A 57,181-nucleotide genomic window follows, 5' to 3' on the forward strand; every position below is an offset into this window, starting at 1 on the left:
GGTCAGGGCAGGATCTCGACGTACCCGTCGGTCCCGTGCACGCGGATCCGCTGGCCGTCCCTGATCAGCCGGGTGGCCCGCGCTACACCCACGACGGCCGGCAGACCGTATTCCCGGGCGATCACCGCGCCATGGGTCATCTGGCCGCCCACCTCCGTCACCAGGCCCGCGATGGAGACGAACAGCGGTGACCAGCTGGGGTCCGTGAAGGTCGTGACCAGGATGTCGCCCGCCGCGAGATCGGCCTCCGCCATGTCCTGGATGACGCGGGCTCTTCCCTCGATGGTCCCGGCGGAGACCGGGACGCCGATCAGGGCGTCGGCCGGCACGTCGTCGCGGCGGTACGACCCGGTGAGGGCCTCACCGTCGGAGGTGAGCACCCGGGGCGGGGTGAGCGCGTGGTACGACCGGAACGCGTCCTTGCGCTCCTGGATGAGCCGGTCGTCCACCTGGCGCGAGCGCACGACATCGTGGAGTTCCTGGAACGTGAGGTAGAAGATGTCCTCCTTCTCGGGAAGCACCTCGGCCCGCACGAGGCGCCCGGCCTCCTCCAGCAGGGCCCGCTTGTAGACGAAATAGCGGCTGATGATGCCGTACTTCGGGTACTCCCGGTACCCGATGAAGGTTCTGACCCGGTCGATCATCCGCTTGGTCTCGTCGGCTTTCCGGTCCCCGTCCGGCAGGGCCCGCAGGCGCGCCAGCACGTCCTGTTCCTTCTTCCGCGCCTTCTGCCGCCCTTGCTCGAAGCGCCGCTCGGCGGCGCCGGGGCCGAAGTTCCTTACGTTGTCGAGGATCACGGGCACGAGCGTGCCGGGGCGTTCGCGCCAGCGTGGCCTCGTGATGTCGATCTCGCCGACGCAGCGCATGCCGTACCGGTCGAGGTAGGACTCGATCGCGTCGCGCGCCTCGGCCCCGCCCGCGCGCTTGGGCAACTCGTCCAGGAACTCCCCGTCCTGGCGGCCTTCGACGCCCTGAAGGAACGCCACCACCTCCGGCCACGGGCGGATCACGTCCGCCACGTCGAGCAGCGCCAGTCCCATCTCCGACGTGACGTTGCCGGGGGCGGACAGCGTGAGGGTGTCAGCCGCGTTCTTCTCGCCCAACCACTCCCACAGCGTGTCGTTGAGCCACCACGTGGCCTCCATGCCCGCCATGATCGCCTGAATGTTCAGCGGATCTCCGAGGACTCGTTTGTGTTCCTCGAAGGCCTCCAGCAGGAAGTCGAACAGCGCCGGTCCTGACTTCGTCCTGATGTCGCGCTCCAGGGCGGCGACGGACGCCCGGCTGCGCTCGATCAGCTCGGTGATGATGGCCGGATCGGTCTCGACAGGCGCGGGCGCACCGCGTCCCGGCGGGCCGCCGGGACCCGTCTCCGGGAGCGACGGGACGAAATCGCCGCGATCGAGGACGGTCTCCAGAGCGTCCCTGATCAGCGGATCGCCCCTCCCCATGACGTCCAGGAGGCCGGCGCGGCTCGCGGGCGCGGCCAGGCGCCGGGTGACATCGACGAAGAGCCTTCCGCCGGCCTCGTGCATCGGCACCATGGCCGTCAGCCGCCACATGGAGAGCCCCAGAGGCTTCACGGGGTCGGTCATCATCTGCCCATGACCCACGGAGACATAGACGTGATTCTCCTGGTCGCCGCTCTCGGGGACCGGAAACAGCGTCGTGACCGGCCGGCTCTGCACGATCTGGAAGCCGTCGTCGGCCAGGCACCATTCGATGTCCTGAGGGCGGCCGAAGTGCGCTTCGATCCGCCGCCCGAGCGCCACGAGCTCCACGACCCGCGCATCCGTCAGCGCCGGCCGCTTCTGCCGCTGTGAGTCGACCGCCACTTCCCGCGTGCCGCCGGTCGGCAGGGCGTGCACGGCGCGCCGCTTGGCGGCGATCGTCCTGGCGACGACCTCGCCGTGTCGCACCGCGAAGACGTCCGGGTTCACCAGACCGGAGACCAGGGCCTCGCCGAGGCCGAGACCGGCGTCCACGGTGGCGGTCTTCCGGTCGCCCGTGACGGGGTCGGCCGTGAACAGGACGCCGGCCGCGTGCGGGAAGACCATCCGCTGGACGACCACGGCCATGTGGACCGTACGGTGATCGATGCCGTTGCGCTGACGGTAGGTCACGGCCCGCTCGGTGAACAGCGAGGCCCAGCAGCGGCTGATGTGCCGGAGGATCGCGCTCGGCCCCATGACGTTCAGATAGGTGTCCTGCTGCCCGGCGAAGGAGGCCGTCGGCAGGTCCTCCGCCGTCGCGCTGGACCGGACCGCGTAGGCGGCCTGTTCGCCGAGCCGGGCGAGCGCGCGGGTGATCGCCGCCAGGAGTTCGCCCGGGATGGCGATCTCCTCGATGGTCCGGCGGATCCGTGCGCTGAGCGCCCGGGTCGCCTCCCGGTCGTCCGGGTTCAGGCGCGCCAGCTGATCGAGTCGAGCGTCGATCGACGGCGCCTGTGCCATGATCCGCCGGAAGGCGTCCGTCGTCACGCAGAAGCCCCCTGGCACACGGATGCCTTCGATCCGCGACAGCCCGCCCAGGTGCGCGCCCTTGCCGCCGACGAGCGCGACCCCCGTCTCGTCGACCTCGTGAAGATCGCACACGTACCGCTCGGTCATCGCGACACCTCCGGGGCGGCCATGTCCCGTCGCATCGCACCGGCCGGTCGCATCACCAGCGCCTCCCGCTCTGTCGAACCTCTTGTCAGGCACGTCCTCGCCCCTGGCTGCCGCACGTCGTGCTCCCGTTTCCGCAGGTTGTGACATCGGCCGACGATTCTGCGCCGTGACCGGGGTCTTGCCGCAAGCCCCCCGGTGCGCTATAGGTTGAGAGTGGCGGGGAGAGTTCTCCTCGCCTCTTCCTTTTGCCGTCCGAGGCAGCGGACACGCTGCTCGCGAAGCGAGGGCGGGTCATCACGCGGACAGGGCCCGCCGGTCGTGTCCGGCGGGCCCCGTCGTGTGTGCCGGGTCGGTGTGATCGGGCGTCACCGCACCCCGGGCCGCTACATCTCGCCGAGCGTGACCTCCGCCGTCCTCGTCGCGCCGTTCCGCGTGTACGTCACCTTGATCTTCTGTCCCGGCTTGTGCGAGGCGAGTTCCTCGGACAGCGCGAGGATCGTGGTCACCGGGGTGCCGTCGATCTTGGTGATGATGTCCCCGGGCTTGATGCCCGCCTTGGCCGCGGCGCCGCTCCTCGGGGCCGTGACGACCGCGACGCCGATCGGCTGGAAGTCGGGGCCGAGTACGGTACGCCCGCTGATGCCCAGGGCCGCCCGGCCCGAGTCGATGACCCGGCCGTTCTTGATGATCTGGTCGGCGATCGTCTTCACCAGCGATGCCGGGATCGCGAAGCCGATCCCGGGCGCGGCGCTGTTGCCCAGTTGCTGGTCGACCGCGGCCAGCGTCGGGATGCCGATCACCTCGCTGTTCAGATTGACCAGCGCGCCCCCGCTGTTGCCCGGGTTGATCGCGGCCGACGTCTGCACCATGTTGGCGATGGTGGCGCCCGTACCGCCGCCCGACGAAGGCTCGCTGACGGTCCGTCCGACCGCCGAGACGATGCCCTGGGTGACGCTGCCCTGGAGCCCCAGCGGTGACCCCATGGCCAGCACGATCTGACCGACCGCGACCGCCGAGGTCTCGCCGAACTTGGCGGGCTTCAGCCCGGCCGGGACCTTGTCGAGCTTGATGACGGCCAGATCCTGCTGGGGGAAGCTGGAGACGAGCTTGGCCCCGAGGGGCTGCTCGTTGTTGGCCAGGGTGACCGAGAAGGTCCGCTGTTGGTCGACGACATGGGCGTTGGTGACGATGTGGCCCTGTCCGTCGTAGGCGACGCCCGATCCGAGGCTGCCCCCCGACTGGATCTGGACGACCGAGGGCAGCGCGTTCTTGATCGCCGTCTCGTAGGCGGTCTGCAGATCGTTGCCGGCGCGCCGCATGGCCGCCGCCTGGGTCGTGGTGTCGGGGTTCGACCTGTGGGAGCCCGGGGTGCCGGGGCCGGCGCAGCCGCCGGCCACCGCCGCTACGCAGATCGCGGCGGTCAGAGGCAGCAGCGGCCGGCGGGCGCGACGGCGGCGAAGGGAAACATCCATGCCCGGAGTATCCCGTTTGTCCTATCGGTGGTGCCTGCGGGGCACCGCCGATCAGGGGGCGCCGACCCGACCGGCCCGGATCCGCTCCGACCAACCCCGACCGACCCCGACCGACCCCGACCTGCCTCAACCTGCCTCGACCGGCGCGGACACCGTCGCGCTCCTCAGCGTGCCGCCGCCAGGAACTGGGTGGCCGCCAGCTCCCCGTACAGCGGATCGTTCGCCACCAGCTCGTCGTGCGTGCCCACCGCCCGCACCTTGCCCGCGTCCATCACCACGATGCGGTCCGCGAGCGTCACCGTCGACAGCCGGTGCGCCACCACCAGCACCGTCACCTCCCTCGCCGCCTCCGCCACCGCGTCCCGCAGCGCCATCTCGTTGACCGCGTCCAGCTGGGACGTCGCCTCGTCCAGGAGCAGCAGCCGGGGCCCGCGCAGCAGCGCCCGCGCGATCGCCACACGCTGGCGCTCACCCCCGGACAGCTTGGAGCCACGATGCCCGACCAGCGTCTCCAGACCGTCCGGCAGCCGCTCGACAAGCCCGTCCAGCCTGGCTCGTACGAGGACTTCCCGGATCCGCTCGTCGGTGGCGTCGGGGGCGGCGAAGACCAGATTCTCGCGCAGCGTCCCGGCCAGCACCGGCGCGTCCTGCTCGACATAGCCGATCGTGGCGCGCAGTTCGGGGAGCGACCAGTCATGTACGTCCCTGCCGTCGACCAGGACCCGGCCGCCGGTGGCCTCGTAGAACCGTTCGATCAGTCCGAAGACGGTCGTCTTGCCCGCGCCCGAGGGGCCGACGAAGGCCGTCATCCCGGGGCCGGGGATCTCGAAGGAGACACCGTGATGGACGTACGGAAGCTCTTCGCGGTACCGGAAGGTGACGTTCTCGAAGGCCACGGTGGCCGGGCCGCCGCCGTGCGACCCGGCCGCGCCCGTCCCTCCGGCGGCCGGCTCCAGGACCTCCGTCTCCAGCCGCTCCGCCTCCGCGATCCTGGCGACGGCCGCCGATCCCACCTGGTACTGCGTCACCGCCTGCACCAGCTTCGAGACGGGATCCATCAGATAGAACAGGAACAGCAGAAACGCGATCAGCGTCGAGATGGAGATGGCCCCCGAGGCCACCCGAGCCCCGCCGATCCCCAGCACCGCGAGGAACGACACCTGTACGGCGAGCCCGACCGAGGACCCGGCCAGCGACTGCCACTTCGCGGCCCGTACGCCGTGCCGCCACGCGTCCTTGGCCGCCGCCTCCACCACGGCGGCCTCGCGCTCCTCCGCGCCCGACGCCTTGACCGTACGGAACGCGCCGAAGGCCCGCTCCAACACGGTGGATATATGGCCGACGGCCTCCTGCGACCGCCGTGTCGCCCGCGAGATCCTGGGCATGACCAGCGCCACGGCGGCGCCGATCACCACGATCACCCCCAGCGTCACACCGAGCAGCACCACGTCCATCACGCCCATCAGCACGACGGTCGCCACGAACGCGAGCCCGCCGGTGCCCGCCGAGACGATCGACTGGGTCGTCACCGCGCGCAGCAGTGTGGTGTCCGACGTGACCCGGGACATCAGATCGCCCGGCTGGGTCCGCTCCACCTCGGGCAGCCGCAGCCGCAGCAGCCGTCCGATCAGGGTGCGTCGGGCGGCGAGGACGACCGACTCGGCGGTCCGCTCCAGGAGATACGAGGCGAGCGCCTCGATCGCTGTACCGAACACCACCAGCCCCGTCAGCACCAGCAGAATGCCGGTGATGGAGCCGTCCTCACCCAGCCGTTCGACCAGGGTCTTGGCGGCGAGCGGCTGGGCCAGTCCGGCCGCCGCGCCGATCAGCGCCAGGAAGGCGCCGAGGGCAACGATGCGGCGGTGCGGCCGGAAGTGCCGGTACAGGGCCCGCCAGGTCTCCCCGGCGGAGAGCCGGGCCGTCTCGGGTGCGCCGGCTCCGCCGCCGCTCTCTTTGCTGCTCACGACCGTGAGGACGCGTCCGGGGGCCGCTCACCTGACTGACTCCCCGGCCGGGTCGTGTCCCGGGTCTCAGCCACGCACGCCGCACAGATGCAGCAGCGCGGCGACCCTCCGGTACGGATCGGTGCGCCCCGCCCGGTCCTCCAGGGCCAGCAGCCGTTCCAGCTCCTCCCCGGCGGGCGCTTCCGCGTCCCCGGCCGCGCCGTCCGTGAAGACGCGTACGCCGTACCAGGCGTGCAGCGGCGCGGCGATCCCCGCCAGGGTGGCGGTGAGCGCCTCCAGCCGGTCCGCGTGTACCCGCAGCCCCAGCCGGTTGACATAGGTGTCCGTGTCGAAGGAGTCCAGCGCCGCCGCCCAGTCCCCGGCCAGACCGGGCCGCAGGGCCAGGGTGTCCCCATTGCGTACGAGCAGCGACAGCAGACCGCCCGGTGCCACCATTCTGGCCAGCCCCGCGAGCAGCGCGTCCCGCTCGTCGGCATACATCAGCACTCCGTGGCAGAGGACCACGTCGAAGCTGCCGGGCAGGAAGTGCACCCCGGTCTCCAGGCCCTCGCCCTCGATCAGCCTGACCCGCTCACGTATGCCCGCGGGCTCGTCGGCGAGCGTCGCGCGGGCCTCGGTGAGCAGCGCGGCGTCCGACTCAAGGCCGGTGACCGTGTGTCCGGCGCGCGCCAGCCGCAGGGCCTGGGTGCCCTGGCCCATGCCCACGTCCAGGACGCGCAGCCGCCGCCCCACCGGGAAACGGCCGGCTATCTGCTCGTCGAGCTGGCGCGCGACGAGTTCCCGCCGGACGACATGGCGCAGCGCGCCACCGGTGACCGGTCTGTGGGCCGGGCCTTCCGAGTGGCTGGGGACTTCCGTGCTCAGGGTCGCTCTCCGCGCTTGACCTGCGGCTTCGGCAGCCGCAGTCGGCGCATCTGGAGCGTACGCATCAGGCCGTAGGCCACCGCGCCGCGCTTGGGGGTGTCCGGGAAGCGCTCGGCGAGCTGCTTCTTCAGCCGGAACGAGAGTCCGATCGAGTCGATGACGATCAGCACGATCACACCGAGCCACAGCAGCAGCGCGATGTTCTGGAGGGCACCGACCCTGATCATGCTCAGCACGAGGATGACCACCGCGAGCGGCAGGAAGAACTCGGCCATGCAGAAGCGTGAGTCGACGAAGTCGCGGACGAAGCGGCGTACCGGCCCCTTGTCACGGGCTGGCAGATAGCGCTCGTCACCACTCGCCAGCGCCTCGCGCTGCTTCGCCAGATCCGCGCGGCGTGCCTCGCGCTGGCGCTTCATGGCCGTCTTGCGGTCGGTCGGCGTCGTGGAGGCGCGACGCCGCTGCGTCTGCGCCTCACTGCGCTTGGGAGTCGGGCGGCCCTTGGGGGCCTGCGGGTCGCGGGGCTGCGTGGAGAGGCCCGGTGTCACCTGGGTGGCGGGGGCCTTCTCTTCCTTGGAACGGCTTCGGAACACAAAACCCAAGGGTACGGGGTGCGGTGGTTGGACCCCACCCCTGCGGGGAACGATCCCGCAACAGCGAGCGTCCGTATAGGGACAGAGGGGGACTTTGTCTCCCCTGTCCCTGACCGCCGTCTACTCCTTGCGCCTGACCGGGCGGCGGAGCAGTCGTCCTTGGGGAGGAGCGCATCCGTGCTGGAACAGTGCGGTAATAGAGGCAGGGCCCGTACTGTGGGTTCTGTTGGAGTGCTGGAGCTGTAGTCCGTCAGAAGGGGGCGCGCGAAGCCCATGAGCGGTGTCATGAAGCGTATGGGGATGATCTTCCGCGCGAAAGCCAACAAGGCCCTTGACCGGGCCGAGGATCCGCGCGAGACCCTTGACTACTCGTACCAGAAGCAGCTTGAGCTGCTACAGAAGGTACGTCGCGGGGTCGCCGATGTGGCGACGTCCCGCAAGCGGCTGGAGTTGCAGCTGAACCAGTTGCAGGGCCAGTCGTCGAAGCTGGAGGACCAGGGCCGCAAGGCGCTGGCGCTCGGCAGGGAGGACCTGGCGCGCGAGGCGCTCTCCCGCCGTGCCTCGCTCCAGCAGCAGGTCAGCGACCTGGAGACGCAGCACCAGACGCTGCAGGGCGAGGAGGAGAAGCTCACACTCGCCGCGCAGCGCCTCCAGGCCAAGGTCGATGCCTTCCGTACGAAGAAGGAGACCATCAAGGCCACCTACACCGCGGCACAGGCGCAGACCCGGATCGGGGAAGCCTTCTCGGGCATCTCCGAGGAGATGGGCGACGTCGGTCTGGCGATCCAGCGCGCGGAGGACAAGACCGCGCAGTTGCAGGCGCGCGCCGGTGCGATCGACGAGCTGCTGGCCTCCGGCGCCCTGGACGACCCGACCGGGATGGCGAAGGACGACATCGCCGCCGAGCTGGACCGGATCTCCGGCGGCACGGACGTCGAGCTTGAGCTCCAGCGCATGAAGGCGGAGCTCGCGGGCGGCTCGGCCCCGAAGCAGGCGATCGAGGGCGGCACCCAGGACGCCCCGCCGACCACGAACAAATTCGACAAGCAGTAGGGATTCGTCATGATCGTACGGATCATGGGGGAGGGCCAGGTGAAGCTGGCGGACAGCCACTTCACCGAACTCGACAAGCTGGACGACGAGCTGCTGGCCGAGATCAGGAACGGTGACACGGACGGCTTCCGCCGTACGTTCCACGCCCTCCTGGACAAGGTGCGCGAGCTCGGCGAGCCACTGCCCGACGACTCCCTGGAGCCGTCCGAACTGATCCTGCCCGCTCCTGGCGCGACCCTGGAAGAGGTCCGCGAGATGCTGAACGACGACGGCCTGATCCCTTCGGCCTGACGGCGTCTCCCGCACTCCAGCACTCCCCGCGTGCCCCGCGCCCCCGGCTCCGTCCGGTGGCGCGGGGCACGTGTGTGTACGTCCCGCGTCCGGGGGTACGGCGCCCACGCGCGTGGGCGCCGCCCTCCGTACCCCGTACCGTTGCTCCGTGACCCCTTCCGGATGCCCGACGTGACCCCGCTCGGAACCGCGCTCGCCCGTGCGCGGAGCTGGGTGCGCGCGCATCCGCTCGCGTCCGACGGGGCGCTGGCCGCGGCCGTCCTCACCTGCATGGTGCTCGGATCGTTCGCCGAGCCCCATACCGGTCCCGGCGCTCCCACCTTCGGTACCCGCACCCCGACCGCGCTCGGCGTGCTGCTCATGGTGCTCGCCGCGGCGGCGCTCGCCTTCCGCCGCCGCGCCCCCATGCCCGTACTGCTGTGCACCGGCGGCCTGACCCTCGTCGATCTCTTCACCGGCCATCCGCCCGTGACCGTGGTGTTCAGCGCCGTCATCGCGCTCTACACCGTCGGCGCCCACACCGACCGGCCCACCACCTGGCGGGTCGGCCTCGCGACCATGGCCGTGCTCACCGCCGCCGCGATGCTGCGCAGTCCGGACCCCTGGTACTCCCAGCAGAATCTGTCGATATTCGCCTGGACCGGCATGGCGAGCGCCGCGGGCGACGCCGTACGCAGCCGCCGCGGCTTCATCGACGCCATCCGCGAACGCGCGGAACGCGCCGAACGCACCCGGGAGGAGGAGGCGCGCCGCCGGGTCGCGGAGGAGCGGCTGCGCATCGCCCGCGATCTGCACGATGTGGTCGCCCACCACATCGCCCTGGTCAATGTGCAGGCCGGCGTCGCCTCGCACGTCATGGACAAGCGCCCCGACCAGGCCAAGGAAGCCCTGGCCCATGTACGGGAGGCCAGCCGCTCCGCGCTCAACGAACTGCGCGCCACCGTCGGGCTGCTGCGTCAGTCCGGCGATCCGACGGCCCCCACCGAACCGGCCCCCGGCCTCTCCCACATCGACGGGCTCCTCGACACCTTCCGTAACGCGGGCCTGCCCGTGGAGTTCGCGGTGAACGGGGCGGGCGGCTCCGCGAGCGGGCTCCCCGCCGCCGTCGACCTCGCCGCGTACCGGATCATCCAGGAGGCCCTGACCAACGTACGCAAGCACGCGGGGCAGCTGGCGAAGGCCGAGGTCAGCGTCGTACGCGTGGGCGCCACCGTCGAGATCACCGTGCTCGACGACGGCCGGGGCACGGGCGAGCCCGCGGAGGGTGGCGGCCATGGACTCATCGGCATGCGCGAGCGCGTCACCGCCCTCGGCGGCACCCTCAGCGCGGGGCCCCGCTACGGCGGCGGGTTCCGTACCCAGGCGATACTGCCGGTCATGAACCGCACGGGGGAGAACGCATGACGATCCGGGTCCTGCTCGCCGACGACCAGACGCTGTTGCGCAGCGCGTTCCGGGTACTGGTGGACTCCGAGCCGGACATGGAGGTCGTCGGGGAGGCCGCCGACGGCGCGCAGGCCGTGGCCCTCACCCGCTCCAGCCGGCCCGATGTCGTGCTGATGGACATCAGGATGCCCGGCACGGACGGCCTCGCCGCCACCCGCATGATCAGCGCGGACCAGGACCTCGCCGGGGTGCATGTCGTCATGCTGACCACCTTCGAGGTCGACGAGTACGTGGTGCAGTCGTTGCGCGCCGGAGCCTCCGGCTTCCTCGGCAAGGGCGCGGAGCCGGAGGAACTGCTCAACGCCATCCGGATCGCGGCGGCCGGTGAGGCGCTGCTCTCGCCCGTCGCGACGAAGGGCCTGATCGCCACCTTCCTCGCGCAGGGCGCGGGTTCCGGCGAGGGCCCCGACCCGGCGGTCGGCTCGGAGCGGCTGGACGCGCTGACGGGGCGCGAGCGCGAGGTGCTGGTCCTGGTCGCGGGCGGCCACTCGAATGACGAGATCGCGGAGCGCCTCCGGGTCAGTCCGCTGACGGTCAAGACCCATGTGAACCGCGCGATGGCCAAACTCAGGGCTCGCGACAGGGCTCAATTGGTGGTAATCGCCTACGAATCGGGCCTGGTACGTCCAAGGGTGGAGTAGCACACCTCTCGCGCGTACTCCAGACGCGGTATACGCCGGATAAGGAAACTCGACCTGCGGTCTACGCGCGGACCCCCGTCGATGGCCGATCGTATAGAGGGGCCGTCGTGCCCATCCGCTGGAGGCGCCGCAGCGCCTCTCCACGGCCGAGCCGCCGCGTCCACCTGCCGCGTTCACCACAGAAGAGAGACACCCAATGTCCTGGCTGTCGAAATTCAGCCTCGCGCAACGGGCCCTGATAGGGCTGATGTCGATCATCGCGATCGTCTTCGGAGCCATCGCGATACCGCAGCTCAAGCAGCAGCTCCTGCCCACCATCGAACTTCCCATGGTGTCGGTGATCGCCCCCTACCAGGGCGCCTCTCCCGATGTGGTCGAGAAGCAGGTCGTCGAACCGCTCGAAAACTCCATCAAGACGGTCGACGGCATCAGCGGCATCACCTCCACGGCCAGCGAGGGCAGCGCCGTCGTCATGGCCAGCTTCGACTTCGGCGACGCGGACACCAAGCAGCTCGTCGCCGACGTCCAGCAGGCCGTCAACCGCGTGCGCGCCCAGCTCCCCGCCGATGTCGAACCGCAGGTCGTGGCCGGCTCGACGGACGACATCCCGACCGTCGTCCTCGCCGTCACCTCCGACAAGGACCAGCAGGCGCTGGCCGATCAGCTGGACCGTACGGTCGTCCCCGCCCTGGAGGACATCTCCGGGGTCAGCCAGGTCTCCGTCGACGGTGTCCGCGATCTCCAGGTCGCCGTCACCCCCGACGACAAGAAGCTCGCCGCGGCGGGCCTCAACACCATGGCGCTCTCCGAGGCGCTCAAGGCCGGCGGTGCCACCTTCCCCGCAGGCGCGTTCTCCGAGGACGGCAAGAGCCGTACGGTCCAGGTCGGCGGCGGATTCACCTCGCTGAAGCAGATCGAGGACCTTCGGGTGGTGCCCCAGGCGCCCGCGGGCTCCCCGGGCGGCTCCGCGGCGAAGCCCGTACGCGTCGGTGACATCGCCTCCGTCGAGCAGAAGCCGGCCCCCGCGGCCTCGCTGACCCGTACGAACGGCAAGCCCAGCCTCGCCGTCTCGGCCACCATGGACAACGACGGCAGCGCCGTCGCCATCTCGAACGAGGTCAAGGACAAGCTGCCCGACCTCCGCAAGGACCTCGGCTCCGGCGCCACCCTCACCGTCGTCAGCGACCAGGGCCCGGCCGTCTCCAAGTCGATCTCGGGGCTGACCACCGAGGGCGCGCTCGGCCTCGTCTTCGCCGTCGTCGTGATCCTGGTCTTCCTGGCCTCGCTCCGCTCCACCATCGTCACCGCCGTCTCCATCCCGCTCTCCGTCGTGCTGGCGCTGATCGTGCTGTGGACCCGTGACCTGTCCCTCAACATGCTCACCCTCGGCGCACTGACCATCGCCATCGGCCGGGTGGTCGACGACTCGATCGTCGTCCTGGAGAACATCAAGCGGCACCTGGGCTACGGCGAGGAGCGCGAGGCCGCCATCCTCACCGCCGTCAAGGAGGTCGCGGGCGCGGTCACCGCCTCCACCCTCACCACCGTCGCGGTGTTCCTGCCGATCGGTCTGACCGGTGGCATGGTCGGCGAGCTGTTCGGCTCGTTCTCGCTGACGGTCACGGCGGCGCTGCTCGCCTCCCTGCTCGTCTCGCTGACCGTCGTACCGGTGCTCTCGTACTGGTTCCTGCGCCCGCCGAAGGCCGCCGTCGGGGTCAGCCCCGACGAGGCCCGCCGTCAGGCGGAGGAGAAGGAGGGCCGCAGCCGGCTCCAGCGGATGTATGTGCCGGTGCTGCGCTTCGCGACCCGCCGCCGTATGACCAGCGTGGTCCTCGCGATCGTCGTGCTGATCGGTACGTTCGGCATGGCGCCGCTGCTCAAGACCAACTTCTTCGACCAGGGCGACCAGGAAGTCCTCTCCATCAAGCAGGAGCTGACCCCGGGCACCAGCCTGGACGCGGCCGACGCCGCGGCGAAGAAGGTCGAGACGGTCCTCTCCGGCATCGGAGAGATCAAGGACTACCAGGTCACCGTCGGCTCCTCCGGCTTCATGGCGGCCTTCGGCGGCGGTACGGGCGCCAACCAGGCGACGTACCAGGTGACCCTGAAGGACTCCGCGTCGTACGAGAAGACGCAGGACCTCATCGAGAAGGAGCTCGCCGGGCTCGACGGCATCGGCGAGACGACGATCGGCGCGGGTGACGGCTTCGGCAGCCAGGACCTGAGCGTCGTGGTCAAGGCGTCCGAGGCGGACACCCTCCGCGAGGCCGCGGACGAGGTCCAGGCCACCGTCGCGAAGCTCGACGACGTCACGGACGTCCAGAGCGACCTGTCGCAGTCCGTCCCGCGCATCTCGGTCAAGGCCAACGCCAAGGCCGCGGAGGCCGGGTTCAACGACACCACGCTCGGCCTCGCCGTCGGCCAGGCGGTACGCGGCACCACCTCCGGCAAGGCGATCCTCGACGACACCGAGCGCGATGTCGTCGTCACCTCGGCCAAGCCGGCCACGACGCTCGCCGAGCTGAAGAACCTGCCCCTGGGCCCGGTGAAGCTCGGCCAGATCGCGGACGTGAAGCTGGTCCCCGGTCCGGTCTCGATGACCCGGATCGACGGCTCGCGGGCCGCGACGATCACGGCACGGCCGACCGGCGACAACACCGGCGCGGTCAGCGCCTCGCTCCAGTCGAAGATCGACGCCCTGGATCTGCCGGCGGGCGCGACCGCGTCCATCGGCGGAGTCACGGCGGACCAGGACGACGCCTTCGGAAAGCTGGCCCTCGCCATGCTGGCGGCCATCGCGATCGTCTTCATGCTCCTGGTCGCGACCTTCCGCTCGCTGATCCAGCCGCTGATCCTGCTGGTCTCCGTGCCCTTCGCGGCCACCGGCGCGATCGGTCTGCTGCTCCTGACCGGTACGCCGATGGGCGTCCCCGCGATGATCGGCATGCTGATGCTGATCGGCATCGTGGTGACCAACGCGATCGTGCTGATCGACCTGATCAACCAGTACCGGTCGCAGGGCCTGGGCGTCGTGGAAGCGGTCGTCGAGGGTGGCCGTCACCGGCTCCGCCCGATCCTGATGACGGCCCTGGCGACGATCTTCGCGCTGCTCCCGATGGCGCTGGGGGTCACGGGCGAGGGCGGCTTCATCGCCCAGCCGCTGGCGGTCGTGGTGATCGGCGGTCTGGTGACCTCGACGCTGCTGACCCTGCTGCTCGTGCCGACGCTGTACGCGATGGTGGAGCTGCGGAAGGAACGCCGCGCGAAGAAGAAGGCGGCGAAGCGCCACGCCAAGGGGGGCGACGGCACCCCGGTCCAGGAGTCCCCGCGCGAGCCGGAACCGGCGAACGTCTGAGGTATCTGGTGAGGTAACCGAAGGTGCCCCGGGGCGGCGGTGATGGTGCCGCTGCTCCGGGGCACTGGTGTGTGGTGGGGGTGGGGGTTCATGCCGGGGGGTAGTCGGGGTGGGCCGGGGGCCCACCCGCCATGACCGACCTCGGACGCCCCCGACTACCCCTCGGCACTGACCCGACGCCGACCACCCGCCACCCGTCACCCGCCCCACAGTTACGGAAGCGCCAGCATCCGTTCCAGCGCCCGCTGCGCGAAGTCCGCCGTCTCCTTGTCGACCTGGATGCGGTTGACCTCGTTGCCCTCGGCCAGCGACTCCAGCGCCCACACCAGATGCGGCAGGTCGATCCGGTTCATCGTGGAGCAGAAGCAGACCGTACGGTCGAGGAAGACGATCTCCTTGTCCTCGGCGGCGAAACGGTTCGCCAGCCGCTGTACGAGATTCAGCTCCGTGCCGATCGCCCACTTCGAGCCGGCCGGGGCCGCCTCCAGGGCCTTGATGATGTACTCCGTCGAGCCGACGTAGTCCGCCGCGGCCACGACCTCGTGCTTGCACTCCGGGTGCACCAGCACGTTCACGCCCGGGATCCGCTCCCGTACATCACGGACGGAGTCCAGCGAGAAGCGCCCGTGCACCGAGCAGTGGCCGCGCCACAGGATCATCTTCGCGTCGCGCAGCTCCTGCCGCGTGAGGCCGCCGTTCGGCTTGTGCGGGTTGTACAGGACGCAGTCCTCCAGCGACATGCCCAGATCCCGCACCGCCGTGTTGCGCCCCAAGTGCTGGTCGGGCAGGAAGAGGACCTTGTCGCCCTGCTCGAAGGCCCAGGTCAGCGCGCGCTCGGCGTTGGAGGACGTACAGATCGTGCCGCCGTGCTTGCCGGTGAAGGCCTTGATGTCGGCCGAGGAGTTCATGTACGAGACGGGGACGACCCGCTCGGCTATGCCGGCCTCGGTCAGTACGTCCCAGCACTCCGCGACCTGTTCGGCGGTGGCCATGTCGGCCATGGAGCAGCCCGCGGCGAGGTCGGGCAGGACGACCTTCTGGTCGTCGCCGGTCAGGATGTCCGCGGACTCCGCCATGAAGTGCACGCCGCAGAAGACGATGTACTCGGCGTCGGGCCGCGCCGCCGCGTCCCTGGCCAGCTTGAAGGAGTCGCCGGTGACATCCGCGAATTGGATGACCTCGTCGCGCTGGTAGTGGTGGCCGAGGACGAAGACCTTGTCCCCGAGCTTCTCCTTCGCCGCGCGGGCGCGTTCCACCAGGTCCGGGTCGGACGGGGAGGGCAGATCGCCCGGACACTCCACGCCCCGCTCGCTGCGCGGGTCGGCCTCGCGGCCGAGCAGCAGCAGGGCGAGGGGCGTCGGCTGGACGGCGAGATCCTGACGGGGTTGGGCGGTGGTCACGTCACGCACCCTTTCTTCTTCTCTGCAGACGAGCCTTTTCGTCTAATTGACACTATCTATGATAACCGGTTCACGTCACTTTGACGATGCCCATAGCGTCGATGTGACGCATTCCCGGGCGGGAGGCCCGAGGAGCCACCGGCTGCCGCATCGCGAGCCGGTGTGCGAGCATGAAGGAGGGAAAGACACGCGCCAGGGCCCGGAATGTATCCGCGGCCGAGCCGGTTGCACTGTCGGCAAGCAGTCCGTACAACCCGGGAGAGAAGCAGATGTCCGTATCGGACGAGACCACCACCGTGAGCGACGGCATCCTCCTGTCCGACGCCGCCGCCGGCAAGGTCAAGGCCCTGCTGGACCAGGAAGGCCGGGACGACCTCGCGCTGCGCGTCGCCGTACAGCCCGGTGGCTGCTCCGGCCTGCGTTACCAGCTGTTCTTCGACGAGCGTTCGCTCGACGGCGATGTCGTCAAGGACTTCGGTGGCGTCAAGGTCGTCACCGACCGGATGAGCGCCCCGTACCTGGGCGGCGCCTCCATCGACTTCGTCGACACCATCGAGAAGCAGGGCTTCACGATCGACAACCCGAACGCGACGGGCTCCTGCGCCTGCGGGGACTCCTTCAGCTAGGAGAGAGCCGGCCGGGACAGAGTCGGCTGGAACTGAGCGCGCGAACAACAGGCGGCGGTCCCGGAACCCCGGGACCGCCGCCTGTCACGCGTGTCGCGTCCCGGTCAGGACTTCAGCGGCAGTGGATCGCCCGTCGTCGCCTCGATCACGCGCCGGTCGCCCAGCGGCTTGTCGAGCGTCACCTCCGCCGTCATGGACTTGGCCATCGCCACACAGACCGTCCCCGGCTCGCTGAACTCGGTCAGCCGCACCTTCACCGCCGTACCGCTCTCGTCCGCCGACGCCGTGTACGTACTGCACATACCGCCCGAGAAGTGCAGCGTCAGGGTCCGCCCCTCGGTGGTGTACGAGGTGACCCGCTGCCCCGGCACCTCCTCGCCCGGCGGCTGCGACCGGGGAGGTTTCGGCTTCGCCAGGAACTCCGGGGCGACCGCGGGCTGGGTGACCGTGTACGGCGGGGCGTCCCCGCCCGGCGCCACCTCGAACAGCCAGGACGGTACGAGCGCCCCGCGCCCGTCCACGGACCGCATCGCCAGCCCGAAGACCGCCTTCTCGACCACCAACGGCTCAGGATGGGGCGCGCCCTTCGGCAGGCATGGAGCCGAGGGCTTCCCGCCCCCGGGCGATGTACCGCCCTCCAGCGGCGCCGGGGTCGCGCAACCGCCGATCTCCCCGCCGCCGGTGGCGTCGCCCGGCGCGTTCAGTTCCTTCAGCGCCTCGTCCGCGCCGATCACCGGATACGAGTCGCTCGCCTCGGGCGCCGTCAACTGGCCGGTGCCGCCCGTCACATGCCCGTTGGCGTCCACCTGGATCCCGGTGGACCAGCCGTGGGTGGGCAGCCCGCCGACCACCGGGTCCGCGTTCACCACCCGGATCGCGCCCATCAACTGGCGTGCGTCCAGCGCGGCCCTGTCCTGTCCCAGCGCCTTCAGTACCGGAGCCGCCGCCCGCTTGGCCGCCGCCTCGCTGACCGCCTCACCGCGGCCGTCACTTCCGGTGCCGGCCATGGATCCGGATCCGCCGGCGCCACCCATGCTCGGACAGCTCTTCCCCTTGAGGCAGTTGTCACCGCCCGAGGGGCCGTACCGGTCGAAGGTCCAGGTGCCCGGCGCCTGCTTGTCGACACGGAGCAGCGGGCCGGAACCGTCCTTCTCCGTACCGACCTTCCATACCGTCCCGTCCGACCGCGGCGCGCCCGCCACCCCGAGCGCCCCGGCCAGCCGGGCCACATCGGCCGCCGCGACCTCTCCGTTCGTACGGTAGACACGGGCCGTCGCGGGACCGTCGGGCAGCGCGCCCTTGGCGCGGTAGGTGACCCCGCTCGGATCCGGCTCGCCCGGCGCGATGCCGGGCGGCCCGGAAGGGCTGGTTCCGGACCTGGACCCGGACTCGGTTCCGGCACCGCTCGCCGCGCCGTCGAGGGCGAGCGGCGGTGGCTTCCCGCTCCCCGACGTGCCGCTCCCCGCCGCATCGCTCCCCGACGTACCGCTCCCGCCGTCCGTGGCGTCGCCGGAGGCGCTGGTGGCGAAATACGCGCCACCGCCCCCGGCGATCAGTACCGCCGCCGCCACCGTGGCGACGGCGAGCGGGGAACGCCGCAGGCGGGGGCGTTCGGGGGCGTCGGCGCCCGCTGTGCTCTGCTGAGGCCGCTCCGTGCTGGTCACCGCTGCGCTCCTTCGGCTGTGAATCGTCCCGGTCGTCCCCTGACGCCGGTGGGACGGAACGGAGGAGCGGGCGGTTCCCGGGAGTACGCCGAGTGGGTGTCCGGGCCGGTCGTTGCCCGGTATCCGCCCCGTATGCCCGCCCGGTTCACGAAGAAGAGACGGCTATCGGGTAATTCGTGAGCTTAGAAAGGCCGCCGCAGACCCGATAGCGTGAACTGTCAACCGTTCTCCTCATCAGGAGCGTTAACGCCGTGCGAATCGCAGTCACCGGCTCCATCGCCACCGACCATCTGATGACCTTCCCCGGCCGCTTCGCCGACCAGCTGGTCGCCGAGCAGCTCCACACGGTCTCCCTTTCCTTCCTGGTCGACAACCTCGATGTGCGCAGGGGCGGTGTCGGAGCCAACATCTGCTTCGGCATGGGCCAGCTGGGCACAGCTCCCATCCTGGTCGGCGCGGCCGGTGCGGACTTCGACGAGTACCGCGCCTGGCTGGACCGCCACGGGGTCGACACCCTGTCGGTCCGTATCTCCGAGGTCCTGCACACGGCCCGCTTCGTCTGCACGACCGACGCCGACCACAACCAGATCGGCTCCTTCTACACGGGCGCGATGAGCGAGGCCCGGCTGATCGAGCTGAAGAAGGTCGCCGACCGCGTCGGCGGCCTGGACCTGGTGCTGATCGGCGCCGACGACCCCGAGGGGATGCTCCGCCACACCGAGGAGTGCCGCACCCGCGGGATCCCGTTCGCCGCGGACTTCTCGCAGCAGATCGCGCGCATGGGCGCGGACGAGATCCGCACCCTGCTCGACGGCGCCACCTATCTCTTCTCGAACGAGTACGAGAAGGGGCTCATCGAGTCCAAGACCGGCTGGTCCGACGCCGAGATCCTGTCCCGGGTCGGCCACCGCGTCACGACGCTCGGCAAGAACGGCGTCCGTATCGACCGCGTGGGCGAGGAGCCGATCATCGTCGGCTGCCCCGAGGAGGAGACCAAGGCCGACCCGACGGGCGTCGGCGACGCCTTCCGCGCCGGGTTCCTCTCGGGCCTGGCCTGGGGCGTCGGCCTGGAGCGCGCGGCCCAGGTCGGCTGCATGCTCGCGACCCTCGTCATCGAGACCGTCGGCACGCAGGAGTACACCCTGCGCAGGACCCACTTCATGGAGCGCTTCACCAAGGCGTACGGCCATGACGCCGCCGCCGAGGTCCAGGCCCACCTGGCCTGACGCCCCGCCCTACGACATCCGGCGGACCACATACGCGACACCGTGGTCCGCCGGCCGCTCGCCCACGTACTCCTGGCCGCGCATCTCGCACCACGCCGGAATGTCCAGCCGCGCCGCCTCGTCGTCCGAGAGGACCGTCACCGTCCCGCCCACCGGTACGTCGCCGAACACCTTCGCCAGCTCGATCACCGGAATCGGACACCGCTTGCCGAGCGCGTCCACCAGCAGCGAAGGCTCCGTGCCCGCGGACCCGGCGGCGGAGACCGGCGCTCCCAGGCGCTCGCGTACACCGGACACCACCGAGGGCAGCACCTCCAGGAACCTGTCCACGTCCGCCTCCGGTGTGCCGAGGGGCAGCGAGATCCGGACGTTCCCCTCCGACAGCACGCCCATCGCCCGCAGCACATGGCTCGGGGTCAGCGTGCTGCTCGTACAGGACGAGCCCGAGGAGACGGAGAACCCCGCCCGGTCCAGCTCGTGCAGCAGCGCCTCTCCGTCGACATAGAGACAGGAGAAGGTGACGAGATGGGGGAGCCGGCGCTCCGGATCACCCACCACCTCCACATCGGGCACCAGCTCGGGCACCCGCGCCCTGATCCGGTCGACCAGCGCCCGCAGCCGCGCCGACTCGTCCGCCGCCTCCGCGCGTACCGCCCGCAGCGAGGCCACCGCGGCCACGATCGCCGGGATGTTCTGGAACCCGGGAGCGCGCCCCGACTCCCGCTCGTCGGCCGGACCACGCGGGGCGAACCGGACGCCTTTGCGTACGGCGAGCAGCCCCACGCCCGCCGGGCCGCCCCACTTGTGCGCGCTGCCCGTCAACAGCGACCACGCACCCTCCACCGGGCCCCAGCCCAGCGACTGCGCCGCGTCCACCAGCAGCGGCACGCCCCGGCTGCGGCACGCCTCGGCGACGGCCGCCACCGGCTGCTCCGTACCCACCTCGTGATTGGCCGACTGGAGACAGGCCAGCGCGGTGTCCTCGCGCAGCGCTCCCGCGTACGCGTCGGGCGACACCGCGCCGAGCCGGTCCACCGGCACCTCGGTCACCGCGCCCCCGGTCGCCGCCTCATGGGCCGCCGCCGCGTGGAGCACCGAGGAGTGCTCCACCGCGGAGACCACCGCGTGCCGCCCGATACGCCGGCGCCCCGACAGCGCACCCGACATTCCGGAATGCACCGCATGTGTCCCCGAAGGAGTGAAAACCAGTTCGTCGGGGCGGCATCCGACGGCCTCGGCGGCGGCCTCGCGTGCCGCGTCGAGCAGCACCGCGGCCCGCCGGCCCTCGCGGTAGAGCCGGGCGGGGTCGGCCCAGCCCTCGTCCAGGGAAGCCTGGAGGGCCTGCCGGGCGACAGGGTGCAGCGGAGCCGAGGAAGCGACGTCGAAGTAGGCCACGCCCCACGCTAACGCGCGCTGGTTCCGGTTATCCGGAGGGAGCGTCAGAAGCGCCCCGGAAGCAGCCCTTCCAAGGCCCCGGGAGAGCCCTGGGAACGGCAAGTCCACCCCTTCGTGGAGTCGGGCGGCGCGTTGGGCACCCTCCCCGCACGGCCCTAAATCGCGTCCAGTAGGGTTTGGTCCGCATAAACATCCAAACCCCTGCCTGCGTGGGCCGGCGACCGACCAGGAGACGGCCGTAGCCGACCGCGCGGGCGAGACTCTCGGGAAGGCGCTACGTGAGTCCCAACGGCTCCGACCGCTCGTCGCGGCGCCCGATGCGGCGGAAGCTGCCGCAGGTGCTGACTGCGGGCCTGATCCTCGCGACCGCCACCGGTTGCACATACAAGGACTTCCCCCGCCTTGGAATGCCCACCCCAGTGACGGAGGAGGCTCCCCGGATCCTCTCCCTCTGGCAGGGCTCGTGGGCGGCAGCGCTCGTCACGGGCATCCTGGTATGGGGTCTGATCCTGTGGAGCATCATCTTCCACCGGCGCAGCCGCACCAAGGTGGAGGTACCTCCGCAGACCCGGTACAACATGCCCATCGAGGCGCTGTACACCGTGGTCCCGCTCATCATCGTCTCGGTGCTGTTCTACTTCACCGCCCGGGACGAGTCGAAGCTCCTCTCACTCTCCGAGAAGCCGGCCCACACCGTGAACGTGGTCGGCTACCAGTGGAGCTGGGGCTTCAACTACATCGAGAACGTGGACGGCAACACCGCCACGGGCAACGAGATCCCCCCGGAGCTCGACGCCATCCCGAAGCGGTTCACCGACCAGTTCCCCAAGGGTGCCGAGGGCGTCTACGACGCCGGTGTGCCGGGCCAGCGGAACCCGCAGACCGGGAACCCGGGTCCGACGCTGTGGCTCCCCAAGGGGGAGAAGGTCCGGTTCATCCTCACGTCGCGTGATGTCATCCACTCCTTCTGGGTGGTGCCGTTCCTGATGAAGCAGGACGTCATCCCGGGGCACACCAACTCCTTCGAGGTGACCCCGAACCAGGAGGGCACCTTCCTGGGCAAGTGCGCCGAGCTCTGCGGCGTCGACCACTCGCGGATGCTCTTCAACGTCAAGGTGGTCTCCCCGGAGCGCTACCAGCAGCACTTGGAGGATCTGGCCAAGAAGGGCCAGAGCGGCTACATCCCGTCGGGCATCGCGCAGACGGATCCGGCCAAGAACGCGGAGACGAACAAACTGTGAGCATCCTCAACGAACCCCAGGGTGCCGCCGCAGCAGCTGACGACTCCTACGAGAGTGAGCTGCCGGTACGGCGCAAGCAGCCGGGCAATGTCGTCGTGAAGTGGCTGACCACCACGGATCACAAGACGATCGGCACGATGTACCTGGTCACGTCGTTCGCGTTCTTCTGCATCGGCGGTCTGATGGCGCTCTTCATGCGCGCCGAACTGGCCCGTCCCGGTACGCAGATCATGTCGAACGAGCAGTTCAACCAGGCGTTCACGATGCACGGCACGATCATGCTGCTGATGTTCGCGACGCCGCTCTTCGCCGGATTCGCCAACTGGATCATGCCGTTGCAGATCGGCGCGCCCGATGTGGCGTTCCCGCGGCTGAACATGTTCGCGTACTGGCTCTACCTCTTCGGCTCGATCATCGCCGTGAGCGGTTTCCTCACCCCCCAGGGCGCCGCCGACTTCGGCTGGTTCGCGTACTCGCCGCTGTCGGACGCGGTGCGTTCGCCGGGTATCGGCGCGGACCTGTGGATCATGGGTCTGGCCTTCTCCGGCTTCGGCACGATCCTCGGCTCGGTCAACTTCATCACCACGATCATCTGCATGCGCGCCCCCGGCATGACGATGTTCCGGATGCCGATCTTCACCTGGAACGTGCTGCTGACCGGTGTGCTGGTCCTGCTGGCCTTCCCGGTGCTCGCCGCCGCCCTCTTCGCGCTTGAGGCCGACCGCAAGTTCGGCGCGCAGATCTTCAACTCCGCCAACGGCGGGGCGTTGTTGTGGCAGCACCTGTTCTGGTTCTTCGGACATCCAGAGGTGTACATCATCGCCTTGCCGTTCTTCGGCATCGTCTCCGAAGTGATCCCGGTCTTCTCGCGCAAGCCGATGTTCGGTTACATCGGACTGGTGGCGGCGACGATCGCGATCGCGGGCCTGTCGGTGACGGTCTGGGCGCACCACATGTATGTGACGGGCGGCGTGTTGTTGCCGTTCTTCTCCTTCATGACCTTCCTGATCGCCGTGCCCACCGGTGTGAAGTTCTTCAACTGGATCGGCACGATGTGGAAGGGCTCACTGTCCTTCGAGACACCGATGCTGTGGACGATCGGATTCTTGATCACCTTCGTGTTCGGTGGTCTGACCGGTGTGATCCTGGCGTCGCCGCCGATGGACTTCCATGTGTCCGACTCCTACTTCGTGGTGGCGCACTTCCACTACGTGGTGTTCGGCACGGTGGTGTTCGCGATGTTCGCCGGATTCCACTTCTGGTGGCCGAAGTTCACCGGCAAGATGCTGGACGAGCGGCTCGGCAAGATCACGTTCTGGACGCTGTTCATCGGCTTCCACGGCACCTTCCTCGTCCAGCACTGGCTGGGCGCCGAGGGTATGCCGCGCCGTTACGCGGACTATCTCGCCGCCGACGGTTTCACCGCGCTGAACACCATCTCCACGATCAGCTCGTTCGTCCTCGGTGCGTCCGTCCTGCCGTTCTTCTACAACGTCTGGAAGACGGCCAAGTACGGCAAGAAGATCGAGGTCGACGACCCGTGGGGCTACGGCCGTTCGCTCGAATGGGCGACTTCCTGCCCGCCGCCGCGGCACAACTTCCTCACGCTGCCGCGCATCCGTTCCGAATCGCCGGCGTTCGATCTGCACCACCCCGAGATCGCCGCGCTGGAACACCTTGAGCTCGACGGCCAGAAGGACACCGCCCTCGCGGGTGGCAAGGAGGTCGGCAAGTGAAGATCCAAGGCAGGCTGTTCATCTGGCTGAGCGTCTTCATCCTCGCCACCGCCGTCGTCTACGGCGTCTGGTCGAAGGAGCCGGTCGGTACGACGGCGCTGTTCCTGGCCTTCGGCCTGAGCATCATGATCGGCTTCTATCTGGCCTTCACGGCTCGCCGGATGGACGCGCTGGCTCAGGACAACAAGGAGGCCGATGTCGCGGACGAGGCCGGCGAGGTGGGGTTCTTCGCCCCGCACAGCTGGCAGCCGTTCTCGCTCGCCGTCGGTGGTGCGCTCGCCTTCCTGGGTATCGCCATCGGCTGGTGGCTGCTTTACTTCTCGGCACCACTGATCCTGATCGGTCTCTGGGGCTGGGTCTTCGAGTTCTACCGGGGCGAGAACCAGAACCAGTAGCACTCCACTCCGAGTGAACCCGGGACCCGAGCATTCCATGCGGAGTGCTCGGGTCCCCCGTTTGCTCTTCTCACCGCGCGCAAAAGCGGCAGGCGTTCTTATCTTGTGCTCATGAAAAACACGCCACGCTTGCGCACTGTCTTGAGCTGCACCCTGCTGGTCGTGTCCCTCTGGGCGAGCGCGACCGCGTGCAGCGGCAACGAGAAGCACCCGCTCTCGGCCAAGCCGTCCGACGCCACCGGCAAGATCTCCTTCAGTACGTCCGCGGGCAAGACCAAGGCCGACCCGGACAAGCCCCTCGAAGTCACCTCCACGGGGGCCGACGGAAAGATCACCGACGTCACCGCTGTCGACAAGACGGGCCACTACCTGGCCGGCGAACTCACCGCCGACGGCACACGCTGGCACTCCACGGCACCCCTGGCCGCCGGCAGCCGCTACACCGTCAAGGTCTCCACGGAGAGCAAGAAGGGTGCCCCCGGGCTCCGGACACTCACCTTCGACACTCGCCCCGCCAAGAAGAAGCTCACCGTCGAATTCGGCCCGGACTCCGGCGAGTACGGGGTCGGCCAGCCCATCACCGCCACGCTCAGCGAACCGGTCACCTCCAAGAAGGCCAGGGACGTGGTCGAGCGGTCCCTGAAGGTCCGCTCCCAGCCCGCCGCCGACGGCGGCGCCTGGCACTGGGTGGACGAAACCGAACTCCACTACCGCCCCAAGGACTACTGGCCCGCCAACGGGACCGTCACCGCGTGGAGCACCCTCGAAGGTGTGAAGATCAGCGACAAGCTGTACGGCGGCGCGGTCAAGCCGATCAAGATCAAGACCGGCGACCGGGTCGAGGCCATCGTCGACGCCAGCGCGCACTACATGACGGTCTACGTCAACGGGGAAGAGATCAACAGCATCCCGGTGACCACCGGCAAGCCCGGCTTCTCCACGCGTAACGGCATCAAGGTCGTACTGGGCCAGGAGTACTTCGTACGGATGCGCGGCACCAGCGTCGGCATCGGCGGCGGTGAGGGCTACGACCTGCCCGTCTACTGGGCCACCCGCGTCACCTGGAGCGGTGAGTACGTACACGCCGCGCCGTGGTCCGTGGGCTCGCAGGGGTCCGCGAACGTCAGCCACGGCTGCGTGGGCATGTCCACCGGCAACGCCGCCTGGTTCTTCGAGACCGTCCAGGAAGGCGACATCGTCCAGGTCATCAACAGCGCCGGGGACTACATGGAGGACTTCGGCAACGGCTACGGCGACTGGAACGTGGACTGGAAGGACTGGCGCGAGGGCAGCGTCCTCCAGGCCGGCACACGGGAGGGCAGCAGCCCCGCCGACAAGGCGAGGCTCCGTCCCGTCGTCTGAGCCCGGAGAACCCGAACCGCGTGGTCCGCAAGGGGCCGTGGACGTCCGACCGACGTCCGCGGCCCCTCAGTCGTGCGCGGGCCCTCAGGCGTCCACAGCCCTCAGATGTCCACAGCTCTCAGGCGTCCACAGCCCTCAGGCGTCCACGGAGAGCCGGGTGCGCAGCAGGGAGGCCAGCGCCTGTGCGAAGCCGACCGGTTCGACCGGAAGCGTCACCGCGGCGTCCGCGCGGCTCCAGGTGGCCAGCCAGGCGTCCTGCGGGCGGCCGATCAGCAGCAGCACGGGCGGGCAGTGGAAGATCTCGTCCTTGATCTGCCGGCAGACCCCCATGCCGCCCGCGGGGACCGTCTCGCCGTCCAGCACACAGACGTCGATGCCGCCCTTGTCCAGCTGCTTGAGCACCGCGGGCAACGTGGCGCACTCCAGGAACTCGACCGGCGGCACATCGGCGGCCGGCCGGCGTCCCGCTGCCAGCCGGACCTGCTCGCGGGTGTTCGCGTCGTCGCTGTAGACCAGCACCGTGGCGGTCGGCTGCATTGTTCCTCCGTGACATCAGTGTCTGCGAGGGCTTCAGGGCGTCGTTGCCATGAACCGATGCCGCGGATGCTACTCCGTCGGACACCATGTCAGCACGGGTAATGACACCCCTTGACCGGGCTGTTCGAGCAGGGCACACCCCGTGGACACACCGAACGGCACCCCCGGGGTCAGGGCGGGATAAGCGACCGACATAATGTCGGTCGTGGCGACAGCAACGACAGTAGAAACCGGGCACGCGCACCCGTCGGTCAATCGGCCGAACCTCACCAGCGTCGGAACCATCATTTGGCTGAGTTCCGAGCTGATGTTCTTCGCGGCCCTCTTCGCGATGTACTTCACCCTGCGATCGGTGATGGGAGCCGAGTACTGGAAGGAAATGGCTCATGCCCTGAACATCCCGTTCTCGGCAACGAACACCACGATCCTGGTGCTCTCCTCCCTCACCTGCCAGCTCGGCGTCTTCGCCGCCGAGCGAGGTGACGTGAAGAAGCTCCGCACCTGGTTCGTGATCACGTTCGTGATGGGTGCGATCTTCATCGGGGGCCAGGTCTTCGAGTACACCGAGCTGGTCAAGAAGGACGGCATCTCGCTCTCCTCCGACCCGTACGGCTCGGTGTTCTATCTGACCACCGGCTTCCACGGTCTGCACGTGACGGGGGGTCTCATCGCGTTCCTGTTCGTCCTGGGCAGGACGTACGCGGCCAGGAGATTCACCCACGAGCAGGCGACCGCCGCCATCGTCGTGTCCTACTACTGGCACTTCGTCGATGTCGTCTGGATCGGCCTTTTCGCCACGATCTACTTGATCAAGTAGCCGGGCACCGCGCCCGAGCGCACACAGTCCAGAAGCACCGACGCAGAAGATCCTGACACCGGGGTAATCCGTGAAAAAGCTCTCCGCACGACGACGCCATCCGCTGGCGGCGGTCGTCGTCCTACTCCTCGCGCTGGCGGCCACCGGGGGGCTGTACACCGCGTTCGCGCCCGCGGGCAAGGCGCAGGCTGACGAAACCGCCCAGTCCCTCGCCATCGAGGAGGGCAAGAAGCTCTACTCCGTCGGCTGTGCCAGCTGCCATGGAACCGGCGGTCAGGGAACCTCTGACGGCCCGAGCCTGGTCGGCGTCGGCTCCGCCGCCGTGGACTTCCAGGTCGGCACCGGCCGTATGCCGGCCATGGCGCCCGGCGCCCAGGTGCCGAAGAAGAAGGTCATCTACTCGCAGAAGGAGATCGACCAGCTCGCCGCGTATGTCGCGTCCCTCGGCGCCGGTCCGATCACACCGACCGAGAAGCAGTACAGCCCCGCGGGTGCGGACATCGCCAACGGTGGCGAGCTGTTCCGTACCAACTGCACCCAGTGCCACAACTTCACCGGTGAGGGTGGGGCGCTGACACACGGCAAGACCGCGCCGTCGCTTGAGGGCGTGGATCCGAAGCACATCTACGAGGCCATGCAGACCGGCCCGCAGAACATGCCGTCCTTCCCCGACTCCACGATGCCGGAGAAGGAGAAGAAGGACATCATCGCCTACGTCAAGGCGGTGAACGGTGAGCAGTCCGAGAGCCCCGGCGGTCTCAAGCTGGGTGGCCTCGGCCCGGTCAGCGAAGGGCTCTTCGCCTGGATCTTCGGTCTGGGTGCTTTGATCGCAGTTGCCGTCTGGGTCGCGGCCCACACCGCTAAGGCCAAGAAGTCATGAGTAGCCAAGAAGACATCCAAGAGAAGAACCTGCCGAGCGAGCAGGGGGCCGCGTCCACCGCGGTGGAGCGTACGGACGACCCGTTCGCCGACCCGGGCCTGCCGGCCCACCGGCCGCGTGTGCAGGACATCGACGAGCGGGCGGCCAAGCGGTCCGAGCGCGCGATCGCCTTCCTGTTCCTGCTGTCGATGGTCGCGACGGTGGCGTTCATCGCCTCGTTCGTGGCGTTCCCGGTCGACAAGATCGTCTTTATCTTCCCGTTCGGCCATATCAGCATCCTGAACTTCTCGCTGGGCCTGACCCTGGGTATCGCGCTCTTCTGCATCGGCGCCGGCGCGGTCCACTGGGCCCGCACGCTGATGTCGGACGTGGAGATGTCCGACGACCGCCATCCGATCGAGGCGACGCCGGAGGTCAAGGCGAAGGTCCTGGAGGACTTCGCGGCGGGCGCCGCGGAGTCCGGCTTCGGCCGGCGCAAGCTGATCCGGAACACCATGTTCGGCGCGCTGGCGCTGGTACCGCTCTCCGGTGTGGTGCTCCTGCGCGACCTGGGCCCGCTGCCCGAGAAGAAGCTCCGCTCCACGCTGTGGCGCAAGGGCAAAGAGCTCATCAACATGAACACCAATGAGCCGCTGCGTCCCGAGGACATCGTCGTGGGCTCGCTGACCTTCGCCATGCCCGAGGGTCTCGACACGCACAGCGAGGACTTCCAGAAGCAGATCGCCAAGGCGGCTCTGATGATCGTCCGGATCCAGCCGGACGAGATCAAGGACAAGCGCGAGCTCGAATGGTCCCATCAGGGGATCGTGGCGTACTCGAAGATCTGTACCCATGTCGGCTGCCCGATCAGCCTGTACGAGCAGCAGACGCACCACGTGCTCTGCCCGTGCCACCAGTCCACCTTCGACCTCTCCGACGGCGCCCGCGTCATCTTCGGCCCGGCCGGTCACCCCCTTCCGCAGCTGCGTATCGGTGTGAACGCTGAGGGCAACCTCGAAGCGCTCGGCGACTTCGACGAGCCCGTCGGCCCTGCCTTCTGGGAGCGCGGATGAGTACCGCTGACGACAAGAACCGCAAGGCGCCCGCCGGTGAGCGGGTCGCCGACTGGGCGGACGGCAGGCTGGGCATCTACGGCCTGGCCAAGGCCAACATGCGGAAGATCTTCCCGGACCACTGGTCCTTCATGCTCGGTGAGATCTGCCTCTACAGCTTCATCATCATCATCCTCACGGGTGTGTATCTGACGCTGTTCTTCCACCCGTCGATGAACGAGGTGGAGTACCACGGCAGCTACGTCCCGCTCCAGGGCGTGATGATGTCGGAGGCGTTCGCCTCCACGCTGGACATCAGCTTCGACGTCCGCGGTGGGCTGCTGATCCGGCAGATCCACCACTGGGCCGCGCTGATCTTCCTCGCGGCCATGCTGGTCCACATGATGCGTGTCTTCTTCACGGGCGCGTTCCGCAAGCCGCGCGAGGTCAACTGGCTGTTCGGCTTCCTGCTGTTCGTCCTGGGCATGTTCACCGGGTTCACCGGTTACTCGCTCCCGGACGACCTGCTGTCCGGCACCGGTGTCCGGTTCATGCAGGGCGCGGTCCTGTCGGTGCCGGTCGTCGGAACGTATCTGTCGATGTTCCTGTTCGGCGGGGAGTTCCCCGGCGGCGACTTCGTGGCCCGGTTCTACTCGGTCCACATCCTGTTGCTGCCCGGCATCATGCTCGGCCTGGTGGTGGCCCACCTGATCCTGGTCTTCTACCACAAGCACACGCAGTTCGCGGGCCCCGGCCGTACGAACAGGAACGTCGTGGGCATGCCGCTGCTGCCGGTCTACATGGCGAAGGCCGGAGGCTTCTTCTTCCTGGTCTTCGGTGTGATCGCGATCGTCTCCGCGATCGCCACGATCAACCCGATCTGGGCCCTCGGCCCGTACCGTCCCGACCAGGTGTCCACCGGCGCCCAGCCCGACTGGTACATGGGCTTCTCCGAGGGACTCATCCGTGTGATGCCCGGCTGGGAGATCAATTTCGCCGGCCACACCCTCGTCCTGGGTGTCTTCATCCCGCTGGTGATCTTCCCGCTGGTGCTGGTCGCGATCGCGGTCTACCCGTTCATCGAGTCCTGGGTCACCGGTGACAAGCGCGAGCACCACATCGCGGACCGCCCGCGCAACGCGCCGACCCGTACCGCCTTCGGTGTGGCGTGGCTGACCTGGTACTTCGTACTGCTGGTCGGTGGTGGTAACGACCTGTGGGCGACGCACTTCCATCTGTCGATCAACGCGATCACCTGGTTCGTCCGGATCGCCTTCTTCGCCGGACCGGTCATCGCCTTCATCGTCACCAAGCGGATCTGTCTGGGTCTCCAGCGGCGCGACGCCGAGAAGGTGCTGCACGGACGCGAGTCCGGTGTCATCAAGCGGCTGCCGCACGGTGAGTTCATCGAGGTCCACACCCCGCTGGAGCAGGGAGACCTGCACAAGCTCACCGCGCACGAGCAGTACAAGCCGGCCGAGATCGGCCCCACGGTCGACGAGAACGGTGTCGAGCGCAAGGTCGGCCCGACCGAGAAGCTCCGCTCGAAGCTGAGCAAGGGCTACTACGGCGAGGGCAGCCAGATTCCCAAGCCCACCGCCGAGGAGTACAAGGAGATCACCAGCGGCCACGGCCACCACTGATCCCGCCCGGCCTCATCAGGTCGCCACCACCGAGGGCCCCGGCCCGGTCTCCCGCGAGGGAACCGGCCGGGGCCCTCGGCGTGGGATCCGTCCCGGAGTACGGGCATCCGCCCTGCGCGCCGGTACGCGCCGATAGGCTGGCCAAGGGCCGCACACAAGGCCCACGCATTGGACCCGGACACCCAGGAGCGAGCATGAGCGCTGTGACCCCCGTCGGAGGCGACACCGCGGCGGCCCGCACCTGGCCGGACGTACTGAACGCGCTGCTGAGCGGCGCCGACCAGAGCGCGGACGCCACCGCCTGGGCGATGGACCGGATCATGAGCGGCGAGGCCACCAACGCCCAGATCGCCGGGTTCGCCGTCGCGCTGCGGGCCAAGGGCGAGACCGTCGCCGAGATCAGCGGCCTCGTACGCTCCATGTACGCGCACGCCAACCTGATCGAGGTGCCCGGCCGGACCGTCGACATCGTCGGCACCGGCGGCGACGGCGCCAAGACCGTCAACATCTCGACCATGTCGTCGATCGTGGTCGCCGGCACCGGCGCGAAGGTCGTCAAGCACGGCAACCGCGCCGCGTCCTCGGCGAGCGGGGCCTCCGACGTACTGGAGAAGCTCGGCGTCAACCTGGAACTGACCCCTCAGCGGGTCGCCGAGGTCGCAGAGGAAGCCGGCATCACCTTCTGCTTCGCGGTGAAGTTCCACCCCGCCCTGCGCCATGTGGCCGCCGCGCGAGGCGAGTTGGGCATCCGCACCACCTTCAACTTCCTGGGCCCCCTCACCAACCCGGCGAAGGTCCGCGCGCAGGCGACCGGCGTCGCGGACGCCCGTATGGCGCCGATCATCGCGGGCGTGCTGGCCGAGCGCGGCTCCTCCGCGCTGGTCTTCCGCGGTGACGACGGCCTCGACGAGCTGACCACCACCGCGACGTCGCGGGTGTGGGTCGTACGGGACGGCGAGGTGACGGAGGAGGCGTTCGACCCGCGTGACGTGGGCCTGGAGCTGGTACCCGTGGAGGCGCTTCGGGGCGCGGACGCCTCGTACAACGCCGATGTCGCGCGGCGGCTGCTGGCGGGGGAGACGGGGCCGGTGCGGGACGCGGTGCTGCTGAACTCGGCGGCGGCGCTGGTGGCGCTGGACCCGACGGGGGAGTCGCTGGCGACGCAGCTGTCGGCGGGGATGGCCAGGGCAGCGGAGTCGATCGACTCGGGCGAAGCGGGGCGGGCGCTGGCGCGCTGGATCGCGTCGTCGCAGTCGTAGGCCCGCCGGGGTCGTGGTCCGGGCGCCGGAGGCGCACCGTACCCCGTATGGCATACTCTCCGGCAAGGTCATGAGCGACAGCGATTAAGGCCCCGGCTCGCTGTCCGGCAACCCTCCGTCCGTGGCGGGGTGCCCCGGGTGAAGACCAGGCCGTGGGCAGCGAGGTCCGCGGCAAGCGCGGACCCCTGCCACCTTTGGGGTCCTGGTCCTCAAGGGAGCAGTCTCGTGAGCAAGCGAATGCGTTAGGGCGAGCGCGCCCCTTCTTCAACACCTCCGCACGGTGACCCCGTGCGTCGAGGCACACCCCGCCACCAGCGCGGCGCAGCCGCGCACCGCGGGGACTTGAAGCCGTTCCGACTTGTCCCGCCGGGAGATATCGCCATGTCCGCACGCCCGAACGCCGCCGCCACCACGACCCCCTCGGACGATCCCGCCCGCGCCACCCCGCTGCCCGTGCTCGGGCGTGAGGTGACCGTCCCGCTCGTCACCGGCGGCGAGGTGACCTATGCCGCGCTCGACTACGCGGCCAGCGCCCCCGCCCTTCAGCGGGTGTGGGACGACGTCGCCGCCTACGCCCCGTACTACGGCAGTGTCCACCGGGGCGCCGGTTATCTCTCGCAGCTGTCCACCGACCTGTTCGAGAACAGCCGCCGCACCGTCGCCGAGTTCCTTGGCTGCCGCCCCGGTGATCAGGTCGTCTTCACCCGTTCGACCACCGATTCGCTCAATCTGCTGGCGGCCGTGGTCCCCGCGGAGTGTGAGGTGTTCGTGTTCGAGACCGAGCACCACGCCTCGCTGCTGCCCTGGCGGGACGCCCGGGTGAGCTATCTGGACGCTCCTCGGACGCCGGGCGAGGCCGTCGCCACGCTGGAGCGGGCGCTCGCCGGGCGGGGTTCCGGGGGGCCGGCGCTGGTCTGTGTGACCGGTGCGTCCAATGTGACCGGTGAGCTGTGGCCCGTACGGGAGCTGGCCGCCGCCGCGCACGCGGGGGGCGCCCGTATCGTGCTGGACGCCGCTCAGCTCGCACCGCACCATCCCGTGGACATCGCGGAGCTGGACGTCGACTGGGTGGCCTTCTCCGGGCACAAGCTGTACGCGCCGTTCGGGTCCGGGGTGCTCGCCGGGCGGGCCGACTGGCTCCAGGGCGCGGAGCCGTATCTCGCCGGGGGCGGCGCCAGCCGTAAGGTGGCGCGCCGGGCCGACGGCGGGGTGGATGTCGACTGGCACACCACGGCGGCCCGTCATGAGGCCGGTTCGCCCAATGTCATCGGGGTGTACGCGATCGCCTCGGCCTGCAAGGCGCTCACCGACGCCGGGTTCGACGCGCTGGTGGCGCGCGAGCAGCGGCTCGTGGCCCGGGTGCGGGAGGGGCTGGCCGGGGTGCCCGAGGTGAAGGTGCTCTCGCTGTTCGGCGAGGACGCGCCGCGGGTCGGCGTGCTGTCGTTCGTGGTCGAGGGGTGGAACAGCTCGCACTTCGCCGCCGCGCTCTCCGCGGAGTACGGCATCGGTGTTCGGGACGGGCTCTTCTGCGCCCACCCGCTGGTACGGACGCTGCTGGGCAGCGACCCGCGCGACCCGGGGGAGTGCGGCGCCCCCGACGCCGAGCCGGGCGAGCGGTCGCTCAACGCGATCCGGGTGAGCTTCGGCGCCGGGACGCCGGACGAGCATGTCGACCGGTTCGTCCGGGCCGTGCGGGAGCTGGTGACCGATGGCGCGCGGTGGAACTACCGTACGGAGGACGGCCGCTGCGTCCCCGACCGCGGCTGAGGTCAGGCCGCTACGGGCGCGAGGCGGGTGCCGAGCAGGACCATCCGCAGGGCGCGTTCGGTCGCGTCGGCGAGGAACTCACCGCCCCGGTCGAGCGCTTCGGGCAGCGCTACGGGTGCGGGCAGGATCGAGCTGTACGCGTCGACGCCCACGGCCCGCACCTCGTGCGCGCCCTGCCCGATGGTGCCGGCCAGTACCAGGACCGGCACCCCGGACGCGTGGGCGCGGCGGGCGACTTCGGCCGGGATCTTGCCGCGTACGGTCTGGTGGTCGAGCGCGCCTTCCGCGGTGATCACCAGATCGGCGCGGGCCAGCCGGGCGTCGAGGTCGAGCCGGTCGAGCAGGACGTCGAAGCGGGGCAGCAGGCGCGCGCCGAGGGCGGCCAGACCGGCTCCCAGACCGCCGGAGGCGCCCGTGCCGGGGGCGGTGCGCAGGTCGGTCGCGGGGGACAGGTCCCTGGTGAGGACGGCCGCCCAGCGCTCCAGCGCCAGGGACAGCTCCTCCACCATGGCCGGTCCCGCGCCCTTCTGCGGGCCGAACACCCGGGCCACTCCGCGCGGGCCGCACAGTACGTTGAACGGGTTGCAGGCGACGAGCAGTTCAGTGCCGGAGAGCCGGGGGTCGAGTCCGCTCGTATCGATGCGGTCCAGTCCGCGCAGCGCGGCGCCGCCCGGGGGCAGTTCCCGGCCGCGGTGGTCGAGGAGCCGGGCGCCGAGTGCGCGCAGTGCTCCGGCGCCGCCGTCCGACGTACCGGAGTCGCCGCAGCCGACGAGGACGCGTCGGACGCCCAGGTCCAGTGCGGCGCCGATGAGTTGGCCGACGCCGTGGGTCGTGGTGGCGCCCGGGTCGCGCCGGCCGGCCGGTACGAGCGAGAGGCCCGCGACAGCGGCCATCTCGACGACGGCCGTCGGCGTACCGGGCGTGGTGCCCCCGAGGAGTGCGAAGTGGCTGTCGACGGGGTCACCGACCGGGCCGGTCGCGGTGTACGGGACCAGTCGGCCGCTGGTCGCGGCGGCCAGCGCCTCGGCGGTGCCCTCGCCCCCGTCCACCAGCGGGATCAGATCGACTTCCGCGTCGGGCACCACCCTGAGCAGGCCCTCGGCGATGGACTGGGCGACCTGGCGGGCGGAGAGGGACTCCTTGAAGCCGCTGGGGGCGATGGCGATGCGGTAGCTCATGGCTGGGTCTCCAGACGAACGGGCACGCCGAGCAGCGGCCAGACGGCGAGGGCGAAGAGCAGGACGAGGGCTGCTGTGAGCGGCGCGAGCACGGCGGAGAGCCGGAGCAGGTCACGCGGGGTGTAGGTGGGGGTGCCGGGCAGCTCGGCGAAGAGCGCGACGGGTTTCGCGGAGGCGGGCAGGGTGTGGCAGAACCCGGCCGCGGCGGTCGAGGCGAGCGCGGCGGCCATCGGGTTGACGCCGGCGCCGATGGCGGCGACGACCACCAGCGGGACCAGCACGGAGGATCTGGCCGAGCGGGACTGAAGGGCCAGATGGGCCGCCGTGCTGATCAGCACCACCCCGGTGAGGAACGCCCACGGCGGGATGGTGGAGCCGCCGGGCACCCAGCTGACCAGCCAGGCGGCGGCTCCCGACTCGGCGAGGGCGACACCCATCGCCATGGTCGCCGCCATGAAGAGCAGCAGCGGCCAGGGCACGGTCCGCAGCCCGTCCTTGAGTCCGACGGTCCCGAGCGCCGGGGACGCGGCGACGACCGCGCCGATCAGCGCGACCACCGCCGGGGACACACCGTGCAGCGGCTCGCTGCACCACAGCACGACCACGGTCCCGAGCAGCACCGCGCACCGCGCCTCCGACGAGGTCAGCGGTCCCTCGACCGGGGTGTCCGCGTGCCGCTGGATCTCCGCGGCGGTGATCCGGACGGGTCCGCGCCGGTCGGCGCGTGTCGTGGTCGTCAGGAGCACCGCCTCGGCGGCGAGATGGGAGCAGACGACGGCGAGCGGCAGCCCGAGCAGCAGCCACTCGACGAACCCCAGCCGCTGTCCGGTCTGCTCCCACAGCACGCTGACGGTGATCAGATGCGCGCCCGCGCCGATCAGGGTGGCGACGGCGGAGAGCAGGATGACGGTCGGGAAGAGCAGCGCGAGCATCACCACGAGGCGGGTGCGGTCGGCGAGCGCCTTGGCGAGCGCGAGGAAGACCGGCAGGGCGAGGGCCGCGCGTCCTGAGGTGGCCGGTACGGCGAAGGCGGTGACCACCAGCGCGGCCGTGGTCAGATGCGTCAACTGCCGTACGGTGCGGGCCCCGCCGACCAGGAAAGCCGCGGCCCGGCTGGCGAGCCCGGTGCCCGTGACGGCAGCCGCCAGGACGAACGCGCAGATCAGCAGCCACACCGTCTCGTCGCCGAGCGTCGCGAACAGCGTCTCGCTGCTGATCACGCCCGTCGCGGTCAGCGCCAGCCCGGCGCCCAGGGCGATATACGTGTCGTCCACCGGGGTGGCGATCCAGGCGCAGGTGGCGAGGGCGAAGACACCCAGGGTGAGCCGCGCGTCACCGCTCAGTCCCGGCAGGGAACCGGGCACGGCGAGCAGCGCGCAGATGCTGAGTACGGCGCAGAGCCAGCCGGCCTGCCGGAACGAGAGGGTCACGGCGAACAGCCTCTGTCCGTGCGGTGAGCCCCGGATGAACGCTTTATGAGAGGGAGTTCATGCGGGGGGCCGGGCGGCCGTCATGGCATCCGGTAGCCCATGCCCCGTACGGTCTCCAGCCGCTGGGCGCCCAGTTTCCTGCGCAGGGCCCGTACGTACACGTCCACGATATTGGAGCCGGGGTCGAAGTCGTACCCCCAGACATGGGAGAGGATCTGTTCCCGCGAGAGCACCTGGCCCGGATGGCGCAGGAACAGTTCGAGCAGCACGAACTCGCGGGCCGTCAGATCGACGGTCAGCTCGCCGGAACGCGCCCTGCGGGTACGCAGATCCAGGCTGAGGTCGCCGCTGCGCAACATCGTCACCTCGGGCGCGCGGGCCGCGGTGCGCAGCCGTAGCCGTATCCGCGCCAGCAGTTCCTCGAAGCGGAACGGCTTCGTCATCCAGTCGTCGGCGCCGCCCTCCAGCCCTGCCACGGTGTCCCGTACGGAATCCCGCGCCGTCAGCACGATGACCGGCAGCGTCACCCGCGCCTCGCGCAACTCCCGCAGCACGGTGAAGCCGTCGCGCCCCGGCAGCCCGATGTCGAGCAGCACCAGATCGAAGCCGCCGGTGACGGCGTACTCCAGGGCCGAGTCGCCGTCGGCGGCCACGGTGGTGGTGAAGCCGTTCGCGCGCAGCCCCTTCTCCACGAAGGAGGCGATGCGCTCCTCGTCCTCGGCGATCAGAATGCGGTTCATGAACTCGTCTCCAGGATGAGTACGAAGGTGGCGCCGCCGCCCTCGGTGGGGCGCAGTTCGACCCGGCCCCGGTGGCCTTCGGCGATCGCCCTGACGATCGCCAGACCGAGCCCGGCCCCGCTGGTGCGGGCGCCGCGGCGGGCCGTACCGCGGCGGAAGCGTTCGAAGATCACCTCCGCGTCCTGCGGCTGTACGCCGGGGCCGTTGTCGGTGACATGGAGCTCGATCCGGTCGCCGTGCGCCTGCGAGCCGATCCGGATGCGCTGTCCTGGCACGGTGTGCTGCACGGCGTTCTGCGCGAGCTGCACCATCGCCTGGGTGATCCGCTGCGGATCGAGCCGCGCCGCACGGTCCGCGACCCCGTCCAGCACCCATTCCCGGTCGCCCAGCGTCCGCGCCTTCACGAAGACATCGGCGGTCAGCTCGGCGAGCTGGACCGGCTCGGGAGTGATGAAGTCGGGCCGTTCGGCCTTGGCGAGGAGCAGCAGATCCTCGACGATACGGCTCATCCGGTCCAGCTCGTCGGTGACCAGACGTACGGTCTCCTCCCGGTCGGCCGGATCGTCGCCCATCACCTCCAGATGGCCGCGCACGATGGTGATCGGTGTCCGCAGTTCGTGCCCGGCGTCGTCGACGAACTCCCGCTGCGCGGCGAACGCCCGCTCCAGCCGGTCGAGCATCCCGTTGAAGGTCTCGGCGAGGGCCGCGATGTCGTCCCGCCCCTTGACGGGGATACGGCGGGTGAGGTCCTGCTCGGTGAGTTGCGCCGCGGTGATCCGTACGACCCGTACCGGCGCGAGTATGCGGCCCGCGACCGCCCAGCCGATGCCGGTCGTCATCAGCAGCGCCACCCCCGAGATGGCCAGCAGCGTACGGAACGTCTCGTTCGCGACGGCCCGTTCCCGGTCCGCGTGGAAGGCGACGACGAACGCGCCGGGCGCCGCGTCACTGGCCGGGTCTATGGCGACCTTGGCCCAGCGCACCTCGCCTCCCGGGCGGTGCAGGGTGCCGGAGGCGGCCTTGGAGGCGAAGATCCGGGTCAGGGCGTCGTCGTCGCGCCACAGGGCGGTCCGGTCGGGGAGGTCGCGGCGCTGCCGGATCACATGCGGTTTGGGTACGCCGGCCCTGATCAGGCCGAGCAACTCCTCGTCCGTGTCGGAGTACTGGCGCTGGAGAAACACCCGGAGCAGTCTGCGCGGGTCGCTGAACCGCTCGCCGGTCTCCGGATCGACGCCTTGGCCGACGAAGTTCGCGAACTCGCCTGTTTCCTGGGTGAGCAGCTGGCTGATCCGCTGGTCGACGTCCCGCAACAGGATGGAACGGGTGGTGGTGGCCACGGCGGCCAGCGCGGCCGTCATCACCACCAGCAGCCAGAGGAGGATCCGTACCCGGGCGGAGATACGGCGCGAGTCAGCCGTCTTCACCGGTGTCGTCACCGCGGTCGTCATCGTCGTCACCGTCGGTGGCCGAGGGGCCGGGCACGACGGCGTCGCCCGGGCCGGCGCCGGGGCTCGCGCTCTTCGAGGGGGCCGGCGGGGTGTCCGGCAGCATGGTCGGCGTGCCGGACGGTGTGGTGCCCAGCTCGACCTTGGGCGGCACCTTGGGCGCGTCGGGACTGTCCGTCATCGCGTAGCTGGTCGCGGCGATACCGAGCGGGATGGCGACGACTGCCGCCAGGGCCGCCAGACGAGGAGAGAAAGCCATGCCGGTCATGGTGCCGGGCGCGCAAGAGACGGGGATGAGCGCCGGATGAGGAATTCTTCATCCGCCACCGGCGCCGGGGAGCCCTACGCGTCGAGTCCGATGGCGAAGGCGGCTTCCAGGTCGTGCTGGGAGTACGTACGGAACGCCACATGCGTGTCCGTGCCCTCGACGCCCTCGATCTTGCTGATCCGGCCGGGGATCACATCCGCCAGATCGTCGTGCTTGGGGACCCGGACCATGGCGATCAGGTCGTACGTACCGGTGACCGAGAAGACCTCGCTGACGTTGTCGAGGGCCGCGATCGACTCCGCGATCTCGGGGATCCGGTCGACGCTGGTCTTGATGAGCACGATCGCGGTGATCACGGTTGGCGTTCTCCCTCGGTGGCCGCGGTTTGGTCTTTCACTCTATCGGTACGCCAGTACCGCACCCAGGCGTAGAGGAAGCCGGTGCCGAACCCCACCAGATGCGCGAGATAGGCGACCCCGGGGCCGGAGCTCGCGCCGCGCGCCGCCACCCACTGGAGCACGAACCAGAAGATCAGCACGATCCAGGCGGGGAAGCGCAGCGGCAGGAAGAGCAGAAACGGGAAGAGGCTGGTGACCCGGGCCCTGGGGAAGAGATAGAGGAAGGCGCCGAGCACCCCCGAGATCGCGCCCGAGGCGCCCACCAGCGTCTGGTCCGAGTCGGCGTTGGCCGCCGCGTACACGAACAGCGCGAAGTAGCCGACGGCGAGATAGAAGAGCGCGAACCCCGCCCGGCCCATCCGCTCCTCGGCCATCGCCCCGAAGACATACAGAAAGAGCATGTTGCCCAGCAGATGCAGCCAGCTGCCGTGGACGAAGAGCGCGGTCAGCGGGGTGAGCAGGGCGTGCGGGGTGCCGTGCAGCAGATTGACGGGGATGACGCCCCACCGTTCGAAATACGCGCTCTGGGTCGCGAGGAGCGTGTCCCCCTCGCCGTACCCCGGATTGAACCCCGACAGCGGGCTGACCAGGAAGACCAGACAGCAGAGGCCGATCAGTCCATAGGTCACCACTGGGCCGTCGGCCGCGGTCCGCCACTTGATCATGGACAGAGCATCGCCTACCGGGACCGACTGGTACAGAGCGCCTCGCCGCCCCCTGGAGTGGCCGCCAGGCCGTAGGGTTGCTGGCATCACATGCGTGTTCCGGAGTCTCCGCGTTTCGACGGCGCACCGCGGGACACCGCACGAGGGACGACGGAAACTGCGAAAAACCGCGAGAAGAGGACGGCGACGATGACGACGGTTCCCCAGCCGACGGCCGCTACCCGGTGGCGCTGCACGCTGTGCGGCAATCTCACGCGCTTCGATGTGACCCGCTCGTCGAAGGCCGTCGAGTACGTCCATCTGGACCTGGCCGGGGAGCCGAAGGTCGAGGAGCGCGAGGTGGTCAGTGAGACCATCGAGTCGGTGCGGTGCCGTTGGTGCAACGCCGTGGACCAGATCGAGCTGGTGGACAGGCCAGGGGCCGGTTCCTGAGGGAGCCGCCCGAAAGGGGTAGATGGGGTGACGGATCGTGGAGCAGCCCGCGAGCGGTGCTGAGCCGGCCGGTGCGGCCGGCGGTGACGCCGCCGAGGCGCTCGACCGCCCGCTCCCGGACGGGGTACGGCGCCGGGTCGTCGCGCTGGTCTCCGACGCCTTCGGCGGGCTGACCGTCACCGAACTCCCGGCGCAATTGCGGCAGTACGCCCGGTTCACCCCGAACAGGCGGGCGAAGTTCGCGGGGAACGCGATGGCCGCCGCCCTGGAGAGCGACCCCGTGTTCCGCCAGCGGATCGGGGAGCGGATCAGCCAGGCCCAGCCCGAACTGGCCGCGGCCCTGGAGGCCGGCTCGCCACCGGCCGCCGCCGATCCCGTCGATGTCGCCGCCGCCGCGTATGTCCTCAGACCGCCCGGGTGGGTGAAGCTGGTGGCCGCCGCGGGCGAGGAGGCCCAGCGGGCGGACGCCGAGCGGGCCGGTGCGGAGACCCGGCGCGAGTTGGAGCGGCTGCGCGAGGAGCTGGCCGTCGCCAGGGCGCTGACCAAGAGCGAGACCGAACGGCTGCGTACGGAGCTGGAGGCGGCCCGTAAGGAGTCCGAATCGCTCCATCGCAAGCTGCGCAGCGCCCACAGCGATGTGAAGCGGGGCGAGGCCGCGCTGCGCCGCGCACACGCGGAGTCCGAGGCGTTCCGGGCCGAGTCCGCGGCGCAGATCTCCGCCGCGGAGAGCGAGACGCGCCGGATCAGGGCGCGTCTCGGTGAGGCGGAGGCGGCCGTCGAGGCGAGCCGCCGGGCCGCCCGCGAGGGCCGCTCGGTGGAGGACATGCGGCTCCGGCTGCTGCTGGACACGGTGCTGGAGTCGGCGCAGGGGCTGCGCCGCGAGCTGGCGCTGCCGCCCGCCGCGGCCCGCCCCGCGGACATGGTCGACGCGGTGGAGCCCGGCCGGATGTCTCCCAAGGACGTGGCGGCCCGCGCGCTGTCCGAGACCGATCCCGCGCTGCTCGACCAGTTGCTCGCGCTGCCGCAGGCGCATCTGATCGTGGACGGCTACAACGTCACCAAGACCGGCTATCCGACGATGCCGCTGGAGAAGCAGCGGCTGCGGCTGCTGGGCGGGCTCGCCATGCTCGCGGCGCAGACGGGCGCCGAGGTGACCTGTGTCTTCGACGGCGCCGAACTGGCGGCGCCGGTGCTGCTCGCCCCGCCGCGCGGGGTACGGGTGCTGTTCTCGAAACCGGGTGTGACGGCGGACGAGTTGATCCGCCAGCTCGTCAGGGCGGAGCCGCCGGGCCGGCCCGTGGTGGTCGTCTCCACCGACCGGGAGGTCGCGGACGGGGTCGCCAGGGCCGGTGCCAGGCCGGTCGCGTCCGCCTTGCTGCTGAAGCGGCTTTCGCGCGTCTGATGCCGGTCGCGCACTGATCGCGGCACTGGTCAACTCATGTCAACAATGACCGAATTGCTCGCTTGTTGTCGGAGCGCAGCGTCGAATGTCCATGACTGCCTGTGTGGTGTCGGTAAATTATGTGCGTGTCGACTGAGTTTTTCCCTGGAAGGATTTGAAGTGATCACAAGTAGGTCACTAAGGTCAGGCCTCGAACCTTCGCGCGGTTGATCATCCATCCGGGGTGGCAGCGAAGGAACCGCCGATTTCGTGTAGTTCAGCCCGGTTCGGTCCAGTTCGCTGGAGGGATGGACGCAGGAAGCCGGGACTTCACGTCCCCAGGGCCCGGTAGGCGGCTGAGGAAGAAGGAGCTCGCCTCCGTGGCGTCCCACCGTCGACCCAAGCAGCCGAGCCGTGCCCGTGTGACCGTGCTCACCGCTACCGCCGCCGCTGCCGTCGCTCTCAGCGCCCAGGCCGCGAACGCCGCCCCGACGCCGAGCAAGGAAGACGTCAAGGAGAAGGTCGACAAGCTCTACGAGGACGCGGAGAAGGCCACCGAGAAGTACAACGGGGCCAAGGAGGCGCAGGGCAAGCTCGAAAAGCAGGTCGACGCGCTCCAGGACAAGGTCGCCCGCGGCCAGGACGAGCTGAACGACCTGCGCGACGGCCTCGGTTCGATGGCCAGCGCCCAGTACCGCACCGGCGGCATCGACCCGGCCGTGCAGCTGTTCCTCTCCTCGGACCCGGACAGCTACCTGGAGAAGGCGTCCACGCTCGACCAGGTGAGCGCCAAGCAGGCCGACACGCTCCAGCAGATCCAGTCCAAGCAGCGGACCCTCGCGCAGCAGCGCCAGGAGGCCCAGGGCAAGGTCAAGGACCTCGCGGAGACCCGCAAGCAGCTCGGCGAGAAGAAGGACGAGGTCCGCGGGAAGCTCGCCGAGGCGCAGAAGCTGCTCAACACGCTCACCGCGCAGGAGCGTCAGGCCCTCGCCCAGGAGGAGGAGTCCCGCGCCAGCCGCGCCGGCGGCACCTCCTCGCGCGCCGACCTCGGCAACGTCGGATCCTCCTCGCAGCTCGCCGCCGCCGCGTTCGCCGCCGCCCAGAGCAAGATCGGCACCCCGTACGTCTACGGCGCGAGCGGCCCCAGCTCGTTCGACTGCTCCGGACTGACCTCCTGGGCCTTCGCGCAGGCCGGCGCCGCCATACCCCGTACCTCCGAGGCCCAGGCCAGCGCCGGTACACGCCTCGGGATGAGCCAGCTCAAGCAGGGCGACCTGGTCATCTTCTACGGCGACCTGCACCACGTCGGCTTCTACGCGGGCAACGGCCAGGTGCTGCACGCCCCCAAGCCCGGTGCCAGCGTGCGCTACGAGTCCATCAACAACATGCCGTTCCAGTTCGGTGTCCGGATCGCCTGACGGCCCCTGACACCCGCCCATTCGGGCGAATTCCCGCTACGCACACTGACGCCGCGCCCCACCGATGACCTTGTGGTCTCCGGTGGGGCGCCGTTTTGTGTGCGCGGGGCGGTCGTTGGTCGCTCCGTGGTCGCACGGCTACTGTCTGCTGCGCGCAGCTCCGGCCAGCGGTCCGCCCGTCGGGCGGCAGGGGCTGCGTCAGTGCGTACAGCGGAAGGAAGTGCGGCTTCCCGTGGTGTCCCATCGCCGCCCCTCACAGCCCGGTCCGGGCCTCGGCGCCCGCGGCAGCGCCATCGCAGTGTCCGCCGCGGCGGCCACCGCCGCGGCGGCGCTCGGAGCCGCCCCCGCGGGCGCCGACCCGCACGCGACGCCGGAGGCCACCCGCGCCAAGGTCGACCAGCTGTACGAACAGGCCGAGAGGGCCACCGAGTTGTACAACAAGGCGAGCGAACGGGTGGGACGGCTGCGCGGCTTGGTCGAGCACGCGCAGGACAGCGCCGCCCGCGGCCAGGAGCGCGTCAACACGATGCGCGGAGCGCTCGGTTCACTCGCGGGCGCCCAGTACCGCTCGGGCGGCATCGACCCGGCCCTCGCCCTGCTGCTCTCCTCCGACCCCGACAGCTATCTCGACAAGGCGTCCGTCCTGGACCGGGTCGGTGCCCGCCAGTCCGGCACCCTGAGAGAACTCCAGCAGGCCCAGCGGAGGCTGGGACAGGTGCGTATGGAAGCCGCCCACGACCTCACCGAGCTGGAGCGCAGCAGGGACGCCGTATCCCGGCACAAGCGCACCGTCGAACGCAAACTCGCCGAGGCACGGCGGCTGCTCGACTCCCTGCCCACCGCCGACCGCGACTCCTACGACCGGGCCTCCCGCTCCGACCGCGGCGAGGGCTCCGCGCTCGCCGGTGGCGTACCCGCCTCGGGGCGCGCCGCGGCGGCGGTGCGCGCCGCCCGGAACGCGGTGGGCCGGCCCTACGTCTGGGGCGCCAACGGGCCCTCGGGCTTCGACTGTTCGGGACTCACCCAGTGGTCGTACGCGCAGGCCGGGGTCGGACTGCCGCGCACCTCCCAGGCACAGCGGTACGCGGGCCGGCAGGTCCCGCTCACCGCCGCGCGCCCCGGTGACCTCGTGGCGTACCGCGACGACGCCAGTCACATCGGCATGTACGTGGGCAACGGCCAGGTGATCCACGCCCCCTACCCCGGGGCCTCGGTGCGCTACGACCCGGTCGGCATGATGCCGGTCTCGTCGGTCACGCGCGTCTGACCGGGGCCGGTCCGCCGGCCACCCCGTACGATCGGCGGCGTGGCAGGTCGGGCGCGTACGGCGGCAGGACGGCACGGCGCGTGGGGACGTACGGCCGTGCCGTGGCTCCTCGCGCTGCTGCTGGCGGCGGGCTGTACGGCCCCCGAGAAGGCCCCCGACACCGCCACCGACGCGATCGGGCGGACCCTGGAGCGGCGGGCCGCGGCCGTGATGGACCGGGACGAGGACGCGTATCTCGCCGTCCTCGCCCCTTCCGCGCAGGCCCTGCGCGCCACCGCGCGCGAGGAGTTCGAGAACCTCGCGGCCGTGCCGCTCGGCTCCTGGACGTACCACCTCACCGACATCGAACGGACCGGCGACCGGGCCACCGTCCAGGCCGAACTGCGCTACCGGATCGCCGGCTACGACACCGCGCCGGTCGCCACGCCCCGCACGCTGGCGCTTGAGGAGAGCGGCGGACGCTGGTACGTGACCGGTGACCGGGCGGGCGCGGGCGGCGGCCCACAGCTCTGGCAGCAGGGCGAGGTACGGGCCGTACACGGCGACCACAGCCTCGTCCTCGGCGTCGGGGCGGGCCAGGCCGCCGACGCGCGGCTGCGCGGGATCGCGGCCGCCGCCGACCGGGCCGTACCCGCCGTGGACGACGCCTGGCCGGGCCCGTGGGCGCGCCGGGTGGTCCTGCTCGTACCGGACTCCCTGGAGTCCATGGCCGGGCTCCTGAAGGCGCCGGCGGCCGGATACCGCGGCATCGCGGCGGTCACCACCGGCGAGGTCGGCTCCCCGGGCGCGGCGCCCGCCGACCGGATCGTGGTGAACCCCGAGGCATACGGCGACCTGAGCGGCTACGGACAGCGGATCGTCCTCACCCACGAGACCACCCACGTCGCGACCCGGACCGCCACCTCGGCCGCCACTCCGGCATGGCTCTCGGAGGGCTTCGCCGACTGGGTCGCGTACCGGGGTACGGACCGGACGGCGGGCGAGATCGCCCCCGAACTCCAGCGCGCCGTCCGTCGCGGGGAGACTCCCGCCCAACTGCCCTCCGACGAGGACTTCGCCTTCGGCGGCGACGCCGACCGGCTGGCCCGTTCCTACGAGGGCGGCTGGCTGGCCTGTGAACTGATCGCCCGGGACTGGGGCGAGCGGCGGCTGATCGACTTCTACCGGGCCGTGGGCGCGCACCCGGGGCGCGAAGGAGCGGTGGAGAAGGCGGCGCACGACGTGCTCTCCACCACGCCGGACGACCTCACGGCGCGCTGGCGCGACTTTGCTCGTCAGCGTCTGGCCTGAGCGCCGTCGCGTCCCCGTCGCGGGGCCCCGGGACCGTGGCCCGCCACAGCCGCGCACACGCGGTCAGGGTCGCCGCGACCAGCAGCCCGTTCCGCAGGGCGAGCAGCAGGACACCCACCGGGTCGCCGGCCACCACATGCGAGAACAGCAGCGGGAATTCGAGCAGGGTCACCGCGGTCGCGGCCACCACCAGCCACCCGGGCAGGGCCATCCGGCTCGCCCGCAGCGTCAGACAGACGGCCGCCAGACCGACCAGCCAGAGCATGTACTGCGGGCTGATCACCCGGCTCGTGGTGGTGAACAGCAGTACGGCGGCGAACGCGGCGTCGTACAGCGTGCCCGTACCGAACGCGCGCGCCCGCAGCCGCCACACCAGCAGCCAGCCGAAGGACAGGACGGTCAGCGCCAGCGCGGCATTGCTGACCAGCGGGACATACGGCCCGACGAACTCCACCGACCCGTAGTTGAGCAGCACGCTCCCGTTCCAGCCGTAGTGCCTCGCCACCTGGAAGACCATCGCGCCCAGCGACTCGATCTCGGTGCCCCGGTCGCGCTGGAAGGTGAGGAACGCCAGCGCCCCGGGCATCGCGGCGGAACAGACCACGACCAGCAGGGCCGCCACCGCCGCGGCCGTCGCCCAGGACCGCCGGGTGGCCCGGCCGCGCGGGGTGCCCACCAGCAGCAGCACCGGCCACACCTTCAGCAGCGCGCCGAACCCGGCGAGCGCCCCCAGCAGCCGTGGCCGGCGCGCCCCGGCGAGCAGGGCCGCTATCGCCACCGCCGTCACCATCAGGTCGTAGCGCGCGTACGCCGTCGGACCCAGCAGCGGCACCCCCGCCACCCACACCCACGCGCCCCCCGGGGACCGGCCGGTCCGGCGTCCCGCGTACAGCAGCAGACCGAAGGCCGCCGCGTCGCAGAGCAGCGCCAGCACGAAGAAGGCGGAGGAGTAGCCGAGGAACGGCAGCACCGCCGGTGAGACGATCGCCAGCGCCGCCGCGGGCGGATACTGCCAGGTCACATCGTCCAGCGGATAGGTGCCGGTCTTCAGCACCTCGTACCAGCCCTGGTAGATCACCGCGACATCGCCGGTGACGTCGGGCCCCGGCAGCGTGACGACCTTGAAGACGCAGAGCAGCAGCGCCGCCCTGGTGAGGGCCCACACCGCGACCGGGAACCGTGTGCCGTGCGCGCCCGCCATGACCGCCTCATCCTCGTCCGACTCGTACATGATCGCGGGAGTCATGATGCCGGGCGCTGCTGTGCGGGAGCCACGAGGCAGGGCCGCCGGTGCGTTGGGTACTGTCTGCGGCGATGCACAAGACATTGATCGTGACCAATGACTTTCCGCCCAGGCCCGGGGGCATCCAGGCGTTCCTGCACAACATGGCGCTCCGGCTGGACCCCGAGCGGCTCGTCGTCTACGCGTCCACCTGGAAGCACGGGCGCGAGGGCGCGGAGGCGACGGCGGCGTTCGACGCGGAGCAGCCGTTCACCGTCGTACGCGACCGTACGACGATGCTGCTGCCGACCCCGCGCGTCACCCGCAGAGCCACACGGCTGCTGCGCGAGCACGGCTGCGAGTCGGTCTGGTTCGGCGCGGCCGCCCCGCTCGGTCTGATGGCCCCCGCCCTGCGCGCGGCCGGCGCCCGGCGCCTGGTCGCCACCACGCACGGCCACGAGGCGGGCTGGGCCCAGCTGCCCGCCTCCCGCCAGTTGCTACGGCGCATCGGCGAGGGCACGGACACGATCACCTATCTCGGTGAGTACACCCGCTCGCGTATCGCCGCCGCGCTCACTCCCGAGGCCGCCGCGCGCATGGTGCAACTGCCGCCGGGCGTCGACGAGAAGACCTTCCACCCGGGCTCGGGCGGCCAGGCCGTCCGCGAACGGCTCGGCCTCGCGGACCGGCCCGTCGTGGTCTGTGTCTCCCGGCTGGTCCCGCGCAAGGGCCAGGACACGCTGATCCACGCGCTGCCCGCGATCCTGGCGCGGGTGCCGGACACCGTGCTGCTGATCGTCGGCGGCGGGCCGTACGAGGGGGCGCTGCGGAAGCTGGCGGCGGACACGGGGGTGGCCGCCTCGGTGCGTTTCACCGGCGCCGTCCCCTGGTCGGAGCTGCCCGCCCACTTCGGCGCGGGCGATGTCTTCGCGATGCCGTGCCGCACCCGGCGCGGCGGGCTCGACGTCGAGGGCCTGGGCATCGTCTATCTGGAGGCGTCGGCGACGGGGCTGCCGGTGATCGCGGGCGACTCGGGCGGGGCGCCGGACGCGGTGCTGGACGGGGAGACGGGGTGGGTGGTGCGCGGGGGGCCGCGTGCGGTGGCGTCGGCGGATACGGCGGAGCGGGTGGTGGCGCTGCTGCGGGACGCGGAGCTGAGGCGGCGGATGGGGGAGCGGGGGCGGGAGTGGGTGGAGGAGAGGTGGCGCTGGGACTTGCTGGCGTCGCGGCTGAGGTCGTTGCTCTGACGCCGCGCTGAGCAGGCGACGAACTCCCCTACGCCCGGTAAATCGCTTCGATCTCGTCGGCGAAGTCCTTCGCCACCACGTTCCGCTTCAGCTTCAGCGACGGCGTGATGTGCCCCGCCTCCTCCGTGAACTGCCGCGTCAGTACCCGGAACTTCCGTACCGACTCCGCCTTCGACACCGCCGCGTTCCCCTCGTCCACCGCCCGCTGCACCTCGGCCAGCAGCTCCGGGTCCTGGCGCAGCGTCGCCGCCGTCGCGCCGGACGGTTTGCCGTGGTCCTTGGCCCAGCGGGTCAGGAACTCCTCGTCCAGGGTGATCAGCGCGCCCACGAACGGGCGGCCGTCGCCGACGACCATGCACTCCGCGACCAGCGCGTGCGCCCTGATGCGGTCCTCGATCACGGCCGGGGCCACGTTCTTGCCGCCGGCGGTGACCAGGATCTCCTTCTTGCGGCCGGTGATCGCGAGATAGCCGTCCTCGTCGAGCGTGCCGATGTCGCCGGTGTGGAACCAGCCGTCGGCCAGGGCCTCCGCGGTCGCCTCTGGGTTGTTCCAGTAGCCCGTGAACAGGTGCTCGCCGTGGAGCAGTACCTCGCCGTCGTCGGCGATCCGGACGACCGAGCCCGGCAGGGGCTGGCCGACCGTGCCGATCTTCTGCCGGTCCCACGGGTTGAAGGTGGTGGCCGCGCAGGATTCGGTGAGGCCGTAGCCCTCAAGCACCGTGAAGCCGATGCCCCGGTAGAAGTGGCCAAGCCGCTCGCCCAGCGGGGCGCCGCCCGAGATCGCGTACTCGCCGCGTCCGCCGAGGACGGCGCGGAGTTTGCCGTAGACGAGCTTGTCGAAGATCTTGTGCCGGATCCGCAGGCCGAGGGAGGGGCCGCGCGGGGTGGACAGCGCGCGGCTGTACGCGATCGCCGTGTGCGCGGCTTTGTCGAAGACGCGGCCCTTGCCGTCCGCCTGGGCCTTGGCGCGGGCGGAGTTGTAGACCTTCTCGAAGACGCGCGGGACTCCGAGGATCAGCGTCGGCCGGAAGGTCGCCAGATCGTCGGTGAGGTTCTTGATGTCCGGCAGACAGCCGAGCTTGATCGGTGCCATCACGGCCGCCACCTCGACCAGCCGCCCGAAGACATGCGCGGCGGGGAGGAAGAGCAGTACGGAGCACTCGCCCGTGCGGAAGAGGGGTTTGAGGCGTTCCACCGCGTTGCCGCACTCCGCGAAGAAGCTGCGGTGCGTCAGTACACAGCCCTTGGGGCGGCCGGTGGTGCCCGAGGTGTAGACGATGGTCGCCGGGTCGTCCGCCTTCGCGGTCGCGGCGCGCTCGTCGACCGTCGCGTCGGTGATCTCGGCGCCGGCGGCGGTCAGTTCCGCGACCGCGCCGTCGTCGATCCGCCAGACCTTCCGCAGGCCGGGCAGGCCGTCCCGTACCGACTCCACCCTGGCGGCGTGCTCCGGGCTCTCCACGATCGCCGCGACCGCGCCCGAGTCACCGAGCATCCACTGCACCTGCTCGGCCGAGCTGGTCTCGTACACCGGGACGGTGACCCCGCCGGCGCTCCAGATCGCGAAGTCGAGCTGTACCCATTCGAAGCGGGTGCGGGACATCAGTGCGACCCGGTCGCCCGGCTGGATGCCTGCCGCGATCAGGCCTTTGGCGGCGGCCCGTACCTCGGCGAGGAACTGGGTGGCGGTGACATCCGTCCAGGCGCCGGCCACCTTGCGGCCGAGGACCGCGACATCGGGGTGTTGCGCGGCATTGCGGCGGATGAGATCCGTCAGGTTGCCGTCCGCGGGGACCTCGTACAGGGCCGGAAGGCTGAACTCGCGCAAGACTGCTGCTCCTCATCGGGCGCCGGCGCCACGGCTTGTGTGCGCGCCGGTTGCGGTCCAAGACCGGGCAGGTGCTCCATCGGGGCGAGCACAACTGGACTGCCCGGACGTTACCCATCGGTACGGACATACCGATAGAGGGTCCCGGCCAGATGTTCCGTGCGTCACACGTGCTGTGCGGTACTTCGCGCAGAGTAGTCCACACCTCCAGGGGCTGCGGTCACCACGTAAGGAACCGCAGGTCCGGCCCCTCTACCGAGGGTGGAACCGGGGTTCTAGGGTGATCGGCATGCGAGGCATGCGAGTCAATGTGATCAGTGATGTCCATGGGAACGGGCGGGATCTCGCGACGGCGGGCGACGGCGCCGACGCCCTGATCTGTCTCGGCGACCTCGTTCTCTTCCTGGACTACGCGGACCATTCGCGCGGTATCTTCCCCGACCTCTTCGGGGTCGAGAACGCGGACCGGATCGTGGCGCTGAGGACCGCGCGCCGCTTCGACGAGGCACGGGAGTTCGGCCGGGAGCTGTGGGCGGGGCTCGGGCTCGACCCGAAGGCCGCGATCGAGCAGGGTGTGCGGCGCCAGTACGCCGAGTTGTTCGCGGCGTTCCCCACCCCGACGTACGCGACCTACGGCAATGTCGATATCCCGGGCCTCTGGCCGGAGTACGCGCGGCCGGGCACCACCCTGCTGGACGGTGAGCGGGTGGAGCTGGGCGGGCGGGTCTTCGGCTTCGTCGGCGGCGGGTTGCGTACCCCCATGAGCACCCCGTACGAGATCTCCGACGAGGAGTACGCGGCCAAGGTCGAGGCGCTCGGTGAGGTGGATGTGCTCTGCTCGCACATTCCGCCGGACGTGCCCGAGCTGACGTACGACACGGTCGCCCGCCGCTTCGAGCGCGGCAGCACCGCGCTGCTGGACGCCATCCGCCGGACGCGGCCGCGGTACTCCCTGTTCGGGCATGTCCATCAGCCGCTGGCCCGCCGGATGCGGATCGGCGCCACGGAGTGCGTGAACGTGGGGCACTTCGCGTCGACGGGGCGGCCGTGGGCCATGGAATGGTGACCGGCGCACTCGCGATAGCCTGCACCACACATATCCAGAAGCCGGGACAGCCCCAGCACCGGAGGAGCACGGCGATGGCGGAACACACCAGTTCGAGCATCACGATCGAGGCGGCACCGGCCGACGTCATGGACGTGATCGCCGACTTCGACCGCTACCCCGAGTGGACCGGCGAGGTGAAGGAGGCCGAGGTGCTGGCCACCGACAGCCGGGGCCGTGCCGAGCAGGTCAGGCTGGTGCTGGACGCCGGAGCGATCAAGGACGACCACACCCTCGCCTACACCTGGACCGGCGACAACGAGGTCAGCTGGACGCTGGTGAAGTCCCAGATGCTGCGCGCCCTCGACGGCTCGTACCTGCTGGCGCCGGTCGGCTCCGGCACCGAGGTCACCTATCGGCTGACCGTCGACGTCAAGATCCCCATGCTCGGGATGATCAAGCGCAAGGCCGAGAAGGTCATCATCGACCGGGCCCTCGCGGGTCTCAAGAAGCGCGTCGAATCCGTCCCCGGAGCCTGACGCCGATGCGTACGGTCCTTGTCACCGGCCCCGGCGGGGCGGGCCGTACGACCATCGCCGCCGCCACCGCGCTCGCCGCCGCCCGGCCCGGCGTACGTGTCCTGCTGCTCTCCGCCGACCCGCTCGGCGATCTCCTCGCGACGCCTCCCGGTCCGCCGGAGGCCCCCGCTGCGGTACGGGACGGCCTGTGGGCCGCGCGCGTCGACTCCGGCGCGCACTTCCGTACGGAGACACTCGCCTTCCAGGAGCGGGCCGCCACCCTGCTGGACCTGCTCGGAGCCCGCAAGCTGGCCGGTGAGGAACTCACCGAACTGCCGGGCAGCGAACAGTCCGCCCTGCTGCACGCCCTGCGCCGGGCCGCGACCGGCGACTGGGACGTCCTCGTCGTCGACCTGCCACCGCTGCGCGACGCCCTGGCCCTGCTCGCGCTGCCCGAACAACTGCGCCGCTATCTGCGCCGTCTGCTGCCCCAGGAGCGGCAGGCCGCCCGCGCGCTGCGCCCGGTGATGGCCCAGCTCGCCGGGATACCCATGCCCGCGCAGTGGCTGTACGAGACGGCCGCGCGGTGGGACGACGAACTGGCCGCCGTCCAGTCGCTCATCGAGGACCCCGCCACGACCCTGCGGCTGGTCGCCGAGCCGGGGCCCGCCGCGGCCGAGGCCCTGCGCGCCGCCCGCGCCGCGATCGCGCTGTACGGACTGCGCGTCGACACGCTCGTCCCCAACCGGATACTGCCCGGCGACGCCGAGGACCCCTGGCTCGCGGCGCTCGTCGCCCAGCAGCGCAAGTGCCTGGACGAGTGGCACGAGGAATGGCTCCCGGCCGGGACGCCCGTCCACCCGGTGGCTCATCTGGGCCGGGACCCGCGCGGTCCCGACGATCTCGCCCTTCTCGGCCGCGCGCCCGAGGGCGCCGCCGGGAGCCCTGTCGAGGACCCCTGGCCGGTCGAGGACCGGCTCGCCGAGGAGAACCTGCTCGTCTGGTGCCTGCCACTGCCCGGAGCGGTCAAGAGCGAACTCGCGCTGGTACGCAGGGACGATGAACTCCTGCTCACCGTCGGCGCGTTCCGCCGAATCGTTCCGCTGCCGTCCGCGCTGCGCCGCTGCACCGTCACCGGCGCGGCACTCAAGGACGGCGTGCTGCGGGTGAGATTCACCCCCGACCCCGCACTGTGGCCGCGCGCACACTGAACGACGTACCGGCGTTCGGGTACCGTCGAAGGTAAGAACCCTTCCGCTGCCCGTGGCGGAAGACCCTGTCTCTGACGCAGGAGTGCCGCATGAGCGATGCCACCGAGCGCCCCGCAGCCGACTCGGACGCCTGGGCCACGGCATGCGCCGAGGACCTGGAGGCCGAGAAGGCGCGCCGTCGCGCCACCTACGGACCGCGGCCGGGCTCCGCCACCGAGGAACTGCGCAAGCTGGTCGACGCCGTCGCCGACAAGGTCTCCGCGCTGCCGGGCCCGCTGTTCGGCGTGGCCGCGCAGGGCGCCGTCCAGCAGTTCATCAACCAGGCCAAGGCGGCCGTCGAGCCGGTCATCGAGCGCAACCCCGGAGTCTTCGACCATCTCGCCGCCGCGGGCAACGAACTGCTCGCCGCCTACCGCTCCGCCGTCGAGTCCCAGGAAGCCCGCTGGACCCAGGGGACGCCTCCGTCGACCGGCGCCGCCGCACGGGAGACCGAGAAGGCCGGTGATCCCACCGACCCGAGGGACGAAGGACCTGGTCCGGACGGCCGGATCGACCTGGACTGACCACCGGACCGGCAGCGTTGGCCGGGGCCGCGGGGGCCGGTCCCGGGCCCGCCCTCGGGTACGGTTGGCCCTGGACGAGCACGTCCGAAGTCTCGTCTGCCCGGGAACGCTCTCCGGGCGAACGACGACACTTCGGACGTACTCGTCAAGCGGGGCTCGACCGAAAACTGAGGGACACATGGGACTCACCATCGGCGTCGACATCGGCGGCACGAAGATCGCGGCCGGCGTGGTCGACGAAGAGGGCACCATCCTGGAGACGCACAAGGTGCCCACTCCGGGGACCGCCGAAGGCATCGTGGACGCGATCTGCGCCGCGGTCTCCGGGGCCGGCGAGGGACACGAGATCGAGGCCGTCGGCATCGGCGCCGCCGGTTACGTGGACGACAAGCGCGCGACCGTCCTCTTCGCGCCGAACATCAACTGGCGACACGAACCGCTCAAGGACAAGGTCGAGCAGCGGGTCGGTCTGCCGGTCGTCGTGGAGAACGACGCCAACGCCGCGGCCTGGGGCGAGTACCGCTTCGGAGCCGGGCAGGGCCACGACGACGTCATCTGCATCACGCTCGGAACGGGGCTCGGCGGCGGCATCATCATCGGCAACAAGCTGCGCCGCGGACGCTTCGGTGTGGCCGCCGAGTTCGGGCACATCCGGGTCGTGCCCGACGGGCTGCTGTGCGGTTGCGGCAGCCAGGGGTGCTGGGAGCAGTACGCGTCAGGGCGTGCTCTCGTCCGGTACGCCAGGCAGCGCGCCAACGCGACCCCGGAGAACGCCGCGACGCTGCTCGGTCTCGGCGACGGCACCCCGGAGGGCATCGAGGGCAGGCACATCAGCGCGGCGGCCCGCGCCGGTGACCCCGTCGCCATCGACTCCTTCCGTGAGCTGGCCCGTTGGGCGGGCGCCGGTCTCGCCGATCTGGCCTCGCTCTTCGACCCGTCCGCGTTCATCGTCGGCGGCGGGGTGTCGGACGAGGGCGAGTTGGTCCTCGACCCGATCCGCAAGTCCTTCCGGCGCTGGCTGATCGGTGGCGAGTGGCGCCCGCACGCCCAGGTGCTCGCGGCCCAACTGGGCGGCGAGGCAGGGCTCGTGGGAGCCGCGGACCTGGCCCGGCAGGGCTGATCGGCGGGGCCTCGGGCGATCGCGCCCGCCGTCACCGCGTCGTCGGTGCGGCGGGCGCCGCCATGTCCGGGGTCGGTGGTGTCGGCGCTCACGGCCGATTCGCCTGCCGCTATCTTGGCGGCATGGCGATGCCCACGCTGCCCGACTCCCGTACCGAGCCGGATGGTTCGGCGGTGATCCGGGTGCTCAGCTACAACATCCGCTCCCTGCGCGACGACAACGCGGCGCTGGCGCGGGTGATCAGGGCCTGTGCGCCCGATCTGGTCTTCGTCCAGGAGGCACCGCGATTCTTCCGCTGGCGCAAACGCGCGGCCTGGCTGGCGAAGCACACCGATCTCGTGGTGCTGAGCGGCGGCGCCACCGCGGCCGGACCGCTGCTGCTCTGCTCGCTGCGCGCCACGGTCGAGCGGACCGAGGACATCCTGCTGCCGCTCACCCCGGGGCTCCACCGGCGGGGATTCGCGACGGCGGTGGTACGGATCGCGGGCGCCCGGATCGGGCTGCTCAGCTGCCACCTGAGCCTCCGGGACGATGAACGCCACGCGCAGGCGGGGATGGTGCTCGACCGGCTCAAGACCATGGGCGTGCCGCACACGATCGTCGCCGGAGACCTCAACGACCGCCCCACCGGGCGTAGTTTCCGGCTGCTCGCCGGGGAACTCCAGGACTGCCGGGCCGTCGCGCCCTGGGGGGACGAGTACACCTCGCCCGCCGAGCACCCGCGCCAGCGCATTGACGCGATCTTCGCCACACCCGGCATCGACGTGCTCGGCTGCGGGGTGCCACGCGATCTGCCGGGCCTCTACGAGGCCGACCTGAGGGCGGCGACGGATCACCTTCCGGTGCTGGCCGCCCTCCGCGTACCGGCGTCCTGAGCCGCCCCGCCGCCGGGACCGGCTCCGCTCCCGGGACCGGCCCCGCCGCCGGGACCGGCCCCGCCACCGGGACCGGCTCCGTCAGACCACCGCGCCGCGTCCCGGATCGTCGCTCTCGTCGTCGTCGGGATTCATCCGTGCCACCAGCGTGACGAAACCGCCCAGGAAGCCGCCGACGCAGAGCGTGGTCAGCCACCAGGTCATGTCCCACCGCAGCAGCACGGCGATCAGCATCAGCACCGGGCCGCCGATCACCCCGAGCCAGGCGAATCTGGCCGTCGTGTCGGACTCCGGCAGCGGCGGCGGCTCCGGCGGGACGAAATGCCCCTCGTCGCTCTCGTCGAGGTCGTCCTCCTTCGGCTCGGCCAGCTGGTAGTCGCGCGGCCCGCCGACGCCGGGCGCGAAGATCACCGAACCGCCCAGCCTGGGCTTTCCGTCCTCGGCGTCCGGATCCGGCTCCTTCTCGGCCCGCTGCTCCGGCTGCTTCTCGGGGGGCTTGCTCAGCGTCTTGTCCGCGGCCGGGGCCTCCGCCGCGCCCGCGGCCCCCGCCTCCGGCCCGGCCTCCGGGGCCGTACTGTTCCGTTCGCTCTCCAGCAGGGCCTGATCGTCAACCGACTTGAACGGCTTGGCGCCCGGCGGATCCGCCGGCTCCTCGCCGTACCCGGCCACGATCGCCGCCCAGGCCGCGTCCTCGTCGATCGGCTGCGGCTCACGGTCCGCGTCATGCTCAGCCACCGGTGGTGCTCCCCTTCTTCCCGACACTCGGAGCGAGCCGGCCGATGAACGCGTGACTCTCCTCGAAAATCCGCTCCGCGTCATAGTCCAACGTCGCCACGTGGTAGCTCTGTTCCAGCAAGACCTCACGGACATCCACCGACGAGACCCGGGACAGGATCCTGGCCGAGTCGGCGGGCGGCACCACATGGTCCTGGGGGCTGTGCAGCAGCAGCAACGGCTGGGTGACCTGCGGCAGCGCCGTGTCCACCAGCCGGAAGAAATTCCGCAGTGAGTACGCGGCGTGCAGTGGCACCCGGTCGTAACCGAGCTCCCGCGCCCCCTCCTTGGCGATATCGCTCGTCAGCCCCTTGGTCGTCGGAACCAGATGACGGATCACCGGCAGCGCGTACGCCGCCGCTCCGTGCACCTTGATCCCGGGATTGACCACCACGACCCCGCTGACCTCCGAGCCGTGCCTGGCCGCCAGCCGCAGCGCCAGCGCCCCGCCCATCGACAGCCCGAGGACAAAGACCTGGGCACACCGCTCCAGCAGCTCCCGCAGCGCCCGGTCCACCTCCGCGTACCAGTCCTGCCAGCCGGTGACCTGCATGTCCTGCCAGCGAGTGCCGTGCCCGGGCAGCAGCGGCAGCGAGACGGTCAGCCCGCGCTCGGCCAGATACCCGGCCCAGGGGCGCAGCGACTGTGGGGAACCGGTGAATCCGTGACAGAGAAGGACACCGACCTCGCCGCCCTCATGGCGGTACGGCTCGGCTCCAGGAAGGACCGGCACCGGGTACTCCTGTTCGTGAGGATCGGAAACTGTACTTCACCGTACGCGACCGGACCGACACCGACCAGATCCGTCGGGCACCCATGAAGGGGAGCGCGGGGAGCCCACGGGTTAAGGTCGGTGCGACAGCACACAGGAGGCATTCGAGTTGATCTACGGCGCCATGAAGTTCTCCATCGGAGGGTCGCTGAAGCTTGCCTTCAGGCCCTGGGTGGAGGGTCTGGAGAACATTCCCGCCGACGGTCCGGCGATCCTCGCGAGCAACCATCTCTCGTTCTCGGACTCGTTCTTCCTCCCGGCGGTGCTCGACCGCAAGGTCACCTTCATCGCCAAGGCCGAGTACTTCACCTCGCCCGGGGTGAAGGGCAAGCTCACCGCCGCGTTCTTCAAGGGCGTGGGACAGCTGCCGGTGGACCGCTCGGGCGCGCGCGGCGCGGGCGAGGCCGCGATCCAGAGCGGTATCAAGGTCCTGGCGAACGGTGAACTCTTCGGTATCTACCCGGAGGGCACCCGCTCGCCCGACGGCCGTCTCTACCGCGGCAAGCCCGGCGGCCTCGCACGCGTGGCGCTCGCCTCCGGCGCGCCGGTCATCCCGGTCGCCATGATCGACACGGAGAAGATCCAGCCGCCCGGCAAGGTCGTCCCGAAGCTGATGCGCCCGGGGATCAGGATCGGCGAACCACTGGACTTCACCCGCTATCAGGGCATGGAGGGCGACCGGTTCATCCTGCGGTCGGTCACCGACCAGGTGATGTACGAGATCATGAAGCTCTCCGGGCAGGAGTACGTCGACATCTACGCGACGGCGGCCAAGCGCCAACTCGCCGAAGCGGCGAAGGCGTCGGACACCGGCGGGGAGTGAGCCGTAC

At 70.5% G+C, this 57,181-nt stretch carries 50 protein-coding genes and 1 riboswitch; of the genes, 30 read left to right on the plus strand and 20 right to left on the minus strand.

Annotation, left to right across the window (positions count from 1 at the left end):
- Positions 1-2: 2 nt before the first annotated feature.
- The 5 genes from rph to ABTZ59_RS24140 all read right to left on the minus strand — a co-directional run bounded on the left by rph (position 3) and on the right by ABTZ59_RS24140 (position 7,502).
- Positions 3-2,609 carry a rifamycin-inactivating phosphotransferase gene (gene rph / locus ABTZ59_RS24120; protein ID WP_351414040.1) on the minus strand — a complete coding sequence of 869 codons (2,607 nt, stop codon included), beginning with the start codon at positions 2,607-2,609 and terminating at the stop codon, positions 3-5.
- A 383-nt stretch (positions 2,610-2,992) separates the two neighbouring features.
- A complete protein-coding gene (locus ABTZ59_RS24125) occupies positions 2,993-4,081 on the minus strand; it encodes a S1C family serine protease (protein ID WP_351414045.1) in 1,089 nt (362 codons plus the stop codon).
- Between the two features lie 164 nt (positions 4,082-4,245).
- Positions 4,246-6,045, minus strand: a complete 1,800-nt coding sequence (locus ABTZ59_RS24130; protein WP_351414051.1) for an ABC transporter ATP-binding protein — start codon at positions 6,043-6,045, stop codon at positions 4,246-4,248.
- A 66-nt stretch (positions 6,046-6,111) separates the two neighbouring features.
- Entirely contained in the window at positions 6,112-6,846 is a 735-nt protein-coding gene (locus ABTZ59_RS24135) for a class I SAM-dependent methyltransferase (protein WP_351414447.1), read from the minus strand.
- A gap of 59 nt (positions 6,847-6,905) precedes the next feature.
- The gene (locus tag ABTZ59_RS24140) at positions 6,906-7,502 is read right to left on the minus strand and encodes a DUF3043 domain-containing protein (protein WP_351414054.1); all 597 of its coding nucleotides are present in this window, start codon (positions 7,500-7,502) and stop codon (positions 6,906-6,908) included.
- A 285-nt stretch (positions 7,503-7,787) separates the two neighbouring features.
- Between ABTZ59_RS24140 and ABTZ59_RS24145 the strand changes: the two genes are divergently transcribed.
- The 5 genes from ABTZ59_RS24145 to ABTZ59_RS24165 all read left to right on the plus strand — a co-directional run bounded on the left by ABTZ59_RS24145 (position 7,788) and on the right by ABTZ59_RS24165 (position 14,288).
- The gene (locus ABTZ59_RS24145) at positions 7,788-8,555 is read left to right on the plus strand and encodes a PspA/IM30 family protein (RefSeq protein ID WP_351414059.1); all 768 of its coding nucleotides are present in this window, start codon (positions 7,788-7,790) and stop codon (positions 8,553-8,555) included.
- A 9-nt stretch (positions 8,556-8,564) separates the two neighbouring features.
- The gene (pspAA, locus tag ABTZ59_RS24150; protein ID WP_249950863.1) at positions 8,565-8,846 is read left to right on the plus strand and encodes a PspA-associated protein PspAA; all 282 of its coding nucleotides are present in this window, start codon (positions 8,565-8,567) and stop codon (positions 8,844-8,846) included.
- A gap of 162 nt (positions 8,847-9,008) precedes the next feature.
- Positions 9,009-10,250 carry a sensor histidine kinase gene (locus ABTZ59_RS24155; RefSeq protein WP_351414077.1) on the plus strand — a complete coding sequence of 414 codons (1,242 nt, stop codon included), beginning with the start codon at positions 9,009-9,011 and terminating at the stop codon, positions 10,248-10,250.
- The gene (locus ABTZ59_RS24160; RefSeq protein ID WP_351414088.1) at positions 10,247-10,933 is read left to right on the plus strand and encodes a response regulator; all 687 of its coding nucleotides are present in this window, start codon (positions 10,247-10,249) and stop codon (positions 10,931-10,933) included. The genes ABTZ59_RS24155 and ABTZ59_RS24160 overlap by 4 nt, the downstream gene beginning before the upstream one ends.
- Before the next feature lie 196 nt (positions 10,934-11,129).
- Positions 11,130-14,288 carry an efflux RND transporter permease subunit gene (locus ABTZ59_RS24165; RefSeq protein ID WP_351414099.1) on the plus strand — a complete coding sequence of 1,053 codons (3,159 nt, stop codon included), beginning with the start codon at positions 11,130-11,132 and terminating at the stop codon, positions 14,286-14,288.
- A 212-nt stretch (positions 14,289-14,500) separates the two neighbouring features.
- On the opposite strand, the gene nadA is transcribed toward ABTZ59_RS24165, so the two are convergent.
- Positions 14,501-15,688: a quinolinate synthase NadA gene (nadA, locus tag ABTZ59_RS24170; protein WP_351414104.1), complete on the minus strand. Its 1,188-nt coding sequence runs from the start codon at positions 15,686-15,688 to the stop codon at positions 14,501-14,503.
- 269 nt (positions 15,689-15,957) lie between these two features.
- Here nadA and ABTZ59_RS24175 point away from each other — a divergent pair, with 269 nt between their 5' ends.
- Positions 15,958-16,314 (plus strand): HesB/IscA family protein, encoded by a 357-nt coding sequence (locus tag ABTZ59_RS24175; protein WP_030355429.1) that lies wholly within the window; start codon positions 15,958-15,960, stop codon positions 16,312-16,314.
- A gap of 104 nt (positions 16,315-16,418) precedes the next feature.
- Here the strand turns inward: ABTZ59_RS24175 and ABTZ59_RS24180 are convergent, their stop codons facing one another.
- Positions 16,419-17,978, minus strand: a complete 1,560-nt coding sequence (locus ABTZ59_RS24180; RefSeq protein ID WP_351414113.1) for a hypothetical protein — start codon at positions 17,976-17,978, stop codon at positions 16,419-16,421.
- Positions 17,979-18,229: 251 nt separating this feature from the next.
- Here ABTZ59_RS24180 and ABTZ59_RS24185 point away from each other — a divergent pair, with 251 nt between their 5' ends.
- Positions 18,230-19,204 carry a carbohydrate kinase family protein gene (locus tag ABTZ59_RS24185; RefSeq protein WP_351414118.1) on the plus strand — a complete coding sequence of 325 codons (975 nt, stop codon included), beginning with the start codon at positions 18,230-18,232 and terminating at the stop codon, positions 19,202-19,204.
- Positions 19,205-19,213: 9 nt separating this feature from the next.
- On the opposite strand, the gene ABTZ59_RS24190 is transcribed toward ABTZ59_RS24185, so the two are convergent.
- Positions 19,214-20,599, minus strand: a complete 1,386-nt coding sequence (locus ABTZ59_RS24190; protein WP_351414126.1) for a cysteine desulfurase/sulfurtransferase TusA family protein — start codon at positions 20,597-20,599, stop codon at positions 19,214-19,216.
- A 278-nt stretch (positions 20,600-20,877) separates the two neighbouring features.
- Between ABTZ59_RS24190 and ctaC the strand changes: the two genes are divergently transcribed.
- From ctaC to ABTZ59_RS24210, 4 genes are all read left to right on the plus strand, one after another.
- A complete protein-coding gene (gene ctaC / locus ABTZ59_RS24195) occupies positions 20,878-21,840 on the plus strand; it encodes an aa3-type cytochrome oxidase subunit II (RefSeq protein WP_351414138.1) in 963 nt (320 codons plus the stop codon).
- Entirely contained in the window at positions 21,837-23,576 is a 1,740-nt protein-coding gene (ctaD, locus tag ABTZ59_RS24200) for an aa3-type cytochrome oxidase subunit I (RefSeq protein WP_351414144.1), read from the plus strand. Before ctaC ends, ctaD begins: the two co-directional genes overlap by 4 nt.
- Positions 23,573-23,971, plus strand: coding sequence for a cytochrome c oxidase subunit 4 (locus ABTZ59_RS24205; RefSeq protein ID WP_249950853.1), 399 nt, complete (start codon positions 23,573-23,575; stop codon positions 23,969-23,971). Before ctaD ends, ABTZ59_RS24205 begins: the two co-directional genes overlap by 4 nt.
- A gap of 111 nt (positions 23,972-24,082) precedes the next feature.
- The gene (locus tag ABTZ59_RS24210; protein ID WP_351414161.1) at positions 24,083-25,333 is read left to right on the plus strand and encodes a L,D-transpeptidase; all 1,251 of its coding nucleotides are present in this window, start codon (positions 24,083-24,085) and stop codon (positions 25,331-25,333) included.
- 135 nt (positions 25,334-25,468) lie between these two features.
- Here the strand turns inward: ABTZ59_RS24210 and ABTZ59_RS24215 are convergent, their stop codons facing one another.
- On the minus strand, positions 25,469-25,870 hold the full coding sequence (locus ABTZ59_RS24215) for a hypothetical protein (RefSeq protein ID WP_351414171.1): 402 nt from the start codon (positions 25,868-25,870) through the stop codon (positions 25,469-25,471).
- 196 nt (positions 25,871-26,066) lie between these two features.
- Here ABTZ59_RS24215 and ctaE point away from each other — a divergent pair, with 196 nt between their 5' ends.
- From ctaE to ABTZ59_RS24245, 6 genes are all read left to right on the plus strand, one after another.
- Positions 26,067-26,687, plus strand: coding sequence for an aa3-type cytochrome oxidase subunit III (ctaE, locus tag ABTZ59_RS24220; RefSeq protein WP_351414176.1), 621 nt, complete (start codon positions 26,067-26,069; stop codon positions 26,685-26,687).
- Between the two features lie 70 nt (positions 26,688-26,757).
- A complete protein-coding gene (gene qcrC / locus ABTZ59_RS24225) occupies positions 26,758-27,567 on the plus strand; it encodes a cytochrome bc1 complex diheme cytochrome c subunit (protein ID WP_351414187.1) in 810 nt (269 codons plus the stop codon).
- Complete coding sequence (gene qcrA, locus ABTZ59_RS24230; RefSeq protein WP_351414211.1) at positions 27,564-28,619, plus strand: cytochrome bc1 complex Rieske iron-sulfur subunit; 1,056 nt, start codon at positions 27,564-27,566, stop codon at positions 28,617-28,619. The genes qcrC and qcrA overlap by 4 nt, the downstream gene beginning before the upstream one ends.
- Positions 28,616-30,241 carry a cytochrome bc1 complex cytochrome b subunit gene (gene qcrB / locus ABTZ59_RS24235; RefSeq protein ID WP_351414217.1) on the plus strand — a complete coding sequence of 542 codons (1,626 nt, stop codon included), beginning with the start codon at positions 28,616-28,618 and terminating at the stop codon, positions 30,239-30,241. Before qcrA ends, qcrB begins: the two co-directional genes overlap by 4 nt.
- 194 nt (positions 30,242-30,435) lie before the next feature.
- Positions 30,436-31,500 (plus strand): anthranilate phosphoribosyltransferase, encoded by a 1,065-nt coding sequence (trpD, locus tag ABTZ59_RS24240; protein ID WP_351414228.1) that lies wholly within the window; start codon positions 30,436-30,438, stop codon positions 31,498-31,500.
- 66 nt (positions 31,501-31,566) lie between these two features.
- A riboswitch (SAM riboswitch) is annotated at positions 31,567-31,684 on the plus strand.
- Positions 31,685-31,881: 197 nt separating this feature from the next.
- Positions 31,882-33,267 carry an aminotransferase class V-fold PLP-dependent enzyme gene (locus ABTZ59_RS24245; protein WP_351414233.1) on the plus strand — a complete coding sequence of 462 codons (1,386 nt, stop codon included), beginning with the start codon at positions 31,882-31,884 and terminating at the stop codon, positions 33,265-33,267.
- A gap of 2 nt (positions 33,268-33,269) precedes the next feature.
- Here ABTZ59_RS24245 and ABTZ59_RS24250 read toward each other — a convergent pair whose 3' ends face one another.
- From ABTZ59_RS24250 to ABTZ59_RS24280, 7 genes are all read right to left on the minus strand, one after another.
- A complete protein-coding gene (locus ABTZ59_RS24250) occupies positions 33,270-34,445 on the minus strand; it encodes a glycerate kinase family protein (protein WP_351414243.1) in 1,176 nt (391 codons plus the stop codon).
- Positions 34,442-35,875, minus strand: coding sequence for an SLC13 family permease (locus ABTZ59_RS24255; RefSeq protein WP_351414256.1), 1,434 nt, complete (start codon positions 35,873-35,875; stop codon positions 34,442-34,444). The genes ABTZ59_RS24250 and ABTZ59_RS24255 overlap by 4 nt, the downstream gene beginning before the upstream one ends.
- 80 nt (positions 35,876-35,955) lie before the next feature.
- Complete coding sequence (locus tag ABTZ59_RS24260; RefSeq protein WP_249950842.1) at positions 35,956-36,615, minus strand: response regulator transcription factor; 660 nt, start codon at positions 36,613-36,615, stop codon at positions 35,956-35,958.
- Complete coding sequence (locus ABTZ59_RS24265; RefSeq protein ID WP_351414266.1) at positions 36,612-38,063, minus strand: sensor histidine kinase; 1,452 nt, start codon at positions 38,061-38,063, stop codon at positions 36,612-36,614. Before ABTZ59_RS24265 ends, ABTZ59_RS24260 begins: the two co-directional genes overlap by 4 nt.
- Entirely contained in the window at positions 38,026-38,319 is a 294-nt protein-coding gene (locus ABTZ59_RS24270; RefSeq protein WP_351414270.1) for a small hydrophilic protein, read from the minus strand. The genes ABTZ59_RS24265 and ABTZ59_RS24270 overlap by 38 nt, the downstream gene beginning before the upstream one ends.
- An 83-nt stretch (positions 38,320-38,402) precedes the next feature.
- On the minus strand, positions 38,403-38,684 hold the full coding sequence (locus ABTZ59_RS24275; protein ID WP_249950839.1) for an Lrp/AsnC family transcriptional regulator: 282 nt from the start codon (positions 38,682-38,684) through the stop codon (positions 38,403-38,405).
- Complete coding sequence (locus ABTZ59_RS24280; protein ID WP_351414285.1) at positions 38,681-39,391, minus strand: rhomboid family intramembrane serine protease; 711 nt, start codon at positions 39,389-39,391, stop codon at positions 38,681-38,683. The genes ABTZ59_RS24275 and ABTZ59_RS24280 overlap by 4 nt, the downstream gene beginning before the upstream one ends.
- Positions 39,392-39,580: 189 nt before the next feature.
- On the opposite strand from ABTZ59_RS24280, the gene ABTZ59_RS24285 reads away from it, so the two are divergent.
- The 5 genes from ABTZ59_RS24285 to ABTZ59_RS24305 all read left to right on the plus strand — a co-directional run bounded on the left by ABTZ59_RS24285 (position 39,581) and on the right by ABTZ59_RS24305 (position 45,179).
- Positions 39,581-39,823 (plus strand): hypothetical protein, encoded by a 243-nt coding sequence (locus ABTZ59_RS24285; protein ID WP_351414290.1) that lies wholly within the window; start codon positions 39,581-39,583, stop codon positions 39,821-39,823.
- 37 nt (positions 39,824-39,860) lie between these two features.
- Complete coding sequence (locus ABTZ59_RS24290; RefSeq protein WP_351414303.1) at positions 39,861-41,225, plus strand: NYN domain-containing protein; 1,365 nt, start codon at positions 39,861-39,863, stop codon at positions 41,223-41,225.
- 359 nt (positions 41,226-41,584) lie between these two features.
- The gene (locus tag ABTZ59_RS24295; protein ID WP_351414311.1) at positions 41,585-42,622 is read left to right on the plus strand and encodes a C40 family peptidase; all 1,038 of its coding nucleotides are present in this window, start codon (positions 41,585-41,587) and stop codon (positions 42,620-42,622) included.
- Between the two features lie 232 nt (positions 42,623-42,854).
- Positions 42,855-43,889: a C40 family peptidase gene (locus ABTZ59_RS24300; RefSeq protein WP_351414326.1), complete on the plus strand. Its 1,035-nt coding sequence runs from the start codon at positions 42,855-42,857 to the stop codon at positions 43,887-43,889.
- A gap of 39 nt (positions 43,890-43,928) precedes the next feature.
- Positions 43,929-45,179 (plus strand): hypothetical protein, encoded by a 1,251-nt coding sequence (locus ABTZ59_RS24305; protein ID WP_503003529.1) that lies wholly within the window; start codon positions 43,929-43,931, stop codon positions 45,177-45,179.
- Here ABTZ59_RS24305 and ABTZ59_RS24310 read toward each other — a convergent pair.
- Positions 45,136-46,380 carry a glycosyltransferase 87 family protein gene (locus ABTZ59_RS24310; protein WP_351414458.1) on the minus strand — a complete coding sequence of 415 codons (1,245 nt, stop codon included), beginning with the start codon at positions 46,378-46,380 and terminating at the stop codon, positions 45,136-45,138. The two genes, ABTZ59_RS24305 and ABTZ59_RS24310, sit on opposite strands and share 44 nt — an antisense overlap.
- 113 nt (positions 46,381-46,493) lie before the next feature.
- Here ABTZ59_RS24310 and ABTZ59_RS24315 point away from each other — a divergent pair, with 113 nt between their 5' ends.
- Positions 46,494-47,648 (plus strand): glycosyltransferase family 4 protein, encoded by a 1,155-nt coding sequence (locus tag ABTZ59_RS24315; protein WP_351414331.1) that lies wholly within the window; start codon positions 46,494-46,496, stop codon positions 47,646-47,648.
- A 28-nt stretch (positions 47,649-47,676) separates the two neighbouring features.
- Here ABTZ59_RS24315 and ABTZ59_RS24320 read toward each other — a convergent pair whose 3' ends face one another.
- Positions 47,677-49,473, minus strand: a complete 1,797-nt coding sequence (locus ABTZ59_RS24320; RefSeq protein ID WP_351414339.1) for an AMP-dependent synthetase/ligase — start codon at positions 49,471-49,473, stop codon at positions 47,677-47,679.
- 298 nt (positions 49,474-49,771) lie between these two features.
- Between ABTZ59_RS24320 and ABTZ59_RS24325 the strand changes: the two genes are divergently transcribed.
- From ABTZ59_RS24325 to ABTZ59_RS24350, 6 genes are all read left to right on the plus strand, one after another.
- Positions 49,772-50,539 carry a metallophosphoesterase family protein gene (locus ABTZ59_RS24325; RefSeq protein ID WP_249950939.1) on the plus strand — a complete coding sequence of 256 codons (768 nt, stop codon included), beginning with the start codon at positions 49,772-49,774 and terminating at the stop codon, positions 50,537-50,539.
- Positions 50,540-50,613: 74 nt separating this feature from the next.
- The gene (locus ABTZ59_RS24330) at positions 50,614-51,057 is read left to right on the plus strand and encodes an SRPBCC family protein (protein WP_351414344.1); all 444 of its coding nucleotides are present in this window, start codon (positions 50,614-50,616) and stop codon (positions 51,055-51,057) included.
- 5 nt (positions 51,058-51,062) lie between these two features.
- Positions 51,063-52,247 carry an ArsA family ATPase gene (locus ABTZ59_RS24335; protein ID WP_351414351.1) on the plus strand — a complete coding sequence of 395 codons (1,185 nt, stop codon included), beginning with the start codon at positions 51,063-51,065 and terminating at the stop codon, positions 52,245-52,247.
- An 89-nt stretch (positions 52,248-52,336) separates the two neighbouring features.
- Entirely contained in the window at positions 52,337-52,810 is a 474-nt protein-coding gene (locus ABTZ59_RS24340) for a DUF5304 domain-containing protein (RefSeq protein WP_351414358.1), read from the plus strand.
- Between the two features lie 178 nt (positions 52,811-52,988).
- Complete coding sequence (locus ABTZ59_RS24345; protein WP_351414372.1) at positions 52,989-53,930, plus strand: ROK family glucokinase; 942 nt, start codon at positions 52,989-52,991, stop codon at positions 53,928-53,930.
- A gap of 122 nt (positions 53,931-54,052) precedes the next feature.
- Positions 54,053-54,805, plus strand: coding sequence for an endonuclease/exonuclease/phosphatase family protein (locus tag ABTZ59_RS24350; RefSeq protein WP_351414382.1), 753 nt, complete (start codon positions 54,053-54,055; stop codon positions 54,803-54,805).
- 81 nt (positions 54,806-54,886) lie between these two features.
- Here ABTZ59_RS24350 and ABTZ59_RS24355 read toward each other — a convergent pair whose 3' ends face one another.
- Together ABTZ59_RS24355 and ABTZ59_RS24360 are read right to left on the minus strand one after the other, a co-directional pair.
- Positions 54,887-55,540 (minus strand): hypothetical protein, encoded by a 654-nt coding sequence (locus tag ABTZ59_RS24355; RefSeq protein WP_351414387.1) that lies wholly within the window; start codon positions 55,538-55,540, stop codon positions 54,887-54,889.
- Complete coding sequence (locus ABTZ59_RS24360) at positions 55,533-56,312, minus strand: alpha/beta hydrolase (RefSeq protein WP_351414391.1); 780 nt, start codon at positions 56,310-56,312, stop codon at positions 55,533-55,535. Before ABTZ59_RS24360 ends, ABTZ59_RS24355 begins: the two co-directional genes overlap by 8 nt.
- Before the next feature lie 148 nt (positions 56,313-56,460).
- Between ABTZ59_RS24360 and ABTZ59_RS24365 the strand changes: the two genes are divergently transcribed.
- Positions 56,461-57,174 carry a lysophospholipid acyltransferase family protein gene (locus tag ABTZ59_RS24365; RefSeq protein WP_351414394.1) on the plus strand — a complete coding sequence of 238 codons (714 nt, stop codon included), beginning with the start codon at positions 56,461-56,463 and terminating at the stop codon, positions 57,172-57,174.
- Positions 57,175-57,181: the final 7 nt, after the last annotated feature.

Source organism: Streptomyces sp. NPDC094034, from assembly GCF_040303865.1.
GTDB lineage: Bacteria > Actinomycetota > Actinomycetes > Streptomycetales > Streptomycetaceae > Streptomyces.

What these genes read in the sequence shown, in the direction of transcription:
- rph (WP_351414040.1), bottom strand. Translation starts at nt 2,609, where the DNA reads ATGACCGAGCGGTACGTGTGCGATCTTCACGAGGTCGACGAGACGGGG.
- ABTZ59_RS24125 (WP_351414045.1), bottom strand. Translation starts at nt 4,081, where the DNA reads ATGGATGTTTCCCTTCGCCGCCGTCGCGCCCGCCGGCCGCTGCTGCCT.
- ABTZ59_RS24145 (WP_351414059.1), top strand. Translation starts at nt 7,788, where the DNA reads ATGAAGCGTATGGGGATGATCTTCCGCGCGAAAGCCAACAAGGCCCTT.
- pspAA (WP_249950863.1), top strand. Translation starts at nt 8,565, where the DNA reads ATGATCGTACGGATCATGGGGGAGGGCCAGGTGAAGCTGGCGGACAGC.
- ABTZ59_RS24155 (WP_351414077.1), top strand. Translation starts at nt 9,009, where the DNA reads ATGCCCGACGTGACCCCGCTCGGAACCGCGCTCGCCCGTGCGCGGAGC.
- ABTZ59_RS24160 (WP_351414088.1), top strand. Translation starts at nt 10,247, where the DNA reads ATGACGATCCGGGTCCTGCTCGCCGACGACCAGACGCTGTTGCGCAGC.
- ABTZ59_RS24165 (WP_351414099.1), top strand. Translation starts at nt 11,130, where the DNA reads ATGTCCTGGCTGTCGAAATTCAGCCTCGCGCAACGGGCCCTGATAGGG.
- ABTZ59_RS24175 (WP_030355429.1), top strand. Translation starts at nt 15,958, where the DNA reads ATGTCCGTATCGGACGAGACCACCACCGTGAGCGACGGCATCCTCCTG.
- ABTZ59_RS24210 (WP_351414161.1), top strand. Translation starts at nt 24,083, where the DNA reads ATGAAAAACACGCCACGCTTGCGCACTGTCTTGAGCTGCACCCTGCTG.
- ABTZ59_RS24215 (WP_351414171.1), bottom strand. Translation starts at nt 25,870, where the DNA reads ATGCAGCCGACCGCCACGGTGCTGGTCTACAGCGACGACGCGAACACC.
- ctaE (WP_351414176.1), top strand. Translation starts at nt 26,067, where the DNA reads ATGTCGGTCGTGGCGACAGCAACGACAGTAGAAACCGGGCACGCGCAC.
- qcrA (WP_351414211.1), top strand. Translation starts at nt 27,564, where the DNA reads ATGAGTAGCCAAGAAGACATCCAAGAGAAGAACCTGCCGAGCGAGCAG.
- qcrB (WP_351414217.1), top strand. Translation starts at nt 28,616, where the DNA reads ATGAGTACCGCTGACGACAAGAACCGCAAGGCGCCCGCCGGTGAGCGG.
- trpD (WP_351414228.1), top strand. Translation starts at nt 30,436, where the DNA reads ATGAGCGCTGTGACCCCCGTCGGAGGCGACACCGCGGCGGCCCGCACC.
- ABTZ59_RS24245 (WP_351414233.1), top strand. Translation starts at nt 31,882, where the DNA reads ATGTCCGCACGCCCGAACGCCGCCGCCACCACGACCCCCTCGGACGAT.
- ABTZ59_RS24250 (WP_351414243.1), bottom strand. Translation starts at nt 34,445, where the DNA reads ATGAGCTACCGCATCGCCATCGCCCCCAGCGGCTTCAAGGAGTCCCTC.
- ABTZ59_RS24260 (WP_249950842.1), bottom strand. Translation starts at nt 36,615, where the DNA reads ATGAACCGCATTCTGATCGCCGAGGACGAGGAGCGCATCGCCTCCTTC.
- ABTZ59_RS24265 (WP_351414266.1), bottom strand. Translation starts at nt 38,063, where the DNA reads ATGACGACCGCGGTGACGACACCGGTGAAGACGGCTGACTCGCGCCGT.
- ABTZ59_RS24270 (WP_351414270.1), bottom strand. Translation starts at nt 38,319, where the DNA reads ATGGCTTTCTCTCCTCGTCTGGCGGCCCTGGCGGCAGTCGTCGCCATC.
- ABTZ59_RS24280 (WP_351414285.1), bottom strand. Translation starts at nt 39,391, where the DNA reads ATGATCAAGTGGCGGACCGCGGCCGACGGCCCAGTGGTGACCTATGGA.
- ABTZ59_RS24285 (WP_351414290.1), top strand. Translation starts at nt 39,581, where the DNA reads ATGACGACGGTTCCCCAGCCGACGGCCGCTACCCGGTGGCGCTGCACG.
- ABTZ59_RS24310 (WP_351414458.1), bottom strand. Translation starts at nt 46,380, where the DNA reads ATGGCGGGCGCGCACGGCACACGGTTCCCGGTCGCGGTGTGGGCCCTC.
- ABTZ59_RS24315 (WP_351414331.1), top strand. Translation starts at nt 46,494, where the DNA reads ATGCACAAGACATTGATCGTGACCAATGACTTTCCGCCCAGGCCCGGG.
- ABTZ59_RS24325 (WP_249950939.1), top strand. Translation starts at nt 49,772, where the DNA reads ATGCGAGTCAATGTGATCAGTGATGTCCATGGGAACGGGCGGGATCTC.
- ABTZ59_RS24330 (WP_351414344.1), top strand. Translation starts at nt 50,614, where the DNA reads ATGGCGGAACACACCAGTTCGAGCATCACGATCGAGGCGGCACCGGCC.
- ABTZ59_RS24335 (WP_351414351.1), top strand. Translation starts at nt 51,063, where the DNA reads ATGCGTACGGTCCTTGTCACCGGCCCCGGCGGGGCGGGCCGTACGACC.
- ABTZ59_RS24340 (WP_351414358.1), top strand. Translation starts at nt 52,337, where the DNA reads ATGAGCGATGCCACCGAGCGCCCCGCAGCCGACTCGGACGCCTGGGCC.
- ABTZ59_RS24345 (WP_351414372.1), top strand. Translation starts at nt 52,989, where the DNA reads ATGGGACTCACCATCGGCGTCGACATCGGCGGCACGAAGATCGCGGCC.
- ABTZ59_RS24350 (WP_351414382.1), top strand. Translation starts at nt 54,053, where the DNA reads ATGGCGATGCCCACGCTGCCCGACTCCCGTACCGAGCCGGATGGTTCG.